Raw genomic sequence first — 57,671 nt, 5'->3', positions numbered from 1 at the left:
GACTGTGGCCGGCGTGACTGCCGTGGCTGTGGCTTTCATGATGCGCATCGTGCGCATCCGGACGAGCCGCACTGCGTACATCCTTGGCGTGCTCGCGCTCCTGATCGGTGCCCTCGTCCCCCTCCACCGGCGCGTCGTCGCTATCGATCCCTTCGAGCACCCCGTCGAGCCACACCGGCGCGTGGTCGTCCTCGCGCTCTTCGGCGGCCCGGTTCGGGGTGGTGGTTTTCTTCATGACGGGTCCAGAGGAAATTCGCCGGCCGGCTCAGCCACATGTTCGAGCATGCCGGCCAGCATCGCGCTGATGTGGCGGTCGGCGGCAAGATAGAACACCTGCTTGCCCTGCCGCTCCGCGCGCACGATCCGCGCCGCGCGCAACAGCCGCAGATGGTGGCTCACCAGCGACGGCGATAAGCTCAGCCCCTCGGCAATCGCGCCGACCGCGCGCCGCTCGTCGACGCACGCGAGCACGATGCGCAAGCGCGTCGGGTCGCCGAGCAACCGGAACAGGTCAGCCAGCGGCCCGATCGTCTCCACCGGGCGGTCTTCGAAACTGGCTGGCGATGTCGTGTAAACCATTGCAGAAGGCATCGTCGGCAAACATATGAACAGGTATTCATATGTTATAGATATCAAGACAACAGGTCAAATCGGAGAGCGGCCCGGCGAGTGTGGGAAAATGCAGCGTCCGCCTCCCCCGAAATCCCATCCCTCCGGCATGCAACAAGTATTTGACCGCGCTTTCGCGGCGCATCGTGACGGCCGCCTCGAAGACGCCGAACGCGGCTACCGCGCGACGCTCGACGACAATCCCGTGCACGTCGATGCATTGCATCTGCTGGGCGTCCTGCGCCACCAGCAGGGCCAGCACGCCGAAGCCGCCGCGCTCGTGCGGCGCGCGGTGAACCTGCGCCCGGAAGACGCCGCGCTACAACTGAACCTCGGCAACGCGCTAAAAGCGCTCGGCCAGATCGACGACGCCATCGAACAGTTCCGCAATGCGCTCACGCTTGCACCGTCCTTCCCGATGGCGCACTACAACCTGGGCAATGCGTACGCCTCGGTAGGCCGTCACGACGACGCCGCCGACGCCTTTCAGAAGTCGTTGCGCCTGCAACCGAACGACGCCTCGTCGCATAACAATCTCGGCAACGCATTGCATGCGCTCGGCCGTCACACCGAGGCGATCGCGTCCTTCGAGCGCACGCTCGAATTGCGTCCCGGGCATGCTGGCGCGTTGAATAACATGGGCATGTCGCTGAACGCGCTCGATCGGGCGGACGAGGCGATTCCGCGCTTTCAGGAGGCGCTGGCAGCCGAACCGCGTTTCGTCGCCGCGCACTTCAATCTCGCCAATACGCTCGACGCCACCGGCCGCCACGAAGAAGCGGTCGCCGCTTTCCGAACCGCGCTCGCTTTGCAGCCGAACCTGCCGCCCACCATCTTCGGGCTCGGCAACGCGCTCGCGGCATTGGGACGCCATGCAGAAGCGCTGCCGTACCTCGAACGCGCGGTCGGCCTCGATCCGCAATTCGCGCTCGCCTGGCTGAGTCTCGGCACGGCGCACCAGGCCCTGGGCGCGCACGCCGCCGCTGTCCGGGCGTTCGATCAGGCGTTGCGCTTGCGCCCCGATCTCGCGTCCGCGCACATGAACCGAGCGCTTGCATGGCTTGCGTTGCGCGACTTCGCGCGCGGGCTGCCGGAATACGAATGGCGGCTGCAGACCACCGCGCAACCGGTCATCCAGACGTTGCCGCGTTGGCACGGCGAGCCGATCGAACAACGTACGCTGCTGATCCACGCCGAGCAGGGTTTCGGCGATACGCTGCAATTCGCGCGCTTTGTGCCGCTGGCCGCGCAGCGTGCAGCGCGCGTCGTGCTCGAAGTGCAGCCGCAATTGCTGCCGCTGCTTGCACCTGCCGCGCAAGCCTGGCGCGTGACGCTGATCGCCCAGGGCGCACCGCGTCCCGTGGCGGATCTGCAATGCCCGTTACTCAGCTTGCCGCTCGCGCTCGGCACAACCTACGACACGATCCCCGCCCGCACGCCTTACCTCAGCGCGCCGCCGGCTTATGGCCGCAAATGGCGCGGCTCACTCGGCGGTCAAGCGAAACGCAAGATCGGCATCGCGTGGTCAGGACGCATCCAGAAGAACGAAACCCGTTCGATGCCGCTCGCGGCGCTCGCGCCGCTATTCGCGCTCGAAGGAATCGACTGGATCGTGCTGCAACCTGAACTCAGCGCCGAGGAACGCGCGGCGCTCGACGCGCATCCGCGTGCGGCATCGATTCATCGCTTCGATCAACGGATCGGCGATTTCGCGGATACCGCGGCGATCATCGAGCGGCTCGACGCGGTTGTGTCGATCGACACCTCGATCGCTCACCTGGCTGGCGCACTGAAAAAGCCGCTGTGGCTGATGCTGCCGTTCGCCGCGGATTGGCGCTGGTTCGTCGGCGAAACGCACAGCTCATGGTATCCGGGCGCAACGCTACTGCGTCAGCCGCAACCGGGCGCGTGGGGCGAGGTGGTGGAGGCGGTCGCGAATGAATTGCGCGGCGGCTAACTGAGCCGGCGTTAGCGAAATCCGTCACAACGCGATGCCCAATAAAAAACCCCGCGCTCGTGAGAACGCGGGGTTTTTGTTTGTCCGGATAAACGGTGAGCCTTAACCTTGCCCTCAAGCCGTCCGATACTGATCGCGCGACTCCGGCGTGCGATACAGGACCAGCGTCGCGATCAGCCCGCAGATCGCCGCCACGCCGAGGAACAGACCGGGTGCGGCCTTGTTGCCGGTGGTGTGAATCAGCAGCGTCGAAATGGCCGGCGTGAAGCCGCCGATCGTCGTAGCAAGGCTATAGGCCAGCGAGAAACCGGCGGTCCGCACTTCAACAGGCATCACTTCGGTCAGCGCCACCACCATCGCGCCGTTGTAGCTGCCATACAGGAACGACAACCACAATTCGACCGCCAGAAGGCGAGCGAACGACGGCTCGGCGACCAGCCATTGCAGCGCCGGATACGCGGTGACGATCGTCAGGATCGTGAAGGCCAGCAGCACGGGACGGCGTCCGACACGGTCCGACAACGCGCCCGCGAGCGGCAGCCACACCAGGTTCGACAGTCCAATACAGACGGTGACAACGAGCGTATCGATCGACGACAGCTTCAGCACTTCCTTGCCGAAGGTCGGCGTATAGGCTGTGATCATGTAGAACGACACGGTGGTCATGATCACCATGCCCATGCCACCCAGCACGATGCCCCAGTTCGCGGCCATCGTCTTCATGATCTCGCCCATGCCCGGATGATGCTTGCGCGCCTTGAATTCCTCGGTTTCCTGCAACGAACGGCGAATCAGGAACAGGAACGGCACGATCAGGCAGCCGATCAGGAACGGCACGCGCCAGCCCCAGGCCGTCATCTGATCAGCCGGCAGAACCTTGTTGAGCACCACGCCGATCAGCGCGGCGAATACCACGGCAACCTGCTGGCTGCCCGACTGCCACGCGCAGTAGAAGCCTTTGTTGCCCTTGGTCGCGATCTCCGACAGATACACCGACACGCCGCCCAGTTCGACCCCGGCGGAGAAGCCTTGCAGCAAGCGGCCGAACAGCACGAGCGCCGGAGCAAGGACACCGATGGTCGCGTAGCCCGGAATGGCGGCGACCGTGAGGGTGCCGAGCGCCATCAGCCCGAGTGTGAGGATCAGGCCTTTGCGCCGGCCATGATGGTCGATGTAGGCGCCGAGCACGATCGCGCCGAGCGGCCGCATCAGGAAGCCCGCACCGAATACCGACAGCGACAGCATCAGCGAGGCGAACTCGTTGCCACTCGGGAAATAGGTCTTGGCAATCGCGGACGCGTAATAGCCGTAGACCATGAAGTCGTACATCTCAAGAAAGTTGCCGCTGACCACGCGGAAAACTGTCTTGACCTTGGATTCCTGGGAGGAGGAAGTGGCGTGTGTCGCAGTAGACATGACATTCTCTGATAAGCCCGTCGCCACGAAGACAGGCGGCGCTCAGGCAGTTGAAACGATCCACCGCGCTCGGCAAGCGGATGCCCCAGGCAATATGGTAGACGTAGAACGCGCCGGGGGCGCGGCATTTTCATGCTGAACGGATTCCCACGGTACCAGGGTAAACGTTGTGAAACAGCCGAAGCCCGCAACACGTAATGTTACCGTTCAAGGCACTGTCGCGCATTCCATACAGTTTCATTACGGACAACCGCGCTATGCCCTTGCGATAAACTTTTTGCAGACAGGCAATTCCCGTTGACCACCATCCCGATGCAAACCTCCCGTGCACTTTCGCTGCGCCCCGCGACGCTCGCTGATGCAGCATTGATCGCCTCGATCCATAGCACCAGTTGGCAGGCCACCTATCGCGGCCTGTTGCCCGATGCCTTCCTCGACGGCGACGTGACGCAGGAGCGCGCCGCCTATTGGGAAGCACGCCTGCGCGCACCGGGCGGCGAGCGCCGGATCGTCCTGATCGCCGAGCTCGCGGGCGAGCCGATCGGGTTTGTCTGCGTCGAGCGGCAACCGGAGTCCGCGTGGGGCGTCCTGCTCGACAACCTGCATGCGTTGCCTGGCCATCAGGGCATCGGCGCGGGCAAGCTGTTGATGCGTGCCGCCGAAGACTGGACTCACGCGCAAGGAGAGACGCAGTTGTATCTTTACGTGCTCGAAGGCAACACACGGGCGATCGGCTTCTATGAGAAACAAGGCTGGCAGTGCGTCGGCGCCGAGCCGGATCATATGGGCGGCGTGGATATTACTGCATTGCGCTATGTGTACCGGCTGGATCGGTGACACAAGCGTGCCTCGTTTGATCTTCGTCCAGAGCAGCGCCGATTCTGGCCGGATCGGCGCTTCCTTTTCGGACCATTCCGATCGTTAGTTCAGCCACTTCCGGGCATCATCTTTCCCATCCCGATGGCTTCAAAATGAACGCTCATGCGGCGGCGTGCTCGACCTGAGGACGACGTCTCTGCATTGCGTTGTGTACGGCGTTTTCGTACGCATCGCGCTGAAGCCAGAGCCCCCCAGAGCCGCCCGTCCGCGGCCCCTTTACGAGGCGCTGCGAAGAAACCGATGTCGACCACTATCCCCCTCACGTTGATCGAAGGCTCCATGGCGCTGCCGAGTCTGTCGCCACTGTGCCGCCTGCTACCCCCGCCATTCGGCCGCGATTGGGCTCTGCTGCCGCCCGGACACAGTTTGCGCGCGGAACTCAGGACGCTTTATGTGGCCGTGTTACGTACCTTTTGTTTGAATGCGGAGGCCATCAGCACGCTCTGCCAGTGGGAGGCGTCGCGCAGGCTGCCGGCTGCGTCCTCAGCGTTCATCTTGCGTACTCCCTCGACAAGCGTGGTTGATGCAGCGGCCGAGGGAGCGGTTGATGCACCGGTTGAAGGATTGGTTGATGCATCGGTCGAAGGATCGGTTGATACCTCGTTTGACGGTTCATTGCGTACGGCCGCCGAAGCCGCACCTTTCGCACCCGTTAATGCGCGAGGAGTGCCCGCCTCGCCACGCGGCGGATCGGGGCATTGGGGTGCGCTAGCGGGCGGTGCTTGCGCCCTCGGCGGTGCCGCGATCCTTGCCTGGATCGCTGTCGGTCATCTGACGCAGCGTCACACGATTGGCGATGCCAAAACAGCCGGCAAGGTCCCGGTCGGTCAGGAAGCGAAGTTGGCGAACCATCACTCTCCCGATGCTGCTGTCACGTCTCGCGCAACCAATAATGACCGTGCAGCGGCACGCGCTACAACTGACAAGAACGTATCTCGTCGCCAGGACAGGTTGCGCGAAGGCGCCCCGATCCAATATGAAAAAAGCGGCCGCAATTCGCGCACGGCCATCGCGGCGCATTTGTCACCGCAATTGCCGCCACAGTTGCCGCCGCGGTTGCGGCCGCGGTTGCCACCCCCATCGTCGACGAATCACGAAGGGTCACCGATTGCGGTGTCGGCAAACGCTCACCGAACGTCACCAAAACCATTGTCCACCGGTCCCTACTCGCCACACGCGCCATCGCAACCCGGCATCGACGAATACATGTCGATGACCATGTCGGCCGGCACACCCGTACGCGATCTTGCGTCGCCATCACGTCCCGCGGGATCGGTCGATTCGCCGCGCATCGGTGGGACAGATTGGACCAATCACATGTCGCAACGTCGCGTGACCGAGAACCCCGACCAGTTCGCGAAGTAAGCTTGTCGGTATCGCAGAATCGGGGCGCAAAAAACAAAACCCCACGCTCCGAAAAACGTGGGGTTGGTCAGAAGCCTGCACCCGGCCACAAAAAATGCCGGGGGTTTCGACACCGGTGCGCCTACTTCTGCGTTGGCAATCCGAACTCGGTTTGCCGCTGCAACTGCATCACTTGTCCCTGCACCTGACGCAGCTGCGCCTGCGCCTTTTCCTTCTCCGCATTCAGCGCGGCCGTTTCGCCTTGCGTCTGCCGCTGGTAGTCGTTGACCTTGGCCTGCTGCGCACGCGCGACGTCGAGATCGGCCTGCAGCCGTTTCGCGCGATCTTCCGACAACGCGATGATGTCTTCGATATACGCTTTCTGCGCCTGCAACTGCGTGCGGCGAATCTCGACGTCCGCGAGTTGCGCCGTCTGCTGGACGAAGCCGGCATAGACCGCTTCGGCACGAGCCATGTCCTGCGATTTGATCACGCGCCAGAAATGCTTGTCCTGAAACAGCGCGACGTAGTACGTCATTTCCCGCGGATAGAAGAACAGACTCGCGCCATAACTGCCGTTATACGTGGTGCGTAATTCGCTCAGCTTCGCGTCGTGAATCATCTGCATCAGTTCGGCGACGTTGCCTTGCGCGTCACTCGCGCTAGCCGGCGTGCTCGATGCCGCATTGCGCAGCGCGGCGGCGACCGGTTGCGGCGTTAGCGTGTTCATGGCCGGCCGCGTGCCGACCAGAGGAGCGGCCTCGTCGCCCTGCGCTGCCAGCACAAAACCGCCATGCTGCAACAGCGCGCACGAGGCCGCGAGCAGCATGGCGCGCCGTACAATTAAGGGGTACTTCATACGTGCATGCTCCATGCAAATCCAAAACAGCCGCAGATTATCGCGCGGATTAGCTGTTAAGCGAAGCATTCAAGTGTCGCGCCGACGGACTTTAAATCGAGATAAATCGATAACGAATGATTTGGCCGGATCCACCCACCCGTCGAGAAATAAAAGATTTCAGATAAGACAAAAACGCAACAATCCGACTCATGCAGACATTTCCCAATTTGCATGGCGCTCGCGCGAATGCACCATCAGGCAGCGCGAGATATCGAGACAAGCGGTCAAATAACCAGATCGCTGGACCTGCGCGTTATTCATTTCGCACAAGCGCGATGAAGCGAGGACCGCTTCGGATATGCAGGCAGCGCCTCGCTGGAATCGGATTTGAAAAGACCAAACTCGAAAGCATGGTTTTAAGGCCGAAGCCTTAAAACCGTGTTTCGCGCGCTACCCGCAAGAAGGTATCGATCAACGGCGTGCAATCGAGCAACTCCGGACCGCCGGCGCGATGAAACTCCGGATGCCACTGCACCCCCATCACGAACGGCGCGCGCCGATAGCGCACGGCCTCGATGATGCCGTCCGATGCCGACACCGCCTCAATATTCAGATCGCGGCCGAGCGTCTTGACCGCCTGATGGTGAATCGAGTTGACGATCGCATCGCGGCGGCCCGGAAACATATTGGCCAGCGTTGATCCATCCGGAAAATGAATGCCGTGCCGATGCTGATCGTAGTCCTCGTTGACGTGCGCACCAGCCGTCGGCACATCGGTAGCGATGTCCTGGTACAAGGTGCCGCCGAACGCCACGTTGATCAACTGGCAGCCGCGGCACACGCCGAGCACCGGCTTGCCCGACTCGATGAACTCATGCAGCAGTTCGAGTTCGTACATGTCGCGCACACGGTCGCCCGGCCACTCGGGGCTCGTTGCCTGTTCCGCGTACGACTGCGGCGAAACGTCCGCGCCGCCTTGCAGCAGCAGACCGTCGAGGTGCTTCGCATAGTCGCGCAGACGAATATTGCTCGGGTGCAGCATGCCCTGATGGCCGACTGTCGGAATCATGAACACCAGCACGTCGCGCGACATCACCCAGTGCGCAATCGACTCCTCGAGATATTGCAGCGTTTTGCCGCGCAGCCCCTTCGCGCCCGGCTCCGGGTGAAAGATGCGCGCCGATACGCCGATGCGCAAGGTGCGCTGCGTGATCCGTTGACCCGCGCGATCGAACAGCTGACGCGCGCGCGCCGCGATGATGCGGCCGAACACGGTCCACGCCGAATCGTTTTGCCTCAGATAGCGCGGCGGCGATGGCGGCAACGCGTTCGGCGGTGGCGGATTCGTCGCGGTGAAATCAGGCGCGGCGCCGAAGCCTGGCGGCGGCGAGCCAGCCGGGCGACTGGCCGCGGCTGCTTCTTCCGCTTTTTCCGTGACAATGGCCGCGTCAGCGGTCGCGCTCAATTCGCCGGCAAGCGGTTCGCTGCTTTCGAGCGTAGCCGGACGCGAGGCTTGAACCTTGGCGGCATGTCCCGCCTTAGCTGCGTCGCGCTCATGGACCGCAGCCTCCTGCCTGGCAGTCGACGCAGCCGCCGCACTGCGCGCTTCGGCCGCATCGCGTTGCCGCGCCGTTTGCGCGTCAGTGGGCGTCACGGTAGACGCGCTCTGCGGGTTGTCCGTCGAGGATCGTACTGCCGCTTCAGCAGCAGGCGATGCACTTGGCGCAGCAGGCACATCAGCCGACGAATCTTCCGGCAAAGCGGTCGAGCGTGGCGTGCTGGACACCGTCGGCGGAGTGGTCGTGCCTGGCGTCGCCGCAGGCGACGATGGGCCGCCGGGCTTGCCGGCGTCTTCAGGTTTGTTTTCGCTCATGACAGTCAGACAGGCGCCTTCACGCGAACGAATGAATATGCCCTGATTATCCGCTAGCGGGGCAAGCCCCGCAAACCCGCACACAATTGCTCACATTGTTGCGGCTCGAGGCACAGCGCCGTCTAACTTAGGGATCCGGTTGTTCTTCGAAAGTTTCGCGCAGCGCGATCTGCATCGCCGCGTGGATTTTCACGCACCAGCGCCAGACCAACGCCAGCAACACCGCGGCGCAGATCAGCACCACGGTCAGGAGGCCCGTCGGCGGCAAGATGCTGCCGGAGAGCGCCGCGACCAGCAAAAACACGCCAACCATCGAAACCACCGGCACCAGGTCGGAAATCGCATAACGGATTGCACGGGTGAAGCGTCCCGCCGTCGCCGGTTGCACGCTCACCTCGGCGAGCAGCAATGCAAGCGACTTGGTCTTGCGATAGACCGCCACCAGAAACGGCATCGACAGCACCAGCGCGATACTCCACAGCACCACGCGCTGCATCGGCTCGGAACTTATCCAGTGCGCGAGCCAGGTGCCCGTGTACGGCGCGCTATACGACACGATCAGAAAGATCGCCGCGACCAGCGCGAGATTGACGGCGATCTGCAAAATGATCCGCCGCGTCATGCTGAACAGCGTCGGCTCGCCGGTTTCGGTGCTCAGGCTGCGTAGCCACTGCCCGTACATGCCGAAGCCGTTAGCGAGGGTGCGCGGCATCGCCTGGCCGAGACGCTGCGTCAGCGGGTCGGCGGCACGAATCAGATAAGGCGTGAAAAGCGTGGTCAAGGCGGAGACAGCGACCGCGATCGGATACAGAAACGCGCTCGTCACCTTCAAGGTCAAGCCCAGCGACGCGATGATGAACGAGAACTCGCCGATCTGCGAGACGGTCATGCCGACCCGCATCGCCGTGCGCCCATCCTTGCCGGCCAGAAAAGTGCCGAGTCCGCACGACACGATCTTGCCGACGATCACCGCCACCGTAATCACCGCGATCGGCCATGCGTACTCGACCAGTACGGCCGGGTTCAGCATCAAGCCGATCGTCACGAAGAAGATCGCGGAGAAGGCGTCGCGCAGCGGCGCGATCAGATGCTCGATCCGATGCAGATGGCGCGACTCGGCCATGATCGCGCCGATCAGGAACGCGCCGAGCGCAATGCTGTAATCGAGCTTCACCACCAGCAAACAAAAGCCGAAGCAGAAGCCGAGCACCGACACCAGCAGCATTTCGTCGCTCCTCGCGCGCGCCACGTAGTTCAACGCACGCGGCACGACCAGAATGCCGACCACCAGCGACACCGTCATGAAGAGCAGCAGCTTGCCGAGCGTCACCACCGCGACACCCGCGCTCAACTGCCCGGTCTGCGCAATGCCGGAGAGCAGCACCAGCATCGCAATGGCGAGAATGTCCTCGACGATCAGAATCCCGAACACCAGCTGCGCGAAGCTCTCGCGCTTCAGGCCCAGCTCGGAGAGCGCCTTGACGATGATGGTGGTCGACGAAATCGCGAGAATCGCGCCGAGGAACAGCGAGTCCATCGAACTCCAGCCGAACGCACTGCCGATCTCGTAACCGATCCACAGCATCAGCACGATTTCGGAAAGCGCCGCGACGATCGCCGTCGCGCCCACTTTGAACAGCTTGCGCAGACTGAATTCGAGCCCGAGCGAAAACATCAGGAATACCACGCCGAGTTCGCCGAGCGTCTGGATGGTCTGCTCGTCGTGGATCAGCTGGAACGGCGGCGTGTACGGCCCGATGATCACGCCCGCGGCGATGTAGCCCAGCACCACCGGCTGTTTCAGGCGATGGAACAGCACGGTGACGACGCCGGCGAGCGCCATCACGACCGCCAGATCCTGAATGAAGCCGATGCCATGATGCATGGATGCGTCCCTTACAAAAAGTAATGTCTCAAAAACGCAGTGTAACGCACAGGCGTGCTGCGCCGAATCGCGCAAACGTCGAAAGGGCTTGGGATTGGCCGGATCAGGAGCGGGCCGCGGTAACGCTCCCGCCGAAACTTTTTTGACACGCTGGACACCTGTGAAATATCACAATAATATTTGACGCATATTTTCCAGGGAGTCGAGTCATGCAGCAGGTGTCCTTCAATGTTGTAGATCGTTCCGGCGCCAGCCGCGCCGATATCGTCGAAGTGAATCGTCTGACGATCGCCGGCTGGGCCGGGCGCGATCAGGCGGCAATCGAGCATCACATCGCCGAACTGGCCGAACTCGGCGTGAAGCGGCCGTCGACCACGCCCTGCTTCTACCGCCTCGGCGCCGAGCTGCTGACGCAGGCCGAATTGATCGACGTGGTCGGCGTGAAGTCCAGCGGCGAAGCCGAGTGCGTGCTGGTGCGCTCGAAGGCGGGGCTCCTCGTCACCGTCGGCTCCGACCATACCGACCGTGAAGTCGAGGCCTACGGCGTCACGGTGTCCAAGCAGATTTGCCCGAAGCCGGTCGCCCGCGACGCATGGCGTTTCGACGATGTCGCCGGCCACTGGGATCAACTCGAACTGCGCGCTTTCGCCGTGACAAGCAACGGCGAGCGGCGCGTTTATCAGCAAGGCAGCGTCGCCTCGCTGCTGCCGGCCGAGAATCTGCTGGAGCGCGCGCCCGTCGCCGAGGGCGCCGCGATGTTCTGCGGCACGCTGGCTGTGCAAGGCGGCATCGTCGGCATGGCCGACGGCGACGCGCTCGAACTCGAACTGCACGACCCCATCCTGAACCGCACGCTGCGCCACGCCTACCGCGTGCGCGCGCTACCTATCGTCGAATGAGGCACGCATGAATCCCCCTTCGCTCTCCGCCAACGCCGACGCGTCTTCCGACGCGTGGCTCGAAGCCGCCGCGCTGCGCAAGATCACCTGGCGCATCATGCCGTTCCTGTTTCTCGTCTACGTGCTGTCGTACCTGGACCGCGTCAACATCGGTTACGCGAAGCTGCAGTTCACCGGCGACCTCGGCCTGTCGAACGCGGCGTACGGACTCGGTGCGGGGATTTTTTTCTTCGGCTATTTCGTCTTCGAAGTGCCGAGCAATCTGCTGCTGAAGAAGTTCGGCGCACGCGCCACCATCGCGCGCATCACGATGCTGTGGGGGCTGCTGTCGTGTCTGATGATGTTCGTGCGCTCGGAAACGATGTTCTACGTGCTGCGCTTTTTCCTCGGCATCGCCGAGGCCGGGCTGGTACCGGGCGTGGTGCTGTATCTGACGTTCTGGTTTCCGTCCGACCGGCGCGCGCGGATGGTCGCCGTGTTCATGGCGGCGATTCCGGTGGCGGGCATCATCGGCGCGCCGTTGTCGGGCTTTCTGATGTCGGCGCTGCATGAAACACACGGACTGCGCGGCTGGCAGTGGATGTTCCTGATCGAAGGCATTCCGTCGATCCTCGCGGGCTTCTGGGCGCTCGCCGTGTTGCGCAACACGCCCGCCGAAGCCGCCTGGCTCACCGACGACGAAAAGCGCGTGATCCTCGGCCGTCTCGCGCGCGAAAACTCCGCGGCGGCCGCGGCCGGCGCTGAACACAGCCTCTCGGTGGCCTTGCGCTCGGGCCGTTTCTGGTTGTTGACGCTGATTTACTTCTGCCTCGTCACCGGCAACGCGGGCTTCTCGTTCTGGCTGCCGCAGATCGTCAAGGATCTCGGTGTCACGAATCTCGTCACCAATGGCTTCGTCACCGCGATTCCTTATCTCGCGGCGGGCATCGGCATGATCCTGATCGGCCGCTCGTCGGATATCACCGGTGAACGGCGCTGGCACTATGCCGTGTGCTGCTTCATCGGCGCGGCAGGCTTGCTCGGCAGTGCCTCGGTGACCAATTCGATTCCGCTCGCCGTGACCGGTTTGTCGATCGCTTACATCGGCATTCTGGCGGGCTTCGGCATCTTCTGGTCGATGTCCACCACGTTCCTGCAGGGCACCGCGGCCGTTGCCGGCATCGCCGTGATCAACTCGATTGCGAACCTGGCCGGCTATGTGAGCCCGTATGTGCTTGGCATCGTCAAGGACGCGACGCAAAGCGTGACGCTCGGGCTGGTGCTGATCGCGGGCGCGTTGATCGTGGGCGGCCTGGTCACATTGATGATGCCGCGCGTGAAGGTGCAGCACGCCGCAGCGGTGACGCCGAAGAGCGCCTGACGCCGCTGTGCTCGCCGTGATTTTCGTGACGTGATGTCCGTGGCGTGAACACCGCGCGCGTCACGCGCGGACGGCGCCGGTGAGCAGACGCCCGCCCGCCGTCGTCCGCGCAAAACCTTGCTCTACAATGCGGACGACACCGCCCGCTTCCTCTTCACATGACGCTTTTGCAGACTGCCCGCCGTTCCAGTGCCCCTCGCGAGACCGCCACGGCGAGTCTCGCCGAACAAGCCTATGCGTTCGTCAAGCGCGAGATCATCACGATGCGCTTGCGTCCCAGCGAAGTGCTCAACGAAGCGGAATTGATGGTGCTGACCGGCATCGGCAGAACGCCGGTGCATCAGGCGCTGCACCGGCTGGTGCACGAAGGCATGCTGACCATCATGCCGAGAAAGGGCATCATGGTTCGCCCGGTTTCGCTCGACGATGTGCTGGCGATCATCGACGTGCGGCTCGTCAACGAAAGCTACTGCGTCGAGCTGGCCGCGCGCCACGCGCAGCAACACGATTTCGACGCGATGCAGGCCCTGCTGGACCGCTCGTCGGTATGCGCGGCCGCGCACGATATCGAAGGCATGATGGATATCGACCGCGAGTTTCATCTGGCAATTTCGGCGGCGTCGCGCAATCCGGTGCTGGCCGACATTCTGCGCGGGCTGCATGAGCGCTCGCTGCGCTTCTGGTTCATTTCGCTGTCCGAGCCGCATCATCTCGAAGACGTGCACGAAGAACATCTGGAGCTGTTTCGCCTGCTGCGCGAACGCGATGCCGAAGGCGCCCGGCAATCGGTGCAAAAGCATATCGAAGCGTTCCGCGCGACCTTATTCAATCGCATCTGACCGCATCTGACCGACCCTGAACGCGGACCCGCCGGCCCAGCCGGCGGACACCCGCCACACAGTGATCTCAAGCTAACCGCGCATCTAACCGGATTCCCCCGACACCATGGCCACTGAATTCACGCCCTTCCCGCCGCTGGCCCAGCTAGCCGCCGACCTCGCCACCGGCCGCACCACGAGCCGCGCGCTCGTCGAAACCGCGCTCGACCGGATTGCCGATCCGGCCGGCCAGGGGGCGGTCGCCTTCATGCACGTCGACGCCGACAGCGCGCGCGCCGCCGCCGATGCGCACGACCGCCTGCGCGCCGCCGGCACCGTGCTCTCACCGCTCGCCGGGATTCCGGTGTCGGTCAAGGATCTGTTCGATATCGAAGGCCAGCCGACGCGCGCCGGTTCCGTGGTGCTGGCCGACGCGCCGCCCGCCAAGGCCGACGCGGTCGCGGTCGCGCGCCTGAAACGGGCGGGCGCGGTGATCGTCGGGCGCACCAATATGAGCGAGTTCGCGTTTTCCGGACTGGGGCTGAACCCGCACTACGGAAATCCGCTGTCGCCGTATCGGCGTGGCGTGAAAGGCGACGAGCGGATTTCGGGCGGTTCGTCGTCGGGGGCCGGGGTATCGGTCGCGGACGGCATGGCGGCCATCGCGCTCGGCACCGACACCGGCGGTTCGATCCGCATTCCGGCGGCGCTGTGCGGCCTGACCGGTTTCAAGCCGACCGCGGATCGCATTCCGAAGCAAGGCGGCATACCGCTTTCTTCGACGCTCGACTCGTTCGGACCGATCGGCGTCTCGGTGGCGTGCTGTGCGCTGGTCGACCGCATGCTGGCCGGGCTCGAGCCGCGCATTCCGGCGACCCGGCCGCTCGAAGGCGTGCGCCTTGGCGTATTGACCAATTTCGTGACCGACGGCGTCGAACCGGCGGTCGCCGCCGCGATCGACACCGCGCTCAAGCACCTCGAAGCAGCCGGCGCGATCGTCAGCGAGGTGCGTTTCGCGCCGCTCGACCGTTTGCCCGAGATCAACCGCTTCGGCTTTTCGCCGATCGAAGCGTATGCATGGCACCGTCCGCTGCTGGAGAAGCACCGCGAGCAGTACGATCCGCGCGTGCTGGTGCGCATCCTGAAAGGCCAACCCGCCAGCGCCGCCGACTATCTGGACCTGGTCGCCGAACGCCAGGCCATGCTTGACGAAGCCGCGCGCACGCTGTGGCAGCGGTTCGACGTGGTGGTCGCGCCGACCGTGCCGGTCGTGCCGCCGCGCGTGGCCGATCTGACCGATGACGACGACGCGTTTGGCCGCACCAACGCATTGATCCTGCGCAATCCCAGCGCATTCAACTTCCTCGACACCTGCGCGCTGTCGCTGCCTTGCCATTTGCGCGGCGACGCGCCGGTCGGCCTGATGCTGGCAGGCGCGCCGCACGCCGACGACGCCTTGCTGGCAATCGGCCGCGCCGCCGAAGCGGTGCTCAACGCGATTCGCTGACCGGGAACGAGGGTGGCGGGGTGGCGAACTGATCGGCACATGAGCGGCGACTAGGTGGCAATCAGCGGCAACCACACGGCAAGCGGCCGGCAACCAGGTGATAACTATGCGGCAACCAAGCCACAGGCACACGTCAACCAGGCAATAGCTGACCATGCTTGCGACTTAAAAGCGCGATAAGCGCCGGGACGGAGGTTCGCGCTAGAATCGCGAGCACCCGCCCTTTCTGTTTCCAGACCGCCACACGATCCATGAATAACGACAATGCGATGCTGCGCCGCGAGCGCTCCCTGCTGGTTCTGCTTGGCCTGATCTGCGTCGGCCTCGTCGCCGGCGCGCTGTATCTGCAATACGGGTTGCACGAAGACCCATGCCCGTTGTGCATCATTCAGCGCTATTTCTTCCTGCTGATCGCGATTTTTGCGTTCCTCGGCGCGCGTTTCAACAGTTGGCGTGGCGTGCGGCTGCTGGAAGTGCTGGCCGCCCTGTCGGCCTTGGGCGGCATCGTGACCGCCGCTCGGCACGTGTATGTTCAGGCGAATCCCGGCTTCAGCTGCGGTTTCGACGCGCTGCAGCCCGTGGTGGACAGCTTGCCGCCCGCGCACTGGCTGCCGGGCGTTTTCAAGGTCGCCGGCCTCTGCGAAACGGCCTATCCGCCGATTCTGGGGCTGTCGCTGCCCACCTGGTCGCTGGTGGCTTTCGTCGTGGCTTTCGTGCCGCTGGCGTTGAGCCTGATTAAGAATCGCCGCCGGTTCGCCTGATCGCGCCATTCCGCTTGAAATAACCCGCTTCGCGCCGGCCTTTGCACCGTCTTTTACGGCGGTTCGAAGCCGGCGTTTTTCATATCGGTTCCGGCCGGCGCCGGCTCTCCCGTCCGACCTCGGGTGCCCCGCCACGCCTGGTTTCCCCCAATCCACCCGCCTCACGCAACTTCCCGGCACGGCGCGAATCGTACTTATCACATCACCGCGTCCGAATAAGCTTCATGCGAGTTGGGAAATCTTTTCGGGACAAGGTAATGCTATCTTCGGAACTGGATGGCGATCTACGTGCGCGAGGCCGGCTTCGGCGCGACCCCATGCGTAACGCGCGCCCGGTCCGCACTGTCTTTCGGATTCGCCATGACAACGCAAACCATCCGCTTTTATCACCAGGGGTCCGTCCGTGAGGTCGCGGGCGTCCCGGCGGCGCGCACCGTGCTTCAGCACCTGCGCGAGGATTTGCATTGCACGGGCACCAAGGAAGGCTGCGCGGAAGGCGACTGCGGCGCCTGCACAGTGGTCATCGGCGAGCTGGATGCGCAAGGCGGACTCGCGCTGAAAGCGGTCAACGCCTGTATCCAGTTCCTGCCGACGCTGGACGGCAAAGCCCTCTTCACAGTCGAAGACCTGCGCGCCGCCGACGGCGCCTTGCATCCCGTGCAACAGGCCATGGTCGATTGCCATGGCTCGCAATGCGGTTTCTGCACGCCCGGCTTCGTGATGTCGATGTGGGCGCTGTACGAAAACCAGCCGGCCGCCGCCGGCCTGCCCACCCGCGACGAAATCAACGCCGCGCTGTCCGGCAATTTGTGCCGCTGCACCGGCTACCGGCCGATTGTCGAGGCGTCGCAGAAAATGTTCGACTACCCGCAATACCCGCGCGTAACGCTGGACCGCAAGGCGGTCGCCGGCAAGCTGCGGGAGATCCAGCGTCGCGAGACCTTCGCATACAGCGCGCCCGACACGCGCGGCGCCGCCTTCGGCTCGCCCACCTTCCATGCCCCGATCACGCTCGACGCGTTCGCCAGACTGCGCACCGAGCATCCGCACGCGCGCCTGCTGGCGGGCAGCACCGACGTCGGCCTGTGGGTCACCAAGCAGTTCCGCGATCTCGGCGACATTCTGTACATCGGCAACGTCGCCGAATTGAAGACGATCGAGCGCGATGCGCAGACGCTGACAATCGGCGCCGCCGTCACGCTCGAAGACGCGTACGCGGCACTCGCCGTCGACTACCCGGAACTGGCGGAGTTGTGGACGCGCTTCGCGTCGCTGCCGATCCGCAATGCCGGCACGCTTGGCGGCAACGTCGCGAATGGCTCGCCGATCGGCGATTCGATGCCCGCGTTGCTCGCGCTCGGCGCCGAAGTCGTGCTGCGCCACGGTCCGAAAACCCGCACCCTGAAGCTCGACGCCTTCTACCTCGGCTATCAGAAAACCGCCCTCGCGGCGGGCGAATTCGTCGCGGCGCTGCGCGTGCCGCGTCCGGCGCGCGATCTGCGCTTTCGCACGTACAAGGTGTCGAAGCGCTACGATCAGGACATCTCCGCTGTGTGCGCCGCGTTCGCGCTGCACATCGGTGAAAACGGGGCGATCAGGGAAGCCCGCATTGCCTTCGGCGGCATGGCCGCGACGCCCAAACGCGCCGCGCAAACCGAGGCCGTGCTGAACGGCGCAATATGGAACGAAAGCACCGCGCGGCAAGCGATGAACGCAGTCGTCGCCGATTTCCAGCCGCTCACCGACATGCGCGCCTCGAGCGCCTATCGACTGAAGGTGGCGCGCAACCTGCTGTGGCGCTTCCACCTCGAAACGCGCGATGACGCGCCGCTCGCCCTCTTCGACGTGAATGCGTTCGCGTACGAAGCCGGTGCGCCGGACGCAGCCGTTGCAAAGGAGTCGTCGTGATGAACCGGACCGATGCTTTCGTCGAACATGCCGCGCAGCACGCCGCCGTTCAGGAGAACGAGACGGCCATCGGCGTGTCGTTGCCGCACGAATCCGCCACGCTGCACGTGAGCGGCGAAGCCACTTACACCGACGACGTCCCCGAATCGCAAGGCACGCTGCACGCGGCGCTCGGCTTGTCGCGCCATGCGCATGCCCGCATCGTGTCGATCGATCTGGATGCTGTCAGAAAAGCGCCCGGCGTGATCGCGGTACTGACCGCTGAAGATATCCCCGGCGAGAACAATTGCGGCCCCGTGCTGCATGACGATCCGATTTTCGCGGTAGACGAAGTGCTGTACCTCGGCCAACCGGTGTTCGCGGTGATCGCCGAAAGTCACGAGCTCGCGCGCCGCGCCGCCGCGCTGGCGAGGAGCGACGACGTCGTGCGATACGAGCCGCTCAACGTCATCCTCACGCCAACCGAAGCGAAGGCCAACAAGCAGTTCGTCCTGCCGCCGCTGCATCTGAAACGCGGCGAGCCGGACGCGAAGATCGCCGCCGCGCCGCATAAAATCCGCGGCACGTTCGAAGTGGGCGGCCAGGAACAGTTTTATCTCGAAGGCCAGATCGCGTATGCCGTGCCGAAGGAAATGGACGGCATGCTGGTCTACAGTTCGACGCAGCATCCGAGCGAAATGCAGCAGGTGGTCGCGCATATGCTCGGCTGGCCGGCGCATAGCGTCGTGTGTGAATGCCGGCGCATGGGTGGCGGATTCGGCGGCAAGGAATCGCAATCGGCGGTGTTTGCATGCGTGGCGTCGTTGGCGGCGAAACTGCTGCGCCGCCCGGTCAAACTACGCGCTGATCGTGACGACGATTTCATGATCACAGGCAAGCGCCACGACGCGGTCTACGAGTACGAAGCAGGCTTCGACGACAGCGGCCGCATCCTCGGCGCGCGCGTGGAAATCGCCTTGCGCGCCGGTTATTCCGCCGACCTGTCGGGCGCGGTCGCGACCCGTGCCGTGTGCCACTTCGACAACGCGTACTACCTGTCCGACGTCGACATCGTCGCGCTGTGCTGCAAGACGAACACGCAATCGAACACCGCGTTCCGAGGTTTCGGCGGCCCACAAGGCGCGCTGGTGATGGAAGTGATGCTCGACAGCATCGCGCGTCAATTGAACTGCGATCCACTCGACGTGCGGCTCGCGAATTACTACGGTATCGGCGAGCGCGACACGACGCCGTACGGACAACGCGTCGAAGACAACATCATCGCGCCGCTCACCGACGAGCTGTTGAAATCCAGCGACTACCGCGCGCGCCGCGAAGCGATCGCCGCGTTCAATGCGAAAAGTCCGGTGCTCAAACGCGGCCTCGCGTTCTCGCCGGTGAAGTTCGGGATCTCGTTCAACGTGCCGTTCCTGAATCAGGCCGGCGCGCTGGTGCATGTGTATAAAGACGGTTCGGTGCTCGTCAATCATGGTGGCACCGAAATGGGCCAAGGGCTCAACACGAAGGTCGCGCAAGTCGTCGCGAACCAGTTCGGCTTGCCGCTTTCGCGCGTGCGCGTCACGGCGACCGACACGTCGAAGATCGCCAACACCTCGGCGACCGCCGCCTCCACCGGCAGCGACCTGAACGGCAAAGCTGCGGAAGCCGCCGCGCGGACCATTCGCGACAGGCTCGCCGAACTGGCCGCAAAGCAACTCGGCGGCACCGCCGGCGCGGTGGAATTCACCCATGGTGAAGTGTCGGTGAACGGTGGTGCGATGCCGTTCGCGCAACTGGTCGGCGCAGCATATCTGGCCCGCGTGCAGTTGTGGTCGGATGGTTTCTATACGACGCCCAAAGTGCATTGGGATGCGAAAACGCTGACGGGTCACCCGTTTTACTACTTTGCGTACGGCGCGGCAGTATCGGAAGTGGTGATCGACACACTGACCGGCGAATGGAAACTGGTGCGCGCGGACGTGTTGCACGACGCCGGTCAATCGATCAATCCGGCGATCGATATCGGCCAGGTGGAAGGCGGCTTCATCCAAGGGATGGGCTGGCTCACCACCGAAGAATTGTGGTGGAACCGCGATGGCCGCCTGATGACGCACGCGCCGTCGACGTACAAGATTCCCGCCGTAAGCGATACGCCCGCGGCGTTCCATGTTCAGCTCTATCAGAACCAGAACGCCGAGCCGACCGTGTTCCATTCGAAGGCCGTGGGCGAGCCGCCGCTGCTGCTGCCGTTCTCGGTGTTCCTCGCGATTCGTGACGCGGTCGCGGCTGCGGTGCCGGGCGCGAGCAATGCGCCCCCGTTGCGCGCGCCGGCGACGCCCGAGGCGATTCTCGATGCGCTCGACGCGTTGCAATCGCAGGTGACGGCCACGGAACACGCAATGGAACAATTGACTCAAGCGGTAACCACGATCACAACCGCAACCACGTAAGCAAAATCAAGCAAAGGCCCGACGCGACACGAACGCGTCCCGCCACATTCAACCGGCCGCACGGACACCCCGCGCGGCGACGTATGGAGAACCGCCGGATGCAAGCCTGGCTACCTGACCTGCAACAACTGCTCGCGCACGGCGACGCCGCCGTGCTGGTGACGGTCGCGCGCGTCGAAGGTTCGGCGCCCCGCGAGGCCGGCACCAAGATGATCGTCACGCGCGATTCGGCCAAGCACACGATTGGCGGCGGGCACCTCGAATGGAAAGCCATCGAGACCGCACGCCAGGTGCTGCGCGACGGCATGCGCTCGCCGCATATGCGCCGCCTCGAACGTTTCGCGCTCGGGCCCAGCCTCGGCCAATGCTGCGGCGGCGCGGTGATTCTTGCCTTCGAGCGCCTCGACATCGGCGACCTCGGCTGGATCACGTCGCTGGCGAAACGCGTGACCGCGGGCCAATCGACGGTGCGTAGCGTATCATTCGGCCCCGCACCGGATGCGGTGATGCTGTCCGACCCCGAACCGGGTGTCGATGCCTCCGACTGCCTGCTGTGGGACGGCGCCGGTTTCGACGACAGCGGCGCGCTGCTCACCGAAACCATCGCGCCAGGCGACTTCCGGGTCGTGCTGTTCGGCGCAGGGCACGTGGGCGCGGCGCTGGTTCGCGTGCTCGCCACGCTGCCTTGCACGGTACGCTGGGTCGACGAACGCGACGCGCAGTTTCCCCCGGTGGAAACGCTGCATGCGCCGAACGTGAAGATCGATCCGAACGACGCGCCCGACGAAGCCATCGACCAGGCCGCGCCGCACACGTACTTCATCGTGATGACGCACAACCATGCGCTCGATCTCGAGTTGGCCGAGCGCATTCTGCGGCGTGGCGATTTCGCTTTCTTCGGCATGATCGGCTCGCACAGCAAGCGCAAGCAGTTCGAACATCGGCTGGCCGCGCGCGGTATCGATCCGTCGCAGATTGCGCGGATGAAGTGCCCGCTCGGCGTCGACGGGATCGTCGACAAGTCGCCGGAGATCATCGCGATCTCGGCGGCCGCCCAGGTGTTGCAGGCCGTGGAGGCGAATGCGGGCGCGCACGCGGCGCAGACAGTCTGATTGCCGCACAATCGACCTGCCGTTCTAACGCGATTGCACCCTGTCCCGCACTCCGCATCCGGCGCGAAACGACTCCAACGAACTTCTGACCGACCATGAATACAACGACCGCTACCCCACTGCTAGAGAAAACGGCTCGCGCACCGAAGGCCGAGCTGCACATCCATATCGAAGGCTCACTCGAACCTGAGCTGATCTTCGCGCTCGCCGAACGCAACGGCGTGAAGCTCGCCTACGAGTCGATCGAAGCCTTGCGCGCCGCGTACGCGTTCACCGATCTGCAATCGTTCCTCGACATCTATTACGCCGGCGCGAGCGTGCTGCTGCACGAGCAGGACTTCTACGACATGACGACGGCGTATGTCGAACGCTGTCTCGCCGACAATGTGATTCACAGCGAAATCTTCTTCGATCCGCAGACGCATACGGAGCGCGGCGTGCCGATCGCAACCGTGGTGGCCGGTATCGAACGCGCGCTCGCCGACGCGGAACAGCACGGCATGACGAGCAAGCTGATACTGTGTTTCCTGCGCCATCTGTCCGAAGAAGATGCGCTCGCCACGTTTGAAGAAGCGCGGCCATTGTTCGAGCAATACAAGCATCGCCTGATCGGCGTCGGGCTGGATTCGTCGGAACGCGGGCACCCGCCGTCGAAGTTCGAACGCGTCTTCGCTCAGGCACGCGCGCTCGGTCTGAAGCTGGTTGCGCATGCCGGCGAAGAAGGCCCGCCGTCGTATATCTACGAAGCGCTCGATCTGCTGAAAGTGGACCGCGTCGACCATGGCGTGCGCAGCATCGAAGATCCGGCGCTCGTCACGCGTCTGGCCGATTCGCGCGTCGCGCTGACCGTGTGCCCGCTGTCGAACCTCAAGCTCTGCGTGTTCGACGACCTGACCAAACACACGCTGAAGGACCTGCTCGATCGCGGCGTCGCCGTCACGGTGAACTCCGACGATCCGGCTTATTTCGGCGGCTACGTGAACGCCAATTATTTCGCCACCATCGACGCGTTGAAGCTCAACGATGCCGAGGTCTACACGATCATCCGCAACAGCTTCGAAGCGTCGTTCGTCACGCCTGAACAGCGCGGCGAACTGATCGCGAAGCTCGACGCGCACTGGCATCAAAGCGGCCCGCACTGACGGGCCCATGAAGAGCAGCCGGTGGCGGCATGGGTTCATTGCAGAACCAGCATCAAGCCGCCGTCTGCGCTGTTTAGCTCCTCACAAATACGGAGACGGTTTCACCCATGACTCAATCGGCTTACCGCGCACAACTGCTGACCTTCAACGGCGATCCCGCGCAATCGTCCAACGCGGCGGTCTTCAATGAGGACGGCTTGCTGATCGTCGAAGACGGCCATGTCGTCGCGGCGGGCGCATATGCCGCGCTCGCGTCGCAACTCACACCGGGCACCCAGGTGCAGGAGATGCGCGACAAGCTGATCGTGCCGGGTTTCATCGATACGCACATTCACTATCCGCAGACCGACATGATCGCGTCGCCGGCGCCGGGTTTGTTGCCGTGGCTCAATGAGTACACGTTTCCGACCGAGCGCCGCTTCACCGATCCGGCGTACGCGCGCGACACGGCGAGCTTTTTCGTCGAAGAACTGCTGGCTTGCGGCACGACCACCGCGCTCGTGTATTGCACGGTCCATAAGGAATCGGCGGACGCGCTCTTCGCCGAGAGCGAAGCGCGCAATCTGCGCATGGTGGCCGGCAAGGTGCTGATGGACCGCAACTGCCCCGAGTTCCTGCGCGACACCGCGCAATCGGGTTACGACGACAGCGCCGAGCTGATCGGCCGCTGGCACAATCGCGGCCGCCAGATGTACGCGCTCACGCCGCGTTTCGCGCCGACCTCGACCGAAGCGCAACTCGAAGCGTGTGGCGAGTTGGCGGGCAAGCATCCGGACATCTTCATCCAGAGCCACGTCGCCGAGAACACCGACGAAGTGAAATGGGTCGCCGATCTGTTCCCGGGCCACCGCAGCTATCTGGACATTTACGATCACTATGGTCTGCTGCGCCGCCGCGCGGTGTACGGCCATTGCATCTATCTCGACGAGGAAGACCGCAAGCGCATGGCGCAAACCGGCACGGTCGCCTCGCACTGTCCTACCTCGAATCTGTTCCTCGGCAGCGGCCTGTTCGATTTCGACAAGGCCGACGAAGCCGGTATGCCGATCGCGCTGGCCACCGATGTGGGGGGCGGCACCTCGTTCTCGATGCTGCAAACCATGAACGAAGCCCATAAGGTCGCGCGTCTGAGCGGCCACCATCTGACGGCCACGCGCATGTTCTATCTCGCCACTGCCGGCGCCGCCGAAGCGCTCGATCTGGCCGACAAGGTCGGCACGCTGAAGCCGACGTCGGAAGCCGACTTCGTCGTGCTCGATCCACAAGCCACGCCGCTGCTCGCGCGCCGTACCGCGCGCACCGAGTCGCTCGAAGAACTGCTGTTCGCGTTCGCGCTGCTCGGCGACGATCGCGCGATCTACGAAACCTATGCCGCGGGCAAGCGCGTGCATCGTCGCGACGATGTGCGTCAGCATGCGCCGCGAACGGCGAAGATCGCGGCTTGATGCTCGGATCGGCCAGCTGACAGCCGAGTGGATTCAGGCGGTTGAACTAAAAAACGGCGCTTCCCGCAGGAAGCGCCGTTTTCATTTGCCCATGCCGTGCAATGCGCCGGTCAAAGCTGTGTGCACACTTCGTGCAAAGCATTCAGCCGCCGCACCGGATCGGCAACATACGGATTCGACTCATCCCACGCATAACCCGCCAACACCGCGCTTATCATGCGACGGATCGACGGCGTCTGGTGCGGATAAAAAATGATGTCCTGCAGTTCACCCGTGTACCAGCGCTCGACAAAAGCGCGGAACGTATCGATTCCCTTGCGCAACGGCACGTCGTAAGCGGCCGACCAGTCGACCTGCTCGCCGTCCAGTTGCCGGTTCAAGGTCTGCACGGCGAGATGCGCGGAACGCAATGCAATCGTTACGCCGGACGAGAACACCGGATCGAGAAATTCGCCCGCATTGCCGAGCAACGCATAGCCCGGTCCATGCAAACGCTCCACGTTCGCCGCGTAGCCGCCGATGTGACGCACCGGCATCAGGAACGGCGCATTGCCGATCAACGGTCCGAGCGACGGCTCCTGCTGGATCAGCATGCGCAATTTCGCCTCGCGCTCGCTCTCCGGCACCTCGAGAAAACTGGCCTCGGCGACGCAACCCACCGACGACCGGCCGCCCGCCAACGGAATCATCCAGAACCACACATCGCGGCGTTCCGGATGCGTTGCCACACAGATCTTGTTGCGGTCGGTCGTGCCGGCCGGAATGCCGTCCTGCACGTGCGAAAAGATCGCCGCGCGAGTCGGCATACGGGTCGGCGCTTCGAGGTTCAGCAAGCGCGGCAGCACGCGGCCGAAGCCGCTCGCGTCGAACACGAAATGCGCCTCCACTTCGTATGCGTGGTCCGCTTCATCGATCACCTCGAGCACCGGCTTACTACCATTTTCACCCGGATGCATCGCGCGGACCGCGTGACCGAAGCGCACCTCGGCGCCCTGCTGCGCCGCGCAGCGAATCAGAATATCGTCGAACACCGCGCGCTCGACCTGATACGTGGTGCCCCAACCCGGAGAATGCTTGTCGCGGAAGTCGAACGCCGACGACTGGCCGCGGTGAATGAAATGGGCGCCGTTCTTGTACTGGAAACCGGCTTCGACCACGGCCTGCAGCATGCCGGCCTCTTCGAGGTAGGCCATGCTCTGCGGCAGCAGACTCTCGCCGATCGAGAAGCGCGGAAAATGTTGGCGCTCCAGCACCAGCACCGAGCGGCCCGCCCGGCGCAAGAGCGCCGCCGCGACGGCTCCTGCCGGACCCGCGCCGATGATCGCTACGTCGACGGTCATGCGCTTTGACGAATGTGTAATCAAGGTTGCCTCAATCGTTTGCTTGCTCGGAACAGCGTTAGGCTGCATCCTTACTTCTCGTTACAATTACGCGGAAATCAGCACGAACACCCCGCTATAAAACCCAGCAAGAGCGATCTTCCGACGGGAGCCCAGCGTGTCGCCATCCGAAACATCCAGTGTGCCTTTCGTGCCGGAAACGGCCTTCGGGATCTGGTTCCTGCGTACCCACACGTGGGAACATCATGTTCTACGGGTCGCGATCAACGACCTCAAACGCCTGATCGACGAGCCCCTGCCTGCCGCGCCGGTCATTGTCGACGTCGGCTGCGGACAAGGCATCTCGTTCCACCTGCTCGCCGAAGCGTTCAAGCCGCGCCGCATTATCGGCGTCGATTTTCACGAACCGTCACTAACGCTCGCCGCCCATGCAGCCAGCGCGTGCCGTGACAAGCTCGCCGATATCGAAGTGCTGCACGGCGATTGCGCGCAATTGCCGTTGCCCGATGCCAGCGCCGACATCGTGTTCTGCCATCAAACCTTCCACCATCTCGTCGAGCAGGACCGCGCGCTCGCCGAGTTTCGCCGCGTGCTCAAACCGGGCGGCATCCTGCTGTTCGCCGAATCCACCGACGCGTACATCAAATCGTGGGTGATCCGCCTGCTGTTCCGTCATCCCATGCACGTGCAGAAAAGCGCCGACGGCTATCTCGACATGATCCGCCGCGGCGGTTTCCGCTTCGATCAGCGCAACGTCTCGCTGCCGTATCTCTGGTGGAGCCGCGCGAAAGATTTCGGCTTGCTCGAACGCATCGGCCTGTACCGTCCACAACCTGGCAAGCGTCGTGAAACGCTGGTCAATGTCGCGGCGCTCAAGGCCGACTGATTCTTGCCGAGGCGGTGGCGCACCGCCGCCTCGTTGCATCAACGCGTGCCTGGTTGAGTACTTATCTGGATGCTTATTTGCGTGCTCATTCGCGTGAACCGCGTGCGCACTTACTTGCGCAGCGTCACCACGTCGCCCGTCAACGCCACACCGGCAACCACCGCACCCGCACCGCACGTGAACTCCGTCGCGCTCTCACGCACTTCGTTCTTGTAGTTGCTCTTGATGTTGATCACCGCGTTGCCGCCTTCCTTGCGCGCGCGGTCCTGCAATTCGATCACAGCCGACAGGAACACGTGCTGGCACGCTTGCAGGTCGCTCTTGCCGAAGGCGTTGGTTTTCTTGTTGGTCGCGAAATTGCCCATCGTCTTCTGCACAGCCGGATGCGACTGGCCCGCGAAATACAGCCTGACGTCGTCACTGACCTTGCCCGGTTCGCTTTGGAGTGCAGCATCGATCGGATAGTTGGCGACCGTGTCGCGGGCGAAAGCTTGCGTAGCGCTCAGCGTGGCGAGCGAAGCGAACAGTGCGGCAAACAGAACATTGCGTTTCATAGAAGCTCCTTAGTGGTTTTTGTTGCTCTGGTGGGTTCTAGATCCAAACATCAGGCTCGCGCAACTGCCGCCGAACCCGTATGAAATCGACATTGCCGTGTCGATGCGCGCATCCCGCGTTGCGCGCACGAGCGGCATGCCGTCGATGGCCGGCTCCGCCGTTCCGATCTGCGCCGTGCCCGCGATAAAACCGTCGCGCATCATCAGCAACGTGTAGATCGCCTCGTGCGCGCCACAAGCGCCCAGCGGATGCCCGGTCATGCCTTTGGTCGACGAGAACGCGGGGATTTCGCCGCCAAATACATCGACTAAAGCACGCAACTCCTCGACATCGCCAAGCGGTGTCGACGGTGCGTGGGTGTTGATATAGTCCGGCCGCCTGCCCGCTTCGCCCAGCGCGCCGCGCATCGCCCGCGCGATGCCCGCCGCGCGCGGCGTCACCATGCCCGCGCTGTCCGTGCAGTCGCCGAAACCGATCAGTTCGGCGTAAATGCGGGCCCCCCGCGCCACCGCATGATCGAGCGATTCGAGCACCAGCACGCCGCCGCCCGAGGCAATCACGAAGCCGTCGCGCGCCGTATCGTAGGGACGCGACGCGTGCTGCGGCGTGTCGTTGAAACCGCGCGACAGCGCCCCCATCGAGTCGAACATTAGCGTCATGTTGTCGTGCAGCGACTCGCTGCCCCCGGCCAGGACGATCTGCTGGCGGCCGGTCTGAATCAGCTGCATTGCCTGGCCGATGGCCAGCGCCGACGTCGTGCACGCCGACGACGGCGAATAGCTCACGCCTTCGAGTCCGAACACCTGCGCGACGTTGGCCGACGCGGTGCTGCTCATTGCATGCGGCACCGTGTACGGCGGCACTTTATCAACGCCACGGGCATTCGCAATCGACATTGCGACGTCGTAAGTCGACATCGTGCCGACGCCCGAGCCGATCACCGTACCGGCCTGCGGTGAACGCAACATGACGGGACTGAGGCCGGCATCGTCGATCGCTTTCTTCGCGGCGTGGCACGCAAAGCGCGCGGTGTCGCCCATGAAGCGTTCGAGCTTGCGATCGAACGGCGGCTCCTCTGCAACCGACGCGACGCCCGCCACCTGCGATCCGAAGCCACGCTCACGCCACGCGTCGATCCGCTCGATGCGCGAGCGGCCCGCGCGCAACGCGGCGGCCACTTCGTCGAGCGTATTGCCGAGACACGACACGATTCCCATGCCGGTGACAACCACACGTTGCAGTGCCATGCTCATCGAACGCGCCTGAAAATCAGCGACGTATTGATGCCGCCGAATGCGAAGTTGTTGCTCATGACATGTTCGGCATCGATCTCACGGCCTGCGCCCATGATGTAATCGAGTGACGCGCAGGCCGGATCGACGTTCTCCAGATTCAGGGTCGGCGCGTACCAGTTGCGCTTCATCATCTCGATGGTCCACCACGCTTCGAGCGCACCGCACGCACCCAGCGTGTGGCCGACGTAGCTCTTGAGCGAACTGATCGGCATGCGCGCGCCGAAGGTCTGCGCGGTCGCATGGCTTTCGGCGATGTCGCCACGGTCCGTGGAAGTGCCATGCGCGTTCACGTAGGCGATCGCTGCGGGCGGCAGTTGCGCGTCGGCCAAAGCGAGCTGCATTGCCAGCGCCATGGTTTCGGCGGTCGGCTGGGTCATGTGCGCGCCGTCCGAATTGCAGCCGAAGCCGACGATCTCCGCATGAATCCGCGCGCCGCGCGCCACCGCGTGTTCGTATTCTTCAAGCACAAGCGTAGCCGCGCCTTCGCCGACCACGAGGCCGTCGCGCGCGGCGTCGAATGGACGCGGCGTCAGATGCGGCTCGTCGTTGCGGGTGCTGGTCGCGTACAGCGTGTCGAACACGGCGACCGCCGGGCCCGACATTTCTTCCGCCCCGCCCGCCAGCATCAGCGTCTGCTTGCCGGTCTGGATCGCCTCATACGCGTAGCCGATCGCCTGGCTGCCCGATGCGCACGCGCACGAGGTCGGGATGATGCGCCCTTTCAGATCCCAGAACAGGCTGACGTTGACCGCCGTGGTGTGCGGCATCATCTGCACGTAACTGTTCGACGTGACGTCGCTCATCGAGCCGGTTTCGAGCATCGTGCCGAATGCGCGAATCGGCTGCACCGAGCCCGATGACGAACCGTAGGCGACGCCCATACGGCCGTCCTTGATGCTGGCGTCGTCGGCAAGGCCCGCATCGGCGAGCGCCAGTTCGCTCGCGCGCACCGAATACATCGACACGGGTCCCATCGAGCGGGTTTTCTTGCGCGGGTAATGCGCGGGCATCGTGAATCCCGGCAACGGACACGCGAGCCGCGTATGCAGCGACTCGAAGTAATCCCATTCGGACATCCGGCGCACCGCGTTCACGCCGCTCTTCAGGCGTGCTTCGATTGCGTCCCAGTCGTCACCGAACGCGGTGACGCCTCCCATGCCGGTAATGACGACGCGTTTCATCACACCATCCCACCATTGACGCCGATCACCTGACGCGTGACGTACGAGGCCGCATCCGACATCAGGAAGCTGACCACAGACGCCACTTCGGCAGGCTGGCCGACGCGGTTCATCGGCACCGTCTTCAATGCGTGCTCGAGCGGCATGTCGTTGAGCATGCCGGTTTCGATCAAACCCGGCGCCACGCAATTGACGGTGATGTTGCGCGTCGCCAGTTCGACGGCGAGCGCCTTGGAGGCGCCGATCAGCCCAGCCTTCGCCGCGCTGTAGTTGACCTGGCCGCGATTGCCCATCACCCCGGAGACCGACGCGATCGTGACGATGCGCCCGCCCTTCTTCGCGCGCACCATCGGCATGGTCAATGGATGGACGACGTTGTAGAACGAATCGAGACCGGTTTCGATCACGATGTCCCAATCTTCCTCGGTGAGCGCGGGGAATGCGGCGTCGCGCGTTACGCCCGCGCTGCACACGATGCCGTAGTACGGCCCGTGCGCCGCGACATCCGCTTCGAGCACTTCGCGGCACACGGCGCGCTCGCGCACGTCGAACTGCAGCACGCGTGCCGTGCCGCCTTGCGCGGCGATACCTGTGGCGACGGCTTCAGCCTCGGTGCGGCCCGTGCGGCAATGCACGGACACCGTGAAGCCGTCAGCGGCCAACTGGTACGCAATCGCGCGGCCAATGCCGCGGCTTGCGCCGGTAACGAGAACACGCCGGCTCATGAACTGAAACTCCCTTCGATGAATGACTGAAAATCACGCGGCTGGAAGACCTTGATGACCGCCTCGGCGCAACATACGTCGCCGTGGTGAATCGTGCATTCGTAGGCGCCGTGGCCTTCTTCGCTGCGCAGTAATTCGGTTGCGTGGATCAGCAACTGCGCGCCGCGTGGAAACGACAGTTGCAACGCGTGATAGCTGCGCGAGCCGAGCAGCACACCGGGACGCGCCTGGCCACCGCCGCGCATCGCCAGCAACGCGACGTGCGCGGCGATCGCCTGCGCCATCAATTCGATACCGATCCAGGCGGGCATCGCACCGTCGGCGTCGGCGTACCAGGCGTCGGCGTGGACGGTAGCTCGCGCGCTCAGTGTGGTGTCGTCGAACGTGCTCACCGCGTCGAGCAGCAGCATCGTGCCACGATGCGGGAGGATCGCCTCGATCGGCTGCTGGACGAGTTCCTCGGTGGATAGCGTATGAGTCATCGCGCGCGTCACCGTCCAAGGATCAGGCTGACATTGCTGCCGCCGAACGCAAAGGAATTGCTCATCACGTACTGCGAGCCCGCGCCGCGCGGCAGAAAACGCTCGCTCTCGACCAGATCCAGCACCGGCAAAGCGGGATCGGCATCGCCGTCCCACAGATGACGCGGCAGCGGCACGTCGTCACGCGCGAGCGTCAACCATGCGAAGGCGAGTTCGGTGGCGCCCGCCGCGCCCAACTGGTGTCCGGTCAGCGGCTTGGTGCCGCTCGTCGCGACGCCGTCGGGGAACACCCGCGCCATCAGCTTCGCTTCCATCTCGTCGTTCTTGCGTGTGGCGGTGGCATGCAGATTCACATAATCGACTTCGGCGGACGCGACGCCCGCATCGGCCAGCGCCGCCTGCAATGCGAGTTCGCCGCCCACACCTTCCGGATCCGGCGACGAAATATGATGTGCATCGCTCGATTCGCCGACACCCGCGAGTCTCACGGCCGCTTCTTCGCGGCTCATCAGAAACAGGGCGGCGCCTTCTCCGACGTTGATGCCGCAGCGATTGCGGCTCATGGGATTGGTGCGCGTGCTGCTGGTCGATTCGAGCGATGCGAAGCCTTGCACCGTCAACTCGCACAGCGAATCGACGCCGCCCACCACCACCGCATCGCACAGCCGCAATTGCAACAACCGGCGCGCGGACGCAAAGGCCTTCGCGCTCGAGGTACAGGCCGTCGAGATCGTGAACGCCGGACCGTGCACGCCGAGCGTGGCGGCGGCGAACGGCGCGGCCGCACCGATCTCCACCTGCCGGTAATCGAAGTTGGCGGGTAGCGTGCCCGCTTGCGCCTGATAGACGAACGCGGCTTCGGCCGCTTCGATCCCCGAGGTGCTGGTGCCGAGCACCACGCCGATCCGATGCGCGCCGTAGCGCTCACGCGCCGCAGCGATGGCGGGCTCGATCTGCGTCAGCGCGGCTAGCAGCAAGCGGTTATTGCGGCAGTCGTAGCGTGCGAGTTCGGCGCGCGGCGCCAGATCGAGCGGCGTGGGCACACTGCCCACAAATGCCTCGCCGATGCCCGTGTGCGCGTTCGTCATGCCCGGTGCCCGACCTGCGGCAAGCGCCGGGACGATCGCATCGAGGTCGCCGCCGAGCGCATTGATCATGCCGAGCGCGTGCAAATAAACTGATGGCGCCTTCATGCGGCCCTCCTTGATTCCGTTGGCATGCCGATCGGCGCGAGCAACACCGATACGGCAATGCCGAGCGCGAGCGTGGCACCGAAACTCTTCAGCGCGGGCATCGCGCTCATGCCGAGCATGCCGAACGACAACAGCGTGGTGGCCGCCGAGAGCAGCACGCCGGTCCACACCGCGCCGAGATCGGCGTCCTGGCGCAAACAGCCTTCGCGCAGAAACACCGCGTAGTTTGCGCCAACACCGAGCACCAGCATCAGCGCGAGCCAGTTGAAAAGATTGAGCGGGACGCGCACGTAGCCGAACACGGCGAGCGTGACGCCGACGCCGAGCAGAACCGGCAGCGTTACGGCGATGCCGCCGCGCACGCGGTCCCACACGGTGACTTCCTGCGGGGCGCCTGCCAAGGCGACTTTCTTCGGGGCGTAACGCAGCGTCAGCAGTACGAGCACGAGTGCGAGCGCGCCGGCGAGCCACCAGCCGCTGTCCACGCGATACGCACCGAACAGCTTCGACACGCTCGCCGCCTTGTCGACGAATACGACACCGGGCACCGCCTGCGCGGTGGCGATCAGCGCGGCTGCGTTCTGCGGCGTCACGCCTTGTGGAATCACGACGGCCGCATAGGCTTTGGTGGCCGGATCGACTTCGCCCAGCCACAAGTGCTTGTACGGCCGCGACCACGGCGCGGCGAGCCACGTGTCGACCGTGAGCAGCGGCTGCGGTTTCGCATACGCGGCGAGCCAGGCATCGGCGACTTCGTCTTTAAAGCCCGCCTGCAGCAGCGTGGCGCGCAATGCGGCGGGATCGTTGAATACGTGCTGCGCGAGCAACGCACGGTCGGCGTTTTGCTGTTTCGCGGACGGCACGAATTGCGCCACCGACTGATAGCTGCCAATCCTGTTCGGCGTGCCGTTCAACGCGTCGAGCTTCTTGCCCAGCGCTTCGGCGCGTTGCAACACGGTCTCCGGCGTCTGCCCACGCACCACAAAAAACTGCGCGCTGTTATCGACGCCAACCGCCGCGCGCACCTTGTCTTCCTGCGCGACCAGCGAAGGATCACGCTGGATCAGCAGATGGATATCGTCGTCGCTCGTCAGACGCAGCCAGCCGGGAATGGCCACGATCAGCAACAGCGCCGCGACCAACCATGCGCGCCTGCCGCCGATCGTGCGATGCCATACCGTCAGCACTCGCGCCGCGCCGGAGAACAGGCGCTGCGGGCTGCGCTTCGGCGCGCGCGTCAACAGCGCGGGCAACAATGACAGCACGGAGGCAAAGGCCGTCCCGATACCCACCATCGCAAAGCAGGCAATCTGCTTGAGCGCGGGGAACGGCACCCACGTGAGGATCGCGTAGCCGAGCAGGCTGGTGGCAAGCGCGACCGTCAAGGCCGGACGCACCGCGCGCGCGCCGCGGCGTGAATCCCAATCGCGCCCGGCGCCGAGATAGACCACGAAATACTGAATCGAATAATCGACCGCTTCGCCGATCAGGCTCGCACCGAACACCAGCGTCAACAGATGCAGTTGACCGAATATCAGCATCGTCACTGCGAGCGCGCAGACAATGCCGAGCGCCGTCGAAACGAAACCGAGCAGCAACAGACGCGGCGAGCGGAACACCCACATCATCAACAGCGCGATCCCGCACAGCGACGCGACGCCAATCAGGTGAACCTCGTGTTCCGACGCGCTGCGTGCCGATTCCGCGTAGAACACCGCGCCGGTTCTCGCCACGAACACATCGGGGAAGGCCTGCTTCAACGCGCTTTCGCTTCGTGCAAGCGCGGCGAGTACGGCGTGCTGCGTTTTCGATTCGTAGGCCGAGCCCGGCAGCGCGGCGACGATCAGTACGCTGGTCGCGGCGCCTTGATGCGACACCAGCATGTTGTCTTCGAGTTCGAGATTCGACGTGGCGAGCGGCAACCCGCCGAGCCAGTGTTCGAGCCAGCCGAACGGATCGTCGGCGAGCGGCGTGGTCAAGCCGCCACGCAATGGGCTGTAGATGCGCTGCGCGAGCGCGTCCCGCAATCCCGCAGGCAGACTTGCTGCGGGGCGGGTGACATGGCTCTGCGCCAGCGCCACACGGTCAGCGGGCGCCAGCAAACCGAAGCGGTACGGCATGTACAACGCAGCGATCTGCGACAGATCGAACGGCGGCAATTCAGCCGTCACCGAACCAAACGCCCCACTCTTCTGCAATGAGGCGCCGAGTTGTTTTGCTGCCGCCTTCGCGTGCGCGTCGTCGTTGCTGGTGACGAGAAAAACCGTGCGATCACCCAGCGCGCTCGCCAGCGTATCGACCGCTTTTTCGGCAACCGGATCCGCTTCCGTAGCAGGCAGCAAGGCCAGCAGGTTAGTCTGCAGCGGCGACGGTCCCGCGAATCGCCAACCGCAATACAGCGCGGCGGCGAGCGCGAGCAGCAGCCACGCGGCGCGCACGCCCCATGCCTGTTTCGCGGACCGCTGTTGCAGCACCTGCATTACTGCGCTCCGAGCAAACTGCGCTCAGCCGGCGTCGGTTCGGTGACCGCCGCGCTCTTCGCGAAGTCGAGCTTCGTGATGTCGCCGTTCGCGAGCGTGATGCGCAAGCTCTGCAAATAGTCGCCACCGTTCATCTGCAAACCCTTGATCGACTGCGCGATCTGCGGCTGATTCGGCGTGAGTTGCATGCGCCACTGCGCGGCGCTGCCTTCAGCCTGCACGTCGAATTGCGAGTAGAGCGCCGACAGATCGCCGCCGAGCATCGCGCGCATCATCTTCGAGACTTGCGCGACGCCGCGCGCGCCTTGGGCGCTATGCGTTGTCACGCGCTGGCCGTTGGCGTTGACCTCAGCGACGCCCGCATCGGTGATGATGTAGGTGGCTTTGTAGGGCGTGTCGATCTGCCAGATCACGCCACGATCGCGGAAGAACAGCAGCGAGCCCGTGCTGACGAGCGGCTGTTTCATCGCGGCGAGCGTTTGCGTTTGTGTGAATTGCGCGCGGACACCTTTGGCTTGAGCAAGATGCGAGGCAATCTGCGAGACCAGCGCCGGGTTGCCGGCGGCTTGCGTGGGTTCTGCCGCAAACGCCGCCGTCGGCCACGCTGCCAGGCCCGATACGCCCAATGGGGTCAGCGTGCCTAATGCGAGCAACGCGGCCGCCGCCACACCGCGCAGGTTCATCGTTCCCATACGCGCTCCAGCTTTTCGAATACGACCGGCGGCGACACGAACTGCAATTCCTGCGTCGCGGCATTGACCGCGACCTGGATCGTGTAGCCCTTGGTCAGCCGCGTACCGGTTGCGCAATCGACAATTTCATAGCCTATTTTCAGGCGGTTTTCGTGTTCGAGCAGTTCCGTACGCACTTCGAGCGCCTGGCCGTAGATGGCCGGGCGCACATACTTCAGATGGGCTTCGACGATCGGCCACAGGTAACCCGAGGCCTGCATCTCGCGGTAGTCGTAATCGAAGGCACGTAACAGCGCCGCGCGGCCGATCTCGAAGTACTTCAGATAATGGCCGTGCCAGCACACGTTCATCGCGTCAACGTCGTGAAACGGCACTTCGACCGTCGCGCTGGCTGTCAGCACCTTAGGGGAGCCGGTCATGCGTTCGGGCCTCCGCGACGGTCGCCCGGATAGTCGCTTAACAACTCGCACGCGGCGATGCGTGCGGTCAGTGCGCGCAGGTCGCTTTCCAAAGCGCGGTCTTCGTCGACGAACGGCGATTGCGCCGTCACGCTGTCGATGAACGCTTGCAGAGGCGCGGGAACCGGCGTGGCGCCGTCGATCTTCAGGCGCAGACGGGCAGCTTGCACCGTTGCCAACGTATGGGCGGCCGCGACCTGCTCGGTCAATTCCAGCACACGCAAACAGTCGCGCGCGGCGATCGTGCCCATGCTGACCTTGTCCTGATTGTGCGCCTCGGTCGAACGTGAAAAGACGCTCGCGGGCATGGTGTTCTTCAACGCTTCGGCCGTCCACGCGGACGATGAAATCTGCACGGCCTTGAAACCATGATTGATCGCGGCACGCGCGGGCGCCGCGCCCGACAGATTGCGCGGCAAGCCATTGTTGAAATTCACGTCGACCAGCAGCGCGAGCTGCCGGTCCATCAGATCGGCGAGATTGGCGACCGCGACCTTCAGCGAATCCATCGCGAACGCGATATGGCCGCCGTAGAAGTTGCCGCCGTGCAGCACGCGCTCGTTGTCCGGATCGATCAGCGGGTTGTCGTTCGCGCTGTTCAATTCGTTCTCGACATCGCGGCGCACCCACGACAACGCATCGCGCGCAACGCCGATCACATGCGGCGCGCAGCGAATCGAATAGCGGTCCTGCAGACGATGCCCGGGCGTATCGTCGCGCCCGCTGAGATCGTCGCGAATCCACGCGGCGGCTTCGGCCTGCCCGGCGTGCGGTTTCACTTCGAACAGCATCGCGTCGAAGTGCGCGGCGCGGCCGTCGAGTGCAACAGTGGAGAGCGCCGTGAGACGCGCGGTGAGACGCGTCAGATGATCGGCACGCGCAAACGCGAGACAGGCGAGGCCCGTCATCACCGCGGTGCCGTTCATCAGTGCGAGGCCTTCTTTCGGTGCGAGCGTCAACGGTGTAGACCCCAGTTCGGTCCACACGTCACGCACGTTGCGCAGCGTGCCTTCGAACATCACATCGCGTTCGCCGGCCAGAGCGGCGGCCACATACGAGAGCGGCGTCAGATCGCCGCTCGCACCGACCGAGCCTTCCGACGGAATGCGCGGCAACACGCGATGATTGATCAGATCGGCGAGGCGTTCGAGCAACACGGGGCGCACGCCAGAAAAGCCGTAGGCCAGCGAATTGAGCCGCGCGGCGATCACTGCGAGCGTTTGCCCGTCGTCGAGATACTGGCCCATGCCGCAGCCGTGGTAACGCGTCAGTTGCAGCGGCAGCGCTTCGATCAGTTCCATCGGCACGTCGACCACGCATGCATCGCCGTAACCGGTGTTGACGCCGTACACGGTGGCGCCCGCCGCCAGATGCCGGCGCAGGAAATCGGCGCCGCGCTGGATGCGCGCACGCCACGCCGGATCGGCGCTCAATGCGACCGGCGCGCGATGGTGCGCGATCGCGACGACCTCTTCGATCGTCAGCCTGCGGCCGCCGATCGTCACCGCCGCCGTGGTTGCTGTTGCGTTCCCGCTCGCGCTGAGGTTCGGCGCATCGATCAGATCATGTTCGGCCATGTACGCCTCGCTTGGGGCTGGCCCAGAAATCGAAGAAATTGAACCATTGATAAGGTGCCTTGCGACAATAATGTTCGAGCCGCGCCGCGTAACGCTGCGCCCATGCGGCGAGATGCTGCGCACGATCGCGGCGCGGCAACTCGATGCGTTCGGCGAACGGCTCGAAATACAGACGATAACCGTCGTGCTCTTTCAGGCAGAAGAACAGATAGACGGGACAGCCCAATGCATGCGCAAGCACGTAGGGGCCTTGCGCGAACGAGGCAGTCGAGCCGAGAAATTGCGCTTCGGTCGTGCGGCCTGCTTCGTGTGCCGGCACGCGGTCGCCGACGATCACCAGCAGCTCGCCCGCATCCACACGCTCCTGCATCATCATCGCGGTCTCGGGACCGAAGTCGCTGACTTCGAGCAGATGCCGCGCGAACTGGCTATTGGCCGACGCCAGCACGCTATTGAAGCGCCGCGCGTGTTCGGTGTAGACCACGGCGGTGACCTTGGCGTAGCCGCCCTGCGCGGCGAGCGCGCGGGTCATCTCCAGATTGCCGAGATGCGCGCCGATCACGAGGGCGCCTTTGCCGCTCGCCACCAACGCTTTGAATGCCGAAGGATCTTCGAATTCGACGTCGGCGTTGTTGACGCGGCCGGACCAGGCGGCGAGCTTGTCGAAGCCCGATTGCGCGAACGCGAGCATGTGCCGATAGGCGGATAGCCAGCCCGGACGCGGCGTATTGCCGTGCGGCGCGGCTTCGCCAAGACGCGTGAAGTAGTTGCTCGATGCCTCGCGCGCGGCGCGGCCTGTCAGCAGAAAATACGCGACGATCGGATGCAGCCAGAGCGCGGTGAAACGGCGGCCGAACAGCTTGCAACTGAGTGCGAGCAAGGACATGCCCAGATGGCTGCCGCGTTCGGCGATGCGCCACCAGTCCTGGGCGGGCAGTTCGCCTGGTTCGGCCGGCGTGCCTGGTTCACCCGGACGAATCCATTCTGCGGATTCGGCCGGTTCGCCCTGTTCGCCCGGCATGCTCGCCACCGTCGAGCGGCGCGGCATCACCTTGTGCGCGAGCAACATCGGCAGACGCCACAGCATCCCGAAGACCAGCCGCGTATGACTGCGGCTGATGCGCACGTTGTCCCACAGCACGTCGAAATGCGAGACGCCATCGGATGCGTACGTGACGCGCGTCGGAATCGAGCGGAACGTCGCACGCCGCCAGTGCAGGCGCACGAGAATTTCAATGTCAAAATCCATGCGCGTCGGCAACTGCACGCTGTCGATCAGCTCGCAGGCCAGCGCAAGCGGATAGAGGCGGAAGCCGCACATCGAATCGCGAATCGTCAGCGAGAGCGTTTCGATCCACACCCACACGTGCGTCAGATAACGGCCGTAGAGGCGCGCTTTCGGCACGCTCTCGTCGTAGACCGGGCGGCCGAGGATCACCGCGGCCGGTTCGGCGCGTGCCGCTTCGATAAAACGCGGCACGTCGGCCGCATCGTGCTGGCCGTCGGCGTCGATCTGCAGCGCATGCGTGTAGTTCGCAGCGCGCGTGGCGCGCAGTCCCGCCATCACAGCGGCACCCTTGCCGCCGTTGACCGGCAACCGCAGCAGCGTGAGCTGCCCGGCGTACTGCCGCGCCAACGCGGTGAGTACCTGCTGGGTCGCCTCATCGCTGCCGTCGTCGACGACAAAGATCGGCAAGCCGTGCACCGCGAGATGGGCAACGGTCGCGCCAATCGCGTCCTTGTGGTTGTAAATCGGAATGACGATGCACGGGGCGAAGCTCATCACGCCGGCTCCCGATATACGATCACGCCCGACGCGCATTCACGGCCGCTCAAGCGGTACGCGAACTGCACGCGCCGACGCTCGGCGTCGTGGGCGAGCGTGAGATTCAGCACCGCGCCCGGCGGCACCGGCGCCATGAACTTGAGCCGGTCGATCGATGCCAGCGCGCGCACGGCGGGCACGTGTTCGGTGGCCAGATGCATCGCCCAGTGAACCTGGACGACACCCGGCAGAATCGGCAGACCGGGGAAGTGGCCGGCGAAATGCACGAGCATAGGCGGCACGCGCAGTTCGTAGTGCAGCGTGTCGGCGCTACGGGTTTCGGCGAGCACTTCCACCCCGTCCGCGCGTGCCTCGAAGGCCGCGGCAACCGCAGCCGCCGGCAGTTTGCCGCGCGCGTCGAACGGCAGCATGAGGCGAAAACGCCAATGACGCGGCAACACTACGAGGTCGAAATACGCGGCGAGATGCCGGCGCAGGGTTTTCGCGAGCAACACGCGGCCTTCGCCGCGCAATGCGTCGCTGCCCGCTTCGGTCAGCGCCACCACGGCGCCGACGCGCTCGCGCGAGGCGCCTGCCAGCGGCACGAGCGCCGCCTCTGCGACATACGGATGCAACGCCAGCCGCGCTTCGAGCTCCGGCAGCGACACGCGCTTGCCGTCCAGCTTGAGCACGCGATCGAGGCGCCCTTGCAGGCGGAAGCGGCCGTCGGCATCGAACGCAATTTTGTCGTCAGTACGATGCCAGCCGTCGTGATCGAGATGCGGCGAGCGAACGTTCAGCGCGCCATCTTCGTCGCAGCGTACCTCGATGCCGGTCACGGCCTGCCAGGCATCGATCTGATCCTGACGCCGCCACGCGATGCCGCCGGTTTCCGTACTGCCGTAGATTTCGATCGGCGCGGCGCCGTAGGCCGTCGCGTATTCCTGCGCGGCTTCCACGGCGAGTGGGCCGCCTGAAGAAAAGAAGGCGCGCGGCGCCGGCGTCAATGCGGCGAAGCCCGGCAACGCGGGCCAACGCGACAATTGCGCGGGTGTGGAGACGACCGCCGTGGCGCCGCATTGGTCGATCTGCGCTTGCAGATGCAACGGCTCGATGCTGATCGCGCGGTTGAACGCACGGCCCGCGGCAAGCGGCCACAACACGCGAAACAGCAAACCGTAGATGTGATGATGCGGCACGCTCGCGAGCACCGTCGCGTTGCCGACCAGCGTGCCCCACTGCTTTTCGAGCGTGTGTACTTCGGCATTGAATTGCGCAAGGGTCTTGCGGATCGGCTTGGGTGTGCCGCTGCTGCCCGACGTATAGAGCGTCAACGCGGCGTGCGGATCGATCGTGTGGGAGGGGCTTCGCGCGGGGGTATTGTCAGCATCCGCGCCGGCATTGCGCACGCCATGCGCCAGGTCGGCGTCGGTCAGCACGGCGTCGTACGCATCGGCAAGATCGGCGAGATAGCCCGGCGTCGCATTGGCCGGAATCACCGGCTCCTTGCCGCACGCGAACAACGCAAACAGCGCGCAGGCGAAATCGAACGGATCGTCGATACATAACGCGTAGCGTTGCGCGTCTTGCATCTGGATCAACGCGACCAACGCCGAGACGCGTGCGCGAAACGCAGCGCGATCGAGCACCGTCGCGCCATCGCGGCATACCGGCGCGTTCACGGCGCAAGCCTCATGGCTCGCCGACAATAGCTCATGCAACGCGATCATGCCGCCTCCGAACGCGCGGCTCGTGGCAGCACCACCAGATAACGCCAGATGACCTCGGCCACCAGCAACACGCCGATCAGCCCATAGGCGATCGCGCCGTTATAGAGCGACCAGCTCGCGCGGCTCCAGTACAGCGCCGTGTAAGCGGAGAACGCGCCGTTCAGCGCAAAGAAGACGCACCACACCTGGGTCACGCGCCGCGTATGGCGCACGGCGCCCGGCGATAGATTCGGGTTGCCCAGCCGGGCGAATTTTTCGATCATCGACGGCCCGCGCACGAGCGTCGCGCCGAACGCGATCAACAGCCCCAGATTGACGAGCGACGGATAGAGGCGCAACAGCAGCTCGCTGTTGGTGAACACGATAGCCGCCGACGCGCAGCTCAGCAAGCCGACCACGGTCCAGTCGATGGTGGAAAGCCGGCGCAGCGAAGTCGCGACCGGACCGCTGCCGGCCCAGCGTTGCAGCCACAAAATAACAAACAGCATGCAGCCGACGTAGCGCGGCGTGTCCCAGCGCCAGGCACACAGAATCAACGCGGGGTACGCGAGTTTCAACAGAACCTGAACCACCGTTTTGGCCCAATGGCGTTCGGTGTCAGGCAATGCCTCGCCGGGCTGGCTCGCCGCCGCTTGCATTCGCGAGCGCACGGATGGCATCAGCCTTGTGCCGCCAGCAGGGACTCGACCGCACCGATCACGTCGCCGACCGTGCGCACCGACTTGAATTCTTCCGGCTTGATACGGCGGCCGGTCATTTCCTGCAGTTTGATCGCGAGGTCGACGGCGTCGATGCTGTCGAGATCGAGGTCTTCGAAGAGATGCGCGTCGGGCGTCACACGCTCGGGCTCGATCGCGAAGTTCTCTTTGAAGATGGCGCGGATGCGTTCAAGAATCTCTGCCTCGGACACGATTAATCCCCTTTTTTTGTGGTTTCGTTCACAGCATGCACCGCTTCGCGTTGACTCGCTACCAGCGCGGCCAGCGTGCTGACCGAGCGGAAGTGATCGCGAGTGCGTTCGTCGTTCGCTGCAATCGTCAGTTGATAGTGTTTGCGCAGCACGATGCCGATCTCAAGCGCGTCGATCGAGTCGAGACCGATGCCGTCGGTGTCGAACAACGGGGCGTCGTCGTCGATATCGGCCGGGCTCAGGTCTTCCAGATCGAGGGCTTCGATCAGGAGCTGCTTAATTTCCAGTTTTAAAGAATCCATAGTCGAACAAGTGCTGAGTAATGTGTGCTTCGATGGCGCTGGTCACACTGCGCGCCGCGAGAGACGGTGAAGTATCGTGGTCCGGAAGCCGCTCGACGCCAACCGGCGCGAGCACGTTCACCCGTATGCGAAAAGCGCGCGCCGGCACGTCGTACCAGCGCATCTGCTTGGTGAACGCCGGCGGATCGCAATCCATCAGCACCGGCACGATCGGCGCGCCGACCTTCAACGCCATGTGCGCGAAACCGCGTGAAAACGCGTGCAGCCGGTTCGGCGCCGGGCTGCGCGTACCTTCGGGAAAAATTATCATCGTGTAGCCCGCTGCGAGTTGACGCGCGCCGGCCTCGACAAGCTCCGAGGGATCGGCGTTGCTCACATATTCCGCCGAACGCACGATTCCCCAAAAACAGGGATTACCCCAGTGCGCGTTTTTCACCACACAACAGGCACGCGGCGTGAGCGACAACAGCACCATCACGTCCAGGTATGTCGGGTGATTGGCGACCACGATCGCCGGGCCGCCGTCGCGCAATGCCGCTGCGCCCGACACCTCGAGCTCCATCACGCCGATACGCTGCAACACCGCGACGAGCGCGCGGAAAAACCAGTGGATCACGGTTGTCACCGCAAGCTGACGTGACGCACGATGCGGCCACAGCCAGGCGAGCGGGAACACCAGGACCGAAAACAGCAGGCCGCAGATGCCGAACACCACGAAGGCCAAGCCGGTCGCGAAGAATCGCCAAAAGTAGTCAAGCCGCGCGTTCATGCCACCTCCAATGCCAGGCGGCGCCGGCGCCTGGCCAGACGGCGGGCTTGCCCGTTTCCAGACAATGCAGCAGCGCCTGGCTCTGGGTCGCGAAGCTTTCGGCAGGGAGTGCCGCGCCTGGCTCGATTGTGTGGCTTGTCTTGCCTACTGGGCTTGCCTCATCATCTGCATGGCTTGCTTCGCCTGAGTGGCTTGCCTCACCTGCATGGCCTGCCTCCTCAGCGATCTTCGCTGACTCCGGTTCACCTGCGCCAGACAACGTGCACTCCAGTTGCCCCATCGCTGCTTCGCCGCCCAGCAGGATGGCGATCGCGCCGCCCTGCACTTCGTCTTCGATCGCGCCGTAAGCCGGATCGGCCGGTTCGTCGGCGTACACCAGCAACACCGGCGAGCCGGGCTGGGCCGTATATTGCGCGTACGCCTCCAGCAGCGCGTAGCCGAGCGTCTCGGCACCGGCCGAGATCGCGCTGGCAGCGGAACGATCGCCGCGCGCGATGCCGAAGACGCCGGTCATTGCGTTCAGCACGGACAGGCTGAAGGACGTCGGCGAGACCGGCTCGCCCGCGCTGATGGCGCGCAGGATCTCAGTTGTACGTCGCAATTCGCCGTGGCGCGACGCGAACACGACGCGGATGTCGTCTTGCGCCACACAATCATGCGCGACCTTCAGGGCAACGCGGGACAAAGTGCTCAGGCGACGGCGCACGATCGGCTCGATAAAGCCAATATCGGGTGCGGCAGTTGCGGCAGCAGGCCAGCTAGACCAGCGAGCGACCGGAATGATCCAGTGCAGATCGGGCATATCGGTGTTCGCGCGTAGAAGCGAGGAGAGGCTGAGGGCGCCTGACGGAATACTCGACCGTCACAGCGTGCGCGCCGCGCGGAGCGGAAGTCTCCAGCCGGGGGTCAATCCAATCTTCTTATGTAGGGTTCACCAATTTAACGGCACTTGAGCCCGGTAATTTAGGCGCCTTTGCCAATTGGTCTGGAGGATTGTCTCAGGCTCCCTATGGTCGCCGGAATCATACTGAATATTCTGAATTAAATCAGCCACAAAAGACGTATCTATCTGTATCCGTATCGCAGGTGCGACGGATGACTGGACAACGCCGTAACGCAGGCCTGGCGGCACCTGGCGCGGCCGGGTTGAGTCTGGAAGCCTGCCCGCACCGCGCCTTGCGGGCCAACTCGACAGTGCCGCAACCACCAATACCCGCAAATACTTTCATTTAACTTTCTAAATAGCTGTTTCGTTTCGGCACATTTAAAGGCTTCTGCGCGACCGTGGTGGTTCTGCCTGGCGAAGAGGGGTGAAGAGACGCAGATGCGACCGTGAGCCTCCCCGCGCACGTTCACGATTTCTGCGGCGTGGTGGCAGCCGTGTTGCTCGCGAAGCAAAACGGCCCGGCAGGAATGGCCTGCCGGGCCGTTTTTTTGTTGCGCCGCAACGCATGCTGTTCGACACCACGGTTTAACGCTTACTGCACAGCCTCCACGCTCGACGCTGACGCCGGCGCAGCCGCGCCGCCCGTCGTAGCGACTTCGTTGGAGATTCCGCCGTTCTTGTCGATGGGAATCTTCACGGTATGGACCACGCCGTTGCCGAGCGGGAAGTCGGCCAGCGCGCTGCGCGCCAGATATGGCATGGCCCTCACCAGCGACGACTCGCCGCCCGAGTTGCGCGCCGTCACCTTATAGACCTCCTTGCCGCTAGCACGCTCGGTGATCCGCACGCCGAGCAGGTGCGTGAAAATCGGGTAGCTCTGATTCACGTACGCGGTCGGGAACGGGCCCCATGGGCCCCACGGATCGAACGGCTGGCCCCAGTACGGCGCCGGCCAGGGGTTGTAATACACCGGCTCCGCGACCGTCACCATGTCCGAGCGAATCCCGTACGACAGCCCGACGAGATAGCGCGCCTGGGAAGCGTCGACCTGCCGGAACGCGTGCGTGGCGAGCTCGCTGCCGACGAAGCGCTCGTACGTGCTGAGTTCGAGATTGTTCTGCTGATCCGCCGCACGCGTGAAGGCGTAAGTACGGGAAGCGTCATTGCCGCTCCAGTCGGAAAACGCCGTGACCTGGGTGGTCACGTAGGTCGTGCAGCCGGACAGCAGCACCGTCAGCGTGGCCAGCAGCAGCGTGGCGCGGCGGGTCCATCGATCGATTTTCATGGTCTGCCTCGTGTGCCTGTTATTGCCAGTCTCGACCGGGTTCGTTTGCGCGCAGCCGTTGCTGCGCGGGCGCCCGATAATACGCTGACCTGGCGATCCGGTAAAAAGTTCGCCCCGCACGATCCGCCGAGCCTTTGTACAATGGCTCGACAAGCCCGGCTCGCGCGCCATGAGCACGCCTGACGGCTCGAGTCCCATCACTACAGAACGCCATGGCCGATACCGCAACGCCCAATGTGATCCGCCGCGCCGATTACGCGCCGCCCGCCTTCCTGATCGACACCGTCGCCCTGGAGTTCGATCTGGTCCCCGAACGCACCCTCGTCAGGAATACGATGCGTGTGCGCCGCAATCCGGACGCGTCCCGCGCCGCCAATCTCGAACTGATGGGCGAACAACTCGAGTTCGTCGGCGCCGCGATCGACGGCACCCCGTTCGCCAACGCGCACGCGCACGAACACGGTCTGACGCTCGACAACGTGCCGGACAATTTCGAACTCACGCTCACCAGTCTCTGCAATCCGGCGGAGAACACCACGCTGGCGGGCCTGTATGTGTCGGGCGGCAACTTTTTCACGCAATGCGAGGCCGAGGGCTTTCGCCGCATCACCTATTTCCTCGACCGCCCGGACGTGATGGCGACCTTCACGGTCACGCTGCGCGCGAACAAGGCTGACTATCCGGTGCTGCTGTCGAACGGCAATCTGCTCGAACAAGGCGATCTGCCGGACGGCCGCCATTTCGCGCGCTGGGAAGATCCGTTCAGGAAGCCGAGCTATCTGTTCGCGCTGGTCGCGGGCAAGCTGGTGGCACTCGAAGAGCGCGTGAAGAGCGGTTCGGGCAAGGAAAAGCTGTTGCAGGTGTGGGTCGAACCGCACGATCTGGACAAGACGCGTCACGCAATGGACTCGCTGATCAACTCGATCCGCTGGGACGAGGCGCGCTTCGGGCTGGAACTGGATCTGGACCGCTTCATGATCGTCGCGGTGAGCGACTTCAACATGGGCGCGATGGAGAACAAAGGGCTCAACATCTTCAACACGAAGTACGTGCTGGCGAACCCCGAAACGGCAACCGACACCGACTTCGCGAACATCGAGGCGGTGGTCGGCCACGAATACTTCCACAACTGGACCGGCAACCGCGTGACCTGCCGCGACTGGTTCCAGCTGAGCCTGAAAGAAGGCCTGACGGTGTTCCGCGATCAGGAGTTCTCAGCCGACATGGCGGGCGGTGCGACAGACGAAGCCGCGCGCGCCACCAAGCGCATCGAAGACGTGCGCGTGCTACGCCAGATGCAGTTCGCCGAAGACGCGGGACCGATGGCGCACCCGGTGCGGCCGGAAAGCTACGTCGAGATCAACAACTTCTACACGATGACGGTCTATGAGAAGGGCTCCGAAGTCGTGCGGATGTATCAGACGCTGTTCGGCCGCGACGGCTTTCGCAAGGGCATGGACCTGTACTTCAAGCGTCATGACGGGCAGGCCGTGACCTGCGACGATTTCCGTCACGCGCTCGCGGATGCGAACGGCCGCGATCTCGCGCAATTCGAGCGCTGGTATAGCCAGGCCGGCACGCCGCGCGTCTCGGTACGCACGAAGTACGACGCCGCGCAGCAACGCTACAGCGTGACACTCACGCAAGGTTATGGTGAAGGCGCAGCCGCCGCGCGCGAAACGCAAAAGGGGCCGCTGCTGATTCCGTTCGCGATCGGTTTGATCGGCAAGAACGGGGCGGATCTGCCGCTGCAACTGGAAGGCGAAGCGCAGGCCGGCAACGGGACCACGCGCGTGCTCGAATTCACGCAGACCGAACAGACCTTCACGTTCGTCAACGTCGCAGAGGAACCGCTGCCCTCGCTGCTGCGCAATTTCTCGGCGCCGGTGATCGTCGAATACGACTATTCGGCCGATCAACTGGCGTTCCTGCTTGCACACGACAGCGATCCGTTCAACCGTTGGGAAGCCGGCCAACGGCTCGCCACGCGCGAGCTGCTGACGCTCGCCGGGCGCGCCGCCACCGGCGTGCCGCTGCAACTCGACGACTCGGTGGTCGCCGCGTTCGCCCGCGTGCTGACCGATGACACGCTCTCGCCTTCGTTCCGCGAGTTAGCGTTGATGCTGCCGTCGGAAGCGTATCTGGCCGAACAGATGGCCGAATCGGATCCGGCGGCCGTCCATGCCGCACGGCAGTTCGTGCGCAAGCGCCTCGCGAATGCGCTCAAAAAGGACTGGCTCGCCGTGTACGAAAAGCACCGCACGCCGGGGGCGTACGAAGCAACGCCTGAGGCCTCCGGTCATCGTGCGTTGAAGAATCTTGCGTTGTCGTATCTCGCGGAACTGGACGATCCGGCTGAGGCTGTGCGGCTTGCCTCCGCGCAGTACGACGCGGCCAACAACATGACCGACCGCTCGGCGGCGCTCTCGGCCTTGCTCAACGCATCGGCGGCGAATGGCGGCAGCGTTCAGGCGCAGCAGGCGCTGGACGATTTCTACCGGCGCTTTGAAAAGGAACCGCTCGTCATCGACAAGTGGTTTGCCTTGCAAGCCACGCAACGCGGCAGCGCGCAGCGTCCGGTGATCGAGATCGTGCGCAAGCTGATGGCGCACCCGGCGTTCAACCTGAAGAACCCGAACCGCGCGCGCTCGCTGATTTTCAGCTTCTGCGCGGCGAATCCCTCGCAGTTCCATGCCGAAGACGGCTCGGGTTACGCCTTCTGGGCCGACCAGGTGATCGCGCTCGACGCGATCAATCCGCAAGTGGCCGCCCGCCTCGCCCGCTCGCTGGAACTATGGCGCCGGTTTACGCCGACGCTGCGTGACGGCATGCGCGCGGCGCTGGAGAAAGTGGCTTCGCAGGTGAAATCGCGCGACGTGCGCGAAATCGTGGAGAAGGCGTTGGCGTGACGCTCATCTGAAAGCGTTCCCGCATCGAAAAGCCGGCACTCATTGCCGGCTTTTTTTCGTCCTGAATGTCGCCGCGATGTCGCCACGAGGCAACGTGCGGACCTCAACGTTGGCCATCTGGACGACTGTTCGTATCGGTTCCACAGGATGAAAGTAAACGCACTCATTTAACGGTTTACGTTTAACGCGAGGCGTTATATCATCCATGATTACAACATTCAGCGACAAGGCTACGGCGGCAATCTTTCAGGGCAAGTTCGTGCATTCGCTGCCGCTTCATATGGAGCAGCTCGCACGCCGCAAGCTGCTGCTGATCGACGCCGCTGAGTCATCCGCAACCTGCACGCGCCGCCGGGCAACCGGCTCGAGGCCTTGCAAGGCCAGCGCAGCGGGCAGTGGAGCATTCGTATCAACGCGCAGTGGCGCATCTGTTTTCATATTGTCGACGGGGAGGCGCTGAATGTCGAAATTGTCGACTATCACTGAATATGGGGAGACCGCCATGGTCATCAAACGCTCCGATCTGGACAGCATCGATTTCTCCGACATCAGCACCGGCGAAACTATCCCGGAGATCCACCCGGGCGAGATTCTGCGCAGCGAGTTTCTCGAACCGCTCGGCATGTCCGTCAATGCGCTCGCACTTGCGCTGCGCGTACCGGCGCCGCGCATCAACGACATCGTGCGTGGCAAACGCGCCATCTCGGCAGACACCGCGTTGCGGCTCGAGCGTTACTTCGGTGCGAGCGCGCAGTTCTGGCTGAACCTGCAGATCGGCTACGACCTGCGGATCGCCACTGCGGCGGCCGGCGCGCAGATCGAACGCGAGATTGAGCCAATGCCTAAGGCGGACCGGCCGAAAATGCCGAAAGTCTCGCCCGAACACGCCCGCGCCGCAGCGCTTGCCACCAGCCTGACCGGCAACGTCACGGCCATCAAGGCGCGCCGCAAAGCCTGAATTTCGCCCACCTCGTGCGGCGCCTCGCAGCACGGCCGCACACCCTTCCGTGTCAAAAGCACGGAACCGACACGGCGAGCGGTTAAAATCGAGACATTCCTCAAGCCCCCGGAGTACAGCAATGGCTTTGCAACGTCGTACCACTCTCACGAAGTACCTGATCGAGCAGCAGCGCGAGACCAACAACCTGCCGGCCGACCTGCGCCTTTTGATCGAAGTCGTCGCGCGCGCGTGCAAGGCGATCAGCTACCACGTCAGCAAAGGCGCGCTGGGCGATGCACTCGGCACGGCGGGCAGCGAGAATGTCCAGGGTGAGGTGCAGAAGAAGCTCGACATCCTGTCGAACGAAATTCTGCTCGAAGCGAACGAATGGGGCGGCAACCTGGCGGGCATGGCTTCCGAGGAAATGGAGCAGTTCTTCCCGATCCCGGCCAACTACCCGAAAGGCGAATACCTGCTGGTGTTCGATCCGCTCGACGGCTCGTCGAACATCGACGTCAACGTGTCGATCGGCACGATCTTCTCGGTGCTGCGCTGCCCGGACGGCCAGCAGCCCACCGAACAGTCGTTCCTGCAACCGGGCACGCAGCAGGTCGCGGCGGGTTATGCGGTGTACGGCCCGCAAACCGTGCTGGTGCTGACCACCGGCAACGGCGTGAACTGCTTCACGCTCGACCGCGAACTGGGGTCATGGGTACTCACGCAAAGCGAGATGCGCATTCCGGTCGAAACGCGCGAGTACGCGATCAACGCTTCGAACGAGCGTCATTGGTATCCGCCGGTCGAGAAATACATCGGCGAATTGAAGGCCGGCAAGGAGGGCTCGCGTCAGAGCGACTTCAACATGCGCTGGATCGCGTCGATGGTGGCTGACGTGCACCGTATCCTGAACCGCGGCGGCATCTTCATGTATCCGGCGGACAAGCGCACACCGGACAAGCCGGGCAAGCTGCGTCTGATGTACGAGGCGAACCCGATGGCCTTTATCGTCGAGCAGGCGGGCGGTGCCGCGACCAACGGCGAGAAGCGGATTCTGGACATCCAGCCGAAAAGCCTGCATGAACGTGTGGCGGTGTTCCTCGGCTCGAAGAACGAAGTGGACCGCGTCACCCGCTACCATCTCGAAACAAAAAATTGACTCCAAGGGCTTGCCAAGTTCCTAAAAGAGTCCCTATAATCTCGTTTCTCCTGATGCCGGAATAGCTCAGACGGTAGAGCAGCGCATTCGTAATGCGAAGGTCGGGGGTTCGATTCCTCTTTCCGGCACCACAAGATTCAAGCAAAAAGCCCAGTCCTCGTGACTGGGCTTTTTGCTTTCCGCTGCTGCGTTCACCGACCACAACAGCCCCTGCTCATCCGCCAAAATCCAACCGATCGTATCGCGCGGTCATCCCAAGATTGCGAGCAACCACTGTATCTTCAACGATCACGTTGCTCTCGGCCCGCTCAGTGCCATAAGCCACAACCGCTTCCCGCGGCGCTGACGAAAACCACAAGATCCGGCCGGCACACTCGATTCCGACCTGGCGTCCTTTCCAGTAGACAGCGTTTTCCATGACGAACTCTCTGAAGGGCGAAGACTGCCATCTTCCGCGCCAGACGCAGCGCGTCCGTTATCCACCGCACCGTGCGCCGCGGATTGCTTCAATGATAGGCTGCAACTCGCGCATCGATCGGCTGGTCATCCCCACTTCGCCGGGCATGTTCCGTGCGGCCCCACCTACGTTCGCCCGGCTGGCCCGGCATCACGCCTATCCACTAATCATCGACATGGACGCCATCCGCAACAAGCCCCGCCCGACCCCGACCGCATCCGATTCGCCGACCCCCGCCGGCTTCGTCCGCGTGCGCGGCGCCCGCGAGCACAACCTTAAAAACATCGACGTGCAAATTCCGCGCGACGCGCTGGTTGTGTTCACCGGCGTTTCCGGTTCGGGCAAATCGTCGCTGGCGTTCGGTACGCTCTACGCCGAGGCGCAGCGGCGCTACTTCGAGTCGGTCGCACCCTATGCGCGGCGCCTGATCGACCAGGTCGGCGTGCCCGAAGTCGACTCGATCGAAGGTCTGCCGCCCGCAGTCGCGTTGCAGCAGCAGCGCGGCACGCCGAGCGCACGCTCAACGGTCGGCAGTGTGACGACGCTTTCGAGTCTCGTGCGCATGCTGTACTCGCGCACCGGTGACTACCCGCCGAAGCAACCGATGTTGTTCGCCGAAGACTTTTCGCCGAACACGGTGCAAGGCGCCTGCCCCACTTGTCACGGGCTTGGCCGCGTGTACGAAGTCACCGAGAAATCGATGGTGCCGGACGACTCCCTGACTATCCGCGAGCGCGCGATCGCCGCGTGGCCGCCTGCATGGCACGGACAGAATCTGCGCGACATCCTGGTGACGATGGGCTACGACGTCGATACGCCGTGGCGCGACTTGCCGAAGAAAGATCGCGACTGGATTCTCTTCACCGACGAACAGCCGACGGTGCCCGTCTACGCGGGCCTGACGCCGAAGGAAACACGCGCCGCGCTCAAGCGCAAGGAAGAGCCCAGCTATATGGGCACCTTCACGGGCGCGCGCCGCTACGTGCTGCACACGTTCGCGAACACCCAAAGCGCGCTGATGAAAAAGCGCGTGTCGCGGTACATGGTCGGCAGCCTCTGTGCGACTTGCCATGGCAAACGGCTCAAGAAAGAAGCACTCTCGGTGAAGTTCGCCGGTCTCGACATCGGCGAATTCGCGCAGTTGCCGCTCGCCCGGCTCGCGGCCCTTCTCGAACCGATCGCGCGCGGCGAATGGCCCGATGCGGCGACCGGCGCCGACTGCAAAGGCAGCGTGCTCAGCAGGCATGCGATGCGCGACGCCGTCGACAAACGGGTCGCCGCGGGCGGTTCCGCACACAAAGCATCGCCCGATGTGCGGCGCACGCCCAATCTCTCCACGGAGAAACGCGTCGCCGCGCAGCGCATTTCAGCGGAACTGCTTGAGCGCCTGACGACGCTGATCGATCTCGGCCTCGGCTACCTCGCACTGGAGCGCAGCACGCCAACGCTGTCATCGGGTGAACTGCAGCGCTTGAGGCTGGCCACGCAGTTGTCGTCGCAGTTGTTCGGCGTTGTGTATGTACTCGACGAACCGTCGGCCGGCTTGCACCCCGCCGATGGTGAAGCGCTCTTCGTCGCGCTACAGGAACTGAAGGCCGCGGGCAATTCGCTGTTCGTCGTCGAACATGATCTGGAGATGATGCGGCGCGCCGACTGGCTGGTCGACGTCGGTCCCGCAGCCGGCGAAGCAGGCGGTCACGTGGTCTATAGCGGACCGCCGGCTGGACTCGCGAAGGTCGAAGCGTCGCAAACGCGCCGGCATCTGTTTGCGCCGCCCGCGCCCGTCGACCGCACGCCGCGCTCGCCGGGCGGCTGGCTGCGCCTGGCCAATATCACGCGCAACAATCTGCATGGGCTCGACGTCGCATTTCCGCGTGGCTGCTTCACGACCGTCACTGGCGTGTCGGGCTCCGGCAAATCGAGCCTCGTGAGCCAGGCGCTGCCCGAACTGGTCGCAACCCGCCTCGGACGGATCATTGAAAGCCCGGACGAGGACGAACAGGACCCGCTGTTCGCCACCGAAACGATGCTGACCGGCGGCCACATCGCCGAGGGCATGGACACGCTGCGCCGCCTCGTGCGCGTCGATCAGAAGCCGATCGGCCGCACCCCGCGCTCGAATCTCGCCACCTACACGGGCCTGTTCGACACAGTGCGCAAGCTGTTCGCCGACACGCCGCTCGCACGCAAGCGCCGCTACAGTGCGGGCCGCTTCTCATTCAACGTCGCGCAAGGCCGCTGTCCGACGTGCGAGGGCGAAGGCTTCGTGAGCGTGGAGTTGCTGTTTCTGCCGAGCGTCTATGCACCCTGCTCGACCTGTCACGGCACCCGCTACAACCCGCAGACACTGGAAATCACGTGGCGCGATAAAAACATCGCCGAGGTGCTCGACCTGACCGTCGACACCGCCTGTGATTTTTTCGCCGACGAAGCCGGTGTGATGCGCGCACTGAGGGTGTTGCGCGACATCGGCCTCGGTTATTTGCGGCTCGGCCAGCCGGCCACTGAACTGTCGGGCGGCGAAGCACAGCGCATCAAACTCGCCACCGAACTGCAGCGCGCGCAGCGTGGCGACACGCTGTACATCCTCGACGAACCGACCACCGGTTTGCATCCTGTCGACGTGGACCGGCTGATGGTGCAACTCCAGGGACTCGTCGATGCGGGCAATACAGTGGTGGTGGTCGAACACGACATGCGGGTCGCCGCGCAAAGTGACTGGGTTATCGACGTCGGCCCCGGCGCGGGCGACGCCGGCGGCACGATCGTGGCAAGCGGCACGCCGGCTGAAGTGGTGCGCGCCAGCGAAAGCCGCACGGCCACCTATCTGAAGCAATGGCTGGCGGCCTGAAGTAGAAGCCGCGCGCGAGGTTTACCGGACGCCGCGCTTCCCCGAACACTTAAAAACCGTCAACGAAAAGCGCCGCGTTTCGTCCAGAACGCGGCGCCCTTTATTTGCAAAAAAACTTCAAAAAGTATTCCTGCTCGTCAACGAATTCGCGCAATCGTTCGTTTACAAATAATTCGGGGGCTGAATCAAGGCACTGAACCGTCCGGTAATTAACGAACGTTCGGCCTAACTCAGAGAAAATCCTTCCGATGTGGCAGTGCACAAAAGCCGTGGAGATTCGTTCATATCGACACATATGACCAGGTGCTGCTGTGATGCAACAGAGATAATGCGCGGAAGAGGCGCGGGACAAGGCTGAGACGGGAACAGCGAAGGATATCGGACTGTTTTGATTGGCGGCGAACACTGCTGTGCGCAATCAACCGATAAATTCTATTGAAACATGCTGCTCCCCTGGGAGCCTGTACCGATAAAGCAACACACAACCTGTGAGCCGCATCAGGCTCTGGTGCAAAACGGGGACCGAGGCAGATAATCGGTTTGTAAAGGAGAATGATCATGGATGCCAAACCAACGAAAATTCCGACCCCGGATAAAGTTTTTAGTCCGGATCCGGAACCCGCTGGCGTCGAGTTTCTGGGTGCTGAACTGCCCGAACACGTTCGCGCATTTTTCGACGAACAACGCAAGTCGTGCGACTCGAAGTAAATGTGCAATGGCGCGATGCAGCATCGGCGTCCGCGCGTCTGGCGCGCGGCGCAGGATCGCACGCGTCTCAACGATCGTCTTGCGTGCCGTTCGTAACGCGAGCCAGAGTTATTTGACCGCTGCGGCAACGGGCCATTGCCTGGCGTTCGATTGCGCGCGCTTTTTAACGGTCGGCCTTAAAGCTGTGCTTTTTGTTTTCGATGCTTCACGGGCCCGTCCGCTTGGCACATCGTCTATTCTTCTGGTTTTTCTTCCGCGGCCGTTCGGCCACCCCTGCCCTCGATGAATCGCTCGTATCGCTTTGGAGCGTCATGCGCGCTCGCGTTGTTCGCTGCGCTTGTGCTCGCGCCCGCCTCCGCCGCCGCGGATGGCGACGACACCGCGCTTACCAATCTGATAGCGCTGGCTTCGCAGCGCCTCGCCCTCGCGGAGCCCGTTGCGCGCTGGAAGTGGGCCAACCATCAGGCGATTACGGATACGCCACGTGAGAATGCGTTGCTCGCCGACGTCGAAAAGCGTGCTGTAGCCGCAAATGTCGATCCGGCGTTTGCACGCGCCTTCTTCCAGGATCAGATCGACGCGAGCAAGGACGTGCAAAACGCGCTGTTTGCCAGTTGGCGCAGCACGCGGCCGCCCGAAGGCCCCGCACCCGATCTGGCCGCGAGCACGAGGCCACAGTTGGACCAGTTGACGCAATCACTCGTGGCCGGGCTCGCGCGTGTACAACCGCTGCGTGCCGCGCAGGATTGTCCGTCGCGTGTCGCGCAATCACTGGCTAACTGGAAATCGCTGACGCGCTACGACTCGGCCCGTTCGAGCGCGTTGACGCGAGCTCTCGGCCATGTGTGCGAAGCCGGTGGAGTTGGCGCGACCGGTTGAGCGGTTGAGCGGTTGAGCGGTTGAGCGGTTGAGCGGTTGAGCGGTTGAGCGGTTGAGCGGTTGAGCGGTTGAGCGGTTGAGCGGTTGAGCGGTTGAGCGGTTGAGCGGTTCAGCATGGGGCGAACCTGCGCCTTCCACCGCTCTCAGGCGGAGCTTGAATCCGCCCTGAGCAGTGGGACACTCCGCAAAAGCCGTGTTAAGCCAGGCTCGGCACAGGCGAGCCGCTCGAGACGCCCAGCGGCATCACGCGCAAGCCACGCGCCAGATGGCTCTGCAGAAGACGATAGGTCGACAGCTCGAACGGCCCCGCCGCGCTCGACGCATGGAGCGCCCCCGCCTCCGCGAGTGAAGGGGCATGGCCAATATAGCGCCATCGATCAACAACATGAAAAGCGCGCGCGTGCAATGCATCCTCACGCTCCTCGAATACGATCGGACCGTCGAACGGCCAGGGCGCATCGACCGGATCGCTCTTCGTGACGCGCGGCAGCCGGTTGTGACCAGGCCGCAACGTTGCGATCCACTGCGCCTCCGCGAGCATGGCGCCCAGTTCGCCGCCCGTCGCCCGCCACTCGACACGCCGCACCTGCTGCGCGAGCCGCATATCCTTCGACGAGCGCCGCTCACCCGTCAAGTGCGAACGCAACCGCTGACGCACACGTACGCTTCGCCCGACATATAGCGGCTGATCGCCTTCTCCATAGAACACATAGACGCCGCATCCGGCCGGCGCGGTATCGAGCAGATCTTCAGTGATGTCGCCGGCAAGCCGGTAGCGCCGGGTGGTGCGCTCGATTTGGGCCTGCAAAACATCCAGTGGCACGAGACCGCCGTGCAGTCGTTGCCAGAACTGCCAGATCAGATCGGCGTCGGCGAGCGCGCGGTGGCGATCGGACGGCACGAGACCATGACGTTCCACCAACGCATCCAGCCCATGGCGTTTTTCCGCCGGAAACAACGCGCGCGACAGGCGCACAGTGCACAGCACGTCCGGATCGAATGCGAGTCCGGCCCGGCGAAATTCCCCGCGCAAAAAGCCGCGATCGAAACTGGCGTTGTGCGCCACGAACAGTTTGCCGTTCAGGCGCTCGTGCAAGGCCGGCGCAATGGCATCGAAGGTCGGCGCGCCTCGCACCATCGCATTCGTGATGCCGGTGAGTTGCTGAATGAAGGACGGAATCGCTTGCTGAGGATCGACCAGGCTGCTCCAGCGCGACACGCCGGCCGGCCCTATTTCAACCACGCCGACTTCGGTGATGCGATGCTCGCTGGTCGAGCCACCGGTGGTTTCAAGGTCGACGAAGACGATCGGCACATCGAGGGCCGATTCCGGCAGAAACTGTTCAGACATGGAAAGGAATACTTTGGACGCGTGGCTTTGCGGCAAGTATGCACCAGTTAGCCGCCGCGCACCCGGCGAGTATTGTCTTGCCGGGGTGTTGCGCGGCGTAAAGACCGCAGTCCCTGTACGACCCATGAACCGTTCGTAAAACCGGAAATTATTCTATCTTTACGACGTCGATCTTTTTAATTTCGAAAGCACGCTTTTATCTTTCATCCTTTGCAGATTAATCCGGACCAGATAGTTAATAGCATCAGATTGGTAACGGTGATGAACGACCATAAAAAAAGCCCCGCGCGTAGCGAAGGCTTTTTGGCGAACTGGCTGCCCGGCAACGCACGCGCGGCGGAGCAGCGCAACGCGACTTAGAGCGGCTGAATGTTCGCCGCCTGCTTGCCCTTCGGACCTGCCTTGACCTCGAAAGAAACGCGTTGGCTTTCTTTCAGCGACTTGAAGCCTTCGGCACGGATCTCCGAGAAGTGCGCGAACAGGTCTTCGCCACCCGAATCCGATGTAATGAAGCCAAAGCCCTTAGCATCGTTGAACCATTTGACGATACCAGTTTCCATATTCCAGTTTCCCTCGAGGATTAATCAAAATCGGGCGTTGCCCTCAAGCCGTATTTCAACGTTGCTTCATCTACGATCGAGCGTTTCTGAAAACCCTGCACCAGCAGATTTGACGATTGAAATTCAGCATTGCCGTTATACGGGTATCGCAGAATCAACGTCAAGCGAATTTTTCATCTGCCCTTAGCACGCTACGCAATAAGTCAATGTCAGATGAATAAAAATCATATCCGCATATTCAGCGGAAACTGAATAAGGAAGCCACGTCAATATTACCCACCCAAAACGCGACATACGAAAAATCGGGAAAAATTTCGGCAATGCGCGGGTAATTTGTAACAAAAAATGTTTCTAGTAAGTGTTTGTCCGAGTTGTTGCGCCGCACTCGACACAGGATGATGAAAATCAGTCGCAAAGGAGTCAATGCGAGTCAGGAGATTGCCATGCTGTTCAATGAATTCCGTCGCTTCATCGCCTGGTTTACCCAATCGCACGTAAAAACGGTTCCAGCTCAGTCCGAGTCGACGGTTGTGACACATTCGGCCTTCGAATTCGATCCTATGTGGCATGGTGACCACTGGCAAAATCTGCTCTCGTCGCCGATGGACGCCCGTCGCTACGTGATGGAAGACTGGAGCGCCTCACTGCCGGCTGATTGGAACGAAGCGGACGGTGCCGCGCCCGCGCACTGACCAGCGTCCGCAATTTCAAAATCGACAGGCAAAAAAAAGCGCGACTGGAAGGTCGCGCCGACAAAGGTTTGGAGATCTTTTTCGTCAACGAAAAAGTCTGCTTCGGAAAGCAGAGATTTCAGTATAGCGGATTAGCCGATATCGATTATTCGCATAATTAACAATCATCTATTGCTAGCGCGACAACAATCATTTCTTTATCGATTTACCACGTTGTTTTTTTGCATCGATTACTGTAGTAAATGAGCAACGCATTTCGGTCCACTCCACTTTTACTCTCCCCCAATACCGCTGCAAGCCTTTATCAGCAAGGCTTAAACGGCATTCGCCCATCGTTTCATATCCAGTAATACTTTATTGTGCGAATCGGAATTCTCGCTTCGTGAGGGTCTATCTACACTCTGCCTAATTGGAAACCGGCGCGTTTGGAGTACAGCGCGCTTGTCATGCGGATTTCGCCTCTCGCAGCGCC

49 protein-coding genes, 1 tRNA gene and 1 pseudogene (1 of these 51 only partly in view) are annotated in these 57,671 nt (G+C 63.5%); 23 read left to right on the top strand and 28 right to left on the bottom strand.

Going from position 1 to position 57,671, the window contains the following annotated elements; translation table 11 throughout:
• Nucleotides 1-235: the 5' end (the start) of a cation diffusion facilitator family transporter gene (locus PQR53_RS15765; RefSeq protein WP_408455340.1), read on the bottom strand. It extends 956 nt beyond the left edge of the window; 235 of the gene's 1,191 nt are visible here — the first part of the coding sequence; its start codon is at nucleotides 233-235; its stop codon lies off the left edge, out of view.
• Complete coding sequence (locus tag PQR53_RS15760) at nucleotides 232-579, bottom strand: ArsR/SmtB family transcription factor (RefSeq protein WP_408455337.1); 348 nt, start codon at nucleotides 577-579, stop codon at nucleotides 232-234. Before PQR53_RS15760 ends, PQR53_RS15765 begins: the two co-directional genes overlap by 4 nt.
• Nucleotides 580-718: 139 nt before the next feature.
• Here PQR53_RS15760 and PQR53_RS15755 point away from each other — a divergent pair, with 139 nt between their 5' ends.
• Nucleotides 719-2,566, top strand: coding sequence for a tetratricopeptide repeat protein (locus PQR53_RS15755; protein WP_408455334.1), 1,848 nt, complete (start codon nucleotides 719-721; stop codon nucleotides 2,564-2,566).
• A gap of 114 nt (nucleotides 2,567-2,680) precedes the next feature.
• On the opposite strand, the gene PQR53_RS15750 is transcribed toward PQR53_RS15755, so the two are convergent.
• Nucleotides 2,681-3,982, bottom strand: coding sequence for an MFS transporter (locus PQR53_RS15750; protein WP_408455331.1), 1,302 nt, complete (start codon nucleotides 3,980-3,982; stop codon nucleotides 2,681-2,683).
• Between the two features lie 312 nt (nucleotides 3,983-4,294).
• On the opposite strand from PQR53_RS15750, the gene PQR53_RS15745 reads away from it, so the two are divergent.
• Both PQR53_RS15745 and PQR53_RS15740 read left to right on the top strand, forming a co-directional pair.
• Nucleotides 4,295-4,819 carry a GNAT family N-acetyltransferase gene (locus PQR53_RS15745; RefSeq protein WP_408455633.1) on the top strand — a complete coding sequence of 175 codons (525 nt, stop codon included), beginning with the start codon at nucleotides 4,295-4,297 and terminating at the stop codon, nucleotides 4,817-4,819.
• A gap of 282 nt (nucleotides 4,820-5,101) precedes the next feature.
• Entirely contained in the window at nucleotides 5,102-6,226 is a 1,125-nt protein-coding gene (locus tag PQR53_RS15740; RefSeq protein ID WP_408455328.1) for a hypothetical protein, read from the top strand.
• A gap of 121 nt (nucleotides 6,227-6,347) precedes the next feature.
• Here the strand turns inward: PQR53_RS15740 and PQR53_RS15735 are convergent, their stop codons facing one another.
• The 3 genes from PQR53_RS15735 to PQR53_RS15725 form a co-directional block, all read right to left on the bottom strand.
• Nucleotides 6,348-7,064 (bottom strand): DUF2968 domain-containing protein, encoded by a 717-nt coding sequence (locus PQR53_RS15735; protein WP_408455325.1) that lies wholly within the window; start codon nucleotides 7,062-7,064, stop codon nucleotides 6,348-6,350.
• A 412-nt stretch (nucleotides 7,065-7,476) separates the two neighbouring features.
• Nucleotides 7,477-8,919 carry a gamma-glutamyl-gamma-aminobutyrate hydrolase family protein gene (locus PQR53_RS15730; RefSeq protein WP_408455322.1) on the bottom strand — a complete coding sequence of 481 codons (1,443 nt, stop codon included), beginning with the start codon at nucleotides 8,917-8,919 and terminating at the stop codon, nucleotides 7,477-7,479.
• 127 nt (nucleotides 8,920-9,046) lie between these two features.
• On the bottom strand, nucleotides 9,047-10,804 hold the full coding sequence (locus PQR53_RS15725) for a cation:proton antiporter (RefSeq protein WP_408455319.1): 1,758 nt from the start codon (nucleotides 10,802-10,804) through the stop codon (nucleotides 9,047-9,049).
• Nucleotides 10,805-11,013: 209 nt separating this feature from the next.
• Between PQR53_RS15725 and PQR53_RS15720 the strand changes: the two genes are divergently transcribed.
• From PQR53_RS15720 to guaD, 10 genes are all read left to right on the top strand, one after another.
• On the top strand, nucleotides 11,014-11,703 hold the full coding sequence (locus PQR53_RS15720) for a DUF2848 domain-containing protein (protein WP_408455316.1): 690 nt from the start codon (nucleotides 11,014-11,016) through the stop codon (nucleotides 11,701-11,703).
• A 7-nt stretch (nucleotides 11,704-11,710) separates the two neighbouring features.
• Nucleotides 11,711-13,063 (top strand): MFS transporter, encoded by a 1,353-nt coding sequence (locus tag PQR53_RS15715; protein ID WP_408455313.1) that lies wholly within the window; start codon nucleotides 11,711-11,713, stop codon nucleotides 13,061-13,063.
• A 158-nt stretch (nucleotides 13,064-13,221) separates the two neighbouring features.
• Entirely contained in the window at nucleotides 13,222-13,902 is a 681-nt protein-coding gene (locus PQR53_RS15710) for a GntR family transcriptional regulator (protein WP_323044544.1), read from the top strand.
• Between the two features lie 106 nt (nucleotides 13,903-14,008).
• Nucleotides 14,009-15,388: an amidase gene (locus PQR53_RS15705; RefSeq protein WP_408455311.1), complete on the top strand. Its 1,380-nt coding sequence runs from the start codon at nucleotides 14,009-14,011 to the stop codon at nucleotides 15,386-15,388.
• Nucleotides 15,389-15,639: 251 nt separating this feature from the next.
• Nucleotides 15,640-16,149 (top strand): disulfide bond formation protein B, encoded by a 510-nt coding sequence (locus tag PQR53_RS15700; RefSeq protein WP_179733635.1) that lies wholly within the window; start codon nucleotides 15,640-15,642, stop codon nucleotides 16,147-16,149.
• Between the two features lie 360 nt (nucleotides 16,150-16,509).
• The gene (gene xdhA / locus PQR53_RS15695) at nucleotides 16,510-18,057 is read left to right on the top strand and encodes a xanthine dehydrogenase small subunit (protein ID WP_408455308.1); all 1,548 of its coding nucleotides are present in this window, start codon (nucleotides 16,510-16,512) and stop codon (nucleotides 18,055-18,057) included.
• Complete coding sequence (gene xdhB, locus PQR53_RS15690) at nucleotides 18,057-20,486, top strand: xanthine dehydrogenase molybdopterin binding subunit (protein WP_408455306.1); 2,430 nt, start codon at nucleotides 18,057-18,059, stop codon at nucleotides 20,484-20,486. The genes xdhA and xdhB overlap by 1 nt, the downstream gene beginning before the upstream one ends.
• 98 nt (nucleotides 20,487-20,584) lie before the next feature.
• Complete coding sequence (gene xdhC / locus PQR53_RS15685) at nucleotides 20,585-21,598, top strand: xanthine dehydrogenase accessory protein XdhC (RefSeq protein WP_408455304.1); 1,014 nt, start codon at nucleotides 20,585-20,587, stop codon at nucleotides 21,596-21,598.
• A 95-nt stretch (nucleotides 21,599-21,693) separates the two neighbouring features.
• Nucleotides 21,694-22,740 (top strand): adenosine deaminase, encoded by a 1,047-nt coding sequence (locus tag PQR53_RS15680; RefSeq protein ID WP_408455301.1) that lies wholly within the window; start codon nucleotides 21,694-21,696, stop codon nucleotides 22,738-22,740.
• Between the two features lie 107 nt (nucleotides 22,741-22,847).
• Nucleotides 22,848-24,185, top strand: coding sequence for a guanine deaminase (gene guaD, locus PQR53_RS15675; protein WP_408455298.1), 1,338 nt, complete (start codon nucleotides 22,848-22,850; stop codon nucleotides 24,183-24,185).
• Nucleotides 24,186-24,295: 110 nt separating this feature from the next.
• Here guaD and PQR53_RS15670 read toward each other — a convergent pair whose 3' ends face one another.
• Nucleotides 24,296-25,525 (bottom strand): NAD(P)/FAD-dependent oxidoreductase, encoded by a 1,230-nt coding sequence (locus tag PQR53_RS15670; protein ID WP_408455295.1) that lies wholly within the window; start codon nucleotides 25,523-25,525, stop codon nucleotides 24,296-24,298.
• Nucleotides 25,526-25,682: 157 nt separating this feature from the next.
• Between PQR53_RS15670 and PQR53_RS15665 the strand changes: the two genes are divergently transcribed.
• Nucleotides 25,683-26,411, top strand: a complete 729-nt coding sequence (locus PQR53_RS15665) for a class I SAM-dependent methyltransferase (RefSeq protein ID WP_408455292.1) — start codon at nucleotides 25,683-25,685, stop codon at nucleotides 26,409-26,411.
• A 110-nt stretch (nucleotides 26,412-26,521) separates the two neighbouring features.
• Here PQR53_RS15665 and PQR53_RS15660 read toward each other — a convergent pair whose 3' ends face one another.
• The 18 genes from PQR53_RS15660 to PQR53_RS15575 all read right to left on the bottom strand — a co-directional run bounded on the left by PQR53_RS15660 (nucleotide 26,522) and on the right by PQR53_RS15575 (nucleotide 44,696).
• A complete protein-coding gene (locus tag PQR53_RS15660) occupies nucleotides 26,522-26,965 on the bottom strand; it encodes an excinuclease ABC subunit A (protein WP_408455289.1) in 444 nt (147 codons plus the stop codon).
• Nucleotides 26,966-26,974: 9 nt separating this feature from the next.
• Nucleotides 26,975-28,219 carry a beta-ketoacyl synthase N-terminal-like domain-containing protein gene (locus tag PQR53_RS15655; RefSeq protein WP_408455286.1) on the bottom strand — a complete coding sequence of 415 codons (1,245 nt, stop codon included), beginning with the start codon at nucleotides 28,217-28,219 and terminating at the stop codon, nucleotides 26,975-26,977.
• Nucleotides 28,216-29,442 carry a beta-ketoacyl-ACP synthase gene (locus PQR53_RS15650; RefSeq protein WP_408455283.1) on the bottom strand — a complete coding sequence of 409 codons (1,227 nt, stop codon included), beginning with the start codon at nucleotides 29,440-29,442 and terminating at the stop codon, nucleotides 28,216-28,218. The genes PQR53_RS15655 and PQR53_RS15650 overlap by 4 nt, the downstream gene beginning before the upstream one ends.
• Complete coding sequence (locus PQR53_RS15645; RefSeq protein WP_408455281.1) at nucleotides 29,442-30,167, bottom strand: 3-ketoacyl-ACP reductase FabG2; 726 nt, start codon at nucleotides 30,165-30,167, stop codon at nucleotides 29,442-29,444. Before PQR53_RS15645 ends, PQR53_RS15650 begins: the two co-directional genes overlap by 1 nt.
• Nucleotides 30,164-30,649, bottom strand: coding sequence for a hotdog family protein (locus PQR53_RS15640; protein WP_408455278.1), 486 nt, complete (start codon nucleotides 30,647-30,649; stop codon nucleotides 30,164-30,166). Before PQR53_RS15640 ends, PQR53_RS15645 begins: the two co-directional genes overlap by 4 nt.
• Before the next feature lie 8 nt (nucleotides 30,650-30,657).
• On the bottom strand, nucleotides 30,658-31,842 hold the full coding sequence (locus tag PQR53_RS15635; protein ID WP_408455275.1) for a beta-ketoacyl-[acyl-carrier-protein] synthase family protein: 1,185 nt from the start codon (nucleotides 31,840-31,842) through the stop codon (nucleotides 30,658-30,660).
• On the bottom strand, nucleotides 31,839-34,322 hold the full coding sequence (locus PQR53_RS15630) for an MMPL family transporter (RefSeq protein ID WP_408455272.1): 2,484 nt from the start codon (nucleotides 34,320-34,322) through the stop codon (nucleotides 31,839-31,841). Before PQR53_RS15630 ends, PQR53_RS15635 begins: the two co-directional genes overlap by 4 nt.
• Entirely contained in the window at nucleotides 34,322-35,014 is a 693-nt protein-coding gene (locus PQR53_RS15625) for a LolA family protein (RefSeq protein ID WP_408455269.1), read from the bottom strand. Before PQR53_RS15625 ends, PQR53_RS15630 begins: the two co-directional genes overlap by 1 nt.
• Complete coding sequence (locus PQR53_RS15620; RefSeq protein ID WP_179733667.1) at nucleotides 35,002-35,433, bottom strand: acyl-CoA thioesterase; 432 nt, start codon at nucleotides 35,431-35,433, stop codon at nucleotides 35,002-35,004. Before PQR53_RS15620 ends, PQR53_RS15625 begins: the two co-directional genes overlap by 13 nt.
• On the bottom strand, nucleotides 35,430-37,049 hold the full coding sequence (locus PQR53_RS15615; RefSeq protein WP_408455265.1) for an HAL/PAL/TAL family ammonia-lyase: 1,620 nt from the start codon (nucleotides 37,047-37,049) through the stop codon (nucleotides 35,430-35,432). The genes PQR53_RS15620 and PQR53_RS15615 overlap by 4 nt, the downstream gene beginning before the upstream one ends.
• On the bottom strand, nucleotides 37,036-38,832 hold the full coding sequence (locus PQR53_RS15610) for a glycosyltransferase family 2 protein (RefSeq protein ID WP_408455262.1): 1,797 nt from the start codon (nucleotides 38,830-38,832) through the stop codon (nucleotides 37,036-37,038). The genes PQR53_RS15615 and PQR53_RS15610 overlap by 14 nt, the downstream gene beginning before the upstream one ends.
• Nucleotides 38,832-40,544 carry an ApeI family dehydratase gene (locus PQR53_RS15605; protein WP_408455260.1) on the bottom strand — a complete coding sequence of 571 codons (1,713 nt, stop codon included), beginning with the start codon at nucleotides 40,542-40,544 and terminating at the stop codon, nucleotides 38,832-38,834. The genes PQR53_RS15610 and PQR53_RS15605 overlap by 1 nt, the downstream gene beginning before the upstream one ends.
• Nucleotides 40,541-41,203, bottom strand: a complete 663-nt coding sequence (locus tag PQR53_RS15600) for a COG4648 family protein (protein ID WP_408455257.1) — start codon at nucleotides 41,201-41,203, stop codon at nucleotides 40,541-40,543. Before PQR53_RS15600 ends, PQR53_RS15605 begins: the two co-directional genes overlap by 4 nt.
• Nucleotides 41,203-41,454, bottom strand: a complete 252-nt coding sequence (locus PQR53_RS15595) for an acyl carrier protein (protein WP_020069032.1) — start codon at nucleotides 41,452-41,454, stop codon at nucleotides 41,203-41,205. Before PQR53_RS15595 ends, PQR53_RS15600 begins: the two co-directional genes overlap by 1 nt.
• 2 nt (nucleotides 41,455-41,456) lie before the next feature.
• Nucleotides 41,457-41,756, bottom strand: a complete 300-nt coding sequence (locus PQR53_RS15590) for a phosphopantetheine-binding protein (RefSeq protein ID WP_408455254.1) — start codon at nucleotides 41,754-41,756, stop codon at nucleotides 41,457-41,459.
• A complete protein-coding gene (locus PQR53_RS15585; RefSeq protein WP_408455251.1) occupies nucleotides 41,731-42,525 on the bottom strand; it encodes a lysophospholipid acyltransferase family protein in 795 nt (264 codons plus the stop codon). The genes PQR53_RS15590 and PQR53_RS15585 overlap by 26 nt, the downstream gene beginning before the upstream one ends.
• Nucleotides 42,509-43,327 (bottom strand): beta-ketoacyl synthase chain length factor, encoded by an 819-nt coding sequence (locus tag PQR53_RS15580; protein WP_408455248.1) that lies wholly within the window; start codon nucleotides 43,325-43,327, stop codon nucleotides 42,509-42,511. Before PQR53_RS15580 ends, PQR53_RS15585 begins: the two co-directional genes overlap by 17 nt.
• 676 nt (nucleotides 43,328-44,003) lie before the next feature.
• Nucleotides 44,004-44,696 (bottom strand): DUF4136 domain-containing protein, encoded by a 693-nt coding sequence (locus tag PQR53_RS15575; RefSeq protein ID WP_408455246.1) that lies wholly within the window; start codon nucleotides 44,694-44,696, stop codon nucleotides 44,004-44,006.
• Nucleotides 44,697-44,908: 212 nt separating this feature from the next.
• Here PQR53_RS15575 and pepN point away from each other — a divergent pair, with 212 nt between their 5' ends.
• From pepN to PQR53_RS15550, 5 genes and pseudogenes are all read left to right on the top strand, one after another.
• Nucleotides 44,909-47,605 (top strand): aminopeptidase N, encoded by a 2,697-nt coding sequence (gene pepN / locus PQR53_RS15570; RefSeq protein ID WP_408455243.1) that lies wholly within the window; start codon nucleotides 44,909-44,911, stop codon nucleotides 47,603-47,605.
• A gap of 205 nt (nucleotides 47,606-47,810) precedes the next feature.
• Nucleotides 47,811-48,091 (top strand): annotated as a pseudogene (locus PQR53_RS15565) (type II toxin-antitoxin system RelE/ParE family toxin).
• A gap of 16 nt (nucleotides 48,092-48,107) precedes the next feature.
• Entirely contained in the window at nucleotides 48,108-48,563 is a 456-nt protein-coding gene (locus tag PQR53_RS15560; protein ID WP_408455240.1) for a HigA family addiction module antitoxin, read from the top strand.
• Nucleotides 48,564-48,684: 121 nt separating this feature from the next.
• Nucleotides 48,685-49,701, top strand: coding sequence for a class 1 fructose-bisphosphatase (locus PQR53_RS15555; protein WP_179733687.1), 1,017 nt, complete (start codon nucleotides 48,685-48,687; stop codon nucleotides 49,699-49,701).
• Between the two features lie 55 nt (nucleotides 49,702-49,756).
• Nucleotides 49,757-49,832: transfer RNA gene (locus PQR53_RS15550), tRNA-Thr, on the top strand.
• 83 nt (nucleotides 49,833-49,915) lie between these two features.
• Here PQR53_RS15550 and PQR53_RS15545 read toward each other — a convergent pair.
• Nucleotides 49,916-50,119, bottom strand: a complete 204-nt coding sequence (locus tag PQR53_RS15545; RefSeq protein ID WP_408455236.1) for a hypothetical protein — start codon at nucleotides 50,117-50,119, stop codon at nucleotides 49,916-49,918.
• Between the two features lie 214 nt (nucleotides 50,120-50,333).
• On the opposite strand from PQR53_RS15545, the gene PQR53_RS15540 reads away from it, so the two are divergent.
• The 3 genes from PQR53_RS15540 (at nucleotide 50,334) to PQR53_RS15530 (ending at nucleotide 54,596) form a co-directional block, all read left to right on the top strand.
• Nucleotides 50,334-53,009: an excinuclease ABC subunit UvrA gene (locus PQR53_RS15540; RefSeq protein ID WP_408455630.1), complete on the top strand. Its 2,676-nt coding sequence runs from the start codon at nucleotides 50,334-50,336 to the stop codon at nucleotides 53,007-53,009.
• Between the two features lie 558 nt (nucleotides 53,010-53,567).
• A complete protein-coding gene (locus tag PQR53_RS15535; RefSeq protein ID WP_165614451.1) occupies nucleotides 53,568-53,717 on the top strand; it encodes a hypothetical protein in 150 nt (49 codons plus the stop codon).
• A 282-nt stretch (nucleotides 53,718-53,999) separates the two neighbouring features.
• Nucleotides 54,000-54,596: a chorismate mutase gene (locus tag PQR53_RS15530; protein ID WP_408455233.1), complete on the top strand. Its 597-nt coding sequence runs from the start codon at nucleotides 54,000-54,002 to the stop codon at nucleotides 54,594-54,596.
• Nucleotides 54,597-54,792: 196 nt separating this feature from the next.
• Here PQR53_RS15530 and PQR53_RS15525 read toward each other — a convergent pair whose 3' ends face one another.
• Nucleotides 54,793-55,947 (bottom strand): exonuclease domain-containing protein, encoded by a 1,155-nt coding sequence (locus tag PQR53_RS15525; protein ID WP_408455230.1) that lies wholly within the window; start codon nucleotides 55,945-55,947, stop codon nucleotides 54,793-54,795.
• A 356-nt stretch (nucleotides 55,948-56,303) separates the two neighbouring features.
• On the bottom strand, nucleotides 56,304-56,507 hold the full coding sequence (locus PQR53_RS15520) for a cold-shock protein (RefSeq protein WP_159003235.1): 204 nt from the start codon (nucleotides 56,505-56,507) through the stop codon (nucleotides 56,304-56,306).
• Between the two features lie 443 nt (nucleotides 56,508-56,950).
• On the opposite strand from PQR53_RS15520, the gene PQR53_RS15515 reads away from it, so the two are divergent.
• Complete coding sequence (locus tag PQR53_RS15515) at nucleotides 56,951-57,199, top strand: hypothetical protein (RefSeq protein ID WP_408455226.1); 249 nt, start codon at nucleotides 56,951-56,953, stop codon at nucleotides 57,197-57,199.
• Nucleotides 57,200-57,671 lie beyond the last annotated feature (472 nt).

The organism is Paraburkholderia fungorum, from assembly GCF_046027605.1.
In the GTDB taxonomy this organism is placed as follows: domain Bacteria; phylum Pseudomonadota; class Gammaproteobacteria; order Burkholderiales; family Burkholderiaceae; genus Paraburkholderia; species Paraburkholderia fungorum_F.
Note: the sequence above shows the minus strand (reverse complement) of the source record. Positions and strands in the feature narration are given on the sequence as shown.

Coding starts and splice junctions, on each gene's coding strand:
- PQR53_RS15760 (WP_408455337.1), bottom strand. CDS start 579: ATGGTTTACACGACATCGCCAGCCAGTTTCGAAGACCGCCCGGTGGAG.
- PQR53_RS15755 (WP_408455334.1), top strand. CDS start 719: ATGCAACAAGTATTTGACCGCGCTTTCGCGGCGCATCGTGACGGCCGC.
- PQR53_RS15750 (WP_408455331.1), bottom strand. CDS start 3,982: ATGTCTACTGCGACACACGCCACTTCCTCCTCCCAGGAATCCAAGGTC.
- PQR53_RS15745 (WP_408455633.1), top strand. CDS start 4,295: ATGCAAACCTCCCGTGCACTTTCGCTGCGCCCCGCGACGCTCGCTGAT.
- PQR53_RS15740 (WP_408455328.1), top strand. CDS start 5,102: ATGTCGACCACTATCCCCCTCACGTTGATCGAAGGCTCCATGGCGCTG.
- PQR53_RS15735 (WP_408455325.1), bottom strand. CDS start 7,064: ATGAAGTACCCCTTAATTGTACGGCGCGCCATGCTGCTCGCGGCCTCG.
- PQR53_RS15730 (WP_408455322.1), bottom strand. CDS start 8,919: ATGAGCGAAAACAAACCTGAAGACGCCGGCAAGCCCGGCGGCCCATCG.
- PQR53_RS15725 (WP_408455319.1), bottom strand. CDS start 10,804: ATGCATCATGGCATCGGCTTCATTCAGGATCTGGCGGTCGTGATGGCG.
- PQR53_RS15720 (WP_408455316.1), top strand. CDS start 11,014: ATGCAGCAGGTGTCCTTCAATGTTGTAGATCGTTCCGGCGCCAGCCGC.
- PQR53_RS15715 (WP_408455313.1), top strand. CDS start 11,711: ATGAATCCCCCTTCGCTCTCCGCCAACGCCGACGCGTCTTCCGACGCG.
- PQR53_RS15710 (WP_323044544.1), top strand. CDS start 13,222: ATGACGCTTTTGCAGACTGCCCGCCGTTCCAGTGCCCCTCGCGAGACC.
- PQR53_RS15705 (WP_408455311.1), top strand. CDS start 14,009: ATGGCCACTGAATTCACGCCCTTCCCGCCGCTGGCCCAGCTAGCCGCC.
- PQR53_RS15700 (WP_179733635.1), top strand. CDS start 15,640: ATGAATAACGACAATGCGATGCTGCGCCGCGAGCGCTCCCTGCTGGTT.
- xdhA (WP_408455308.1), top strand. CDS start 16,510: ATGACAACGCAAACCATCCGCTTTTATCACCAGGGGTCCGTCCGTGAG.
- xdhB (WP_408455306.1), top strand. CDS start 18,057: ATGAACCGGACCGATGCTTTCGTCGAACATGCCGCGCAGCACGCCGCC.
- xdhC (WP_408455304.1), top strand. CDS start 20,585: ATGCAAGCCTGGCTACCTGACCTGCAACAACTGCTCGCGCACGGCGAC.
- PQR53_RS15680 (WP_408455301.1), top strand. CDS start 21,694: ATGAATACAACGACCGCTACCCCACTGCTAGAGAAAACGGCTCGCGCA.
- guaD (WP_408455298.1), top strand. CDS start 22,848: ATGACTCAATCGGCTTACCGCGCACAACTGCTGACCTTCAACGGCGAT.
- PQR53_RS15670 (WP_408455295.1), bottom strand. CDS start 25,525: ATGACCGTCGACGTAGCGATCATCGGCGCGGGTCCGGCAGGAGCCGTC.
- PQR53_RS15660 (WP_408455289.1), bottom strand. CDS start 26,965: ATGAAACGCAATGTTCTGTTTGCCGCACTGTTCGCTTCGCTCGCCACG.
- PQR53_RS15655 (WP_408455286.1), bottom strand. CDS start 28,219: ATGAGCATGGCACTGCAACGTGTGGTTGTCACCGGCATGGGAATCGTG.
- PQR53_RS15650 (WP_408455283.1), bottom strand. CDS start 29,442: ATGAAACGCGTCGTCATTACCGGCATGGGAGGCGTCACCGCGTTCGGT.
- PQR53_RS15645 (WP_408455281.1), bottom strand. CDS start 30,167: ATGAGCCGGCGTGTTCTCGTTACCGGCGCAAGCCGCGGCATTGGCCGC.
- PQR53_RS15640 (WP_408455278.1), bottom strand. CDS start 30,649: ATGACTCATACGCTATCCACCGAGGAACTCGTCCAGCAGCCGATCGAG.
- PQR53_RS15635 (WP_408455275.1), bottom strand. CDS start 31,842: ATGAAGGCGCCATCAGTTTATTTGCACGCGCTCGGCATGATCAATGCG.
- PQR53_RS15630 (WP_408455272.1), bottom strand. CDS start 34,322: ATGCAGGTGCTGCAACAGCGGTCCGCGAAACAGGCATGGGGCGTGCGC.
- PQR53_RS15625 (WP_408455269.1), bottom strand. CDS start 35,014: ATGGGAACGATGAACCTGCGCGGTGTGGCGGCGGCCGCGTTGCTCGCA.
- PQR53_RS15620 (WP_179733667.1), bottom strand. CDS start 35,433: ATGACCGGCTCCCCTAAGGTGCTGACAGCCAGCGCGACGGTCGAAGTG.
- PQR53_RS15615 (WP_408455265.1), bottom strand. CDS start 37,049: ATGGCCGAACATGATCTGATCGATGCGCCGAACCTCAGCGCGAGCGGG.
- PQR53_RS15610 (WP_408455262.1), bottom strand. CDS start 38,832: ATGAGCTTCGCCCCGTGCATCGTCATTCCGATTTACAACCACAAGGAC.
- PQR53_RS15605 (WP_408455260.1), bottom strand. CDS start 40,544: ATGATCGCGTTGCATGAGCTATTGTCGGCGAGCCATGAGGCTTGCGCC.
- PQR53_RS15600 (WP_408455257.1), bottom strand. CDS start 41,203: ATGCCATCCGTGCGCTCGCGAATGCAAGCGGCGGCGAGCCAGCCCGGC.
- PQR53_RS15590 (WP_408455254.1), bottom strand. CDS start 41,756: ATGGATTCTTTAAAACTGGAAATTAAGCAGCTCCTGATCGAAGCCCTC.
- PQR53_RS15585 (WP_408455251.1), bottom strand. CDS start 42,525: ATGAACGCGCGGCTTGACTACTTTTGGCGATTCTTCGCGACCGGCTTG.
- PQR53_RS15580 (WP_408455248.1), bottom strand. CDS start 43,327: ATGCCCGATCTGCACTGGATCATTCCGGTCGCTCGCTGGTCTAGCTGG.
- PQR53_RS15575 (WP_408455246.1), bottom strand. CDS start 44,696: ATGAAAATCGATCGATGGACCCGCCGCGCCACGCTGCTGCTGGCCACG.
- pepN (WP_408455243.1), top strand. CDS start 44,909: ATGGCCGATACCGCAACGCCCAATGTGATCCGCCGCGCCGATTACGCG.
- PQR53_RS15560 (WP_408455240.1), top strand. CDS start 48,108: ATGGTCATCAAACGCTCCGATCTGGACAGCATCGATTTCTCCGACATC.
- PQR53_RS15555 (WP_179733687.1), top strand. CDS start 48,685: ATGGCTTTGCAACGTCGTACCACTCTCACGAAGTACCTGATCGAGCAG.
- PQR53_RS15545 (WP_408455236.1), bottom strand. CDS start 50,119: ATGGAAAACGCTGTCTACTGGAAAGGACGCCAGGTCGGAATCGAGTGT.
- PQR53_RS15540 (WP_408455630.1), top strand. CDS start 50,334: ATGGACGCCATCCGCAACAAGCCCCGCCCGACCCCGACCGCATCCGAT.
- PQR53_RS15535 (WP_165614451.1), top strand. CDS start 53,568: ATGGATGCCAAACCAACGAAAATTCCGACCCCGGATAAAGTTTTTAGT.
- PQR53_RS15530 (WP_408455233.1), top strand. CDS start 54,000: ATGAATCGCTCGTATCGCTTTGGAGCGTCATGCGCGCTCGCGTTGTTC.
- PQR53_RS15525 (WP_408455230.1), bottom strand. CDS start 55,947: ATGTCTGAACAGTTTCTGCCGGAATCGGCCCTCGATGTGCCGATCGTC.
- PQR53_RS15520 (WP_159003235.1), bottom strand. CDS start 56,507: ATGGAAACTGGTATCGTCAAATGGTTCAACGATGCTAAGGGCTTTGGC.
- PQR53_RS15515 (WP_408455226.1), top strand. CDS start 56,951: ATGCTGTTCAATGAATTCCGTCGCTTCATCGCCTGGTTTACCCAATCG.